This window comes from Nostoc sp. C057, from assembly GCF_013393925.1.
Classification (GTDB): Bacteria; Cyanobacteriota; Cyanobacteriia; order Cyanobacteriales; family Nostocaceae; genus Nostoc; species Nostoc muscorum_A.
This window is the reverse complement of sequence record NZ_CP040288.1, coordinates 57,672-115,342: the sequence shown is the minus strand read 5'-3', so window position 1 is coordinate 115,342 and position 57,671 is coordinate 57,672. Positions and strand designations below refer to the sequence as shown.

51 protein-coding genes and 5 pseudogenes (1 of these 56 only partly in view) are annotated in these 57,671 nt (G+C 45.1%); 33 read left to right on the top strand and 23 right to left on the bottom strand.

Features of this window, described 5'->3' with window-relative positions:
* Together FD724_RS35120 and FD724_RS35115 are read right to left on the bottom strand one after the other, a co-directional pair.
* Window positions 1-836 carry the 5' portion of a hypothetical protein gene (locus FD724_RS35120; protein WP_179076293.1) on the bottom strand. Its footprint begins 400 nt before the window's first position, so the window shows 836 of its 1,236 coding nt (coding positions 1-836); its start codon is at window positions 834-836; the stop codon falls past the left edge of the window.
* 109 nt (window positions 837-945) lie between these two features.
* A complete protein-coding gene (locus FD724_RS35115; protein ID WP_179076292.1) occupies window positions 946-1,752 on the bottom strand; it encodes a DUF5131 family protein in 807 nt (268 codons plus the stop codon).
* A gap of 40 nt (window positions 1,753-1,792) precedes the next feature.
* Here FD724_RS35115 and FD724_RS35110 point away from each other — a divergent pair, with 40 nt between their 5' ends.
* Window positions 1,793-2,752: a cytosolic protein gene (locus FD724_RS35110; RefSeq protein WP_179076291.1), complete on the top strand. Its 960-nt coding sequence runs from the start codon at window positions 1,793-1,795 to the stop codon at window positions 2,750-2,752.
* A gap of 65 nt (window positions 2,753-2,817) precedes the next feature.
* Here FD724_RS35110 and FD724_RS35105 read toward each other — a convergent pair whose 3' ends face one another.
* The 10 genes and pseudogenes from FD724_RS35105 to FD724_RS35060 form a co-directional block, all read right to left on the bottom strand.
* Window positions 2,818-3,423, bottom strand: coding sequence for an MT-A70 family methyltransferase (locus FD724_RS35105; protein ID WP_179076290.1), 606 nt, complete (start codon window positions 3,421-3,423; stop codon window positions 2,818-2,820).
* An 18-nt stretch (window positions 3,424-3,441) separates the two neighbouring features.
* Window positions 3,442-3,897: a hypothetical protein gene (locus FD724_RS35100; RefSeq protein WP_179076215.1), complete on the bottom strand. Its 456-nt coding sequence runs from the start codon at window positions 3,895-3,897 to the stop codon at window positions 3,442-3,444.
* Window positions 3,898-3,929: 32 nt separating this feature from the next.
* A complete protein-coding gene (locus tag FD724_RS35095) occupies window positions 3,930-4,184 on the bottom strand; it encodes a hypothetical protein (protein ID WP_179076289.1) in 255 nt (84 codons plus the stop codon).
* Between the two features lie 130 nt (window positions 4,185-4,314).
* Window positions 4,315-5,244, bottom strand: a complete 930-nt coding sequence (locus tag FD724_RS35090) for a hypothetical protein (protein WP_179076288.1) — start codon at window positions 5,242-5,244, stop codon at window positions 4,315-4,317.
* A 31-nt stretch (window positions 5,245-5,275) separates the two neighbouring features.
* On the bottom strand, window positions 5,276-5,734 hold the full coding sequence (locus FD724_RS35085) for a DUF1392 domain-containing protein (protein WP_179076287.1): 459 nt from the start codon (window positions 5,732-5,734) through the stop codon (window positions 5,276-5,278).
* Between the two features lie 25 nt (window positions 5,735-5,759).
* Complete coding sequence (locus FD724_RS35080) at window positions 5,760-5,963, bottom strand: hypothetical protein (protein WP_179076286.1); 204 nt, start codon at window positions 5,961-5,963, stop codon at window positions 5,760-5,762.
* Window positions 5,956-6,282, bottom strand: a complete 327-nt coding sequence (locus tag FD724_RS35075; protein ID WP_179076285.1) for a hypothetical protein — start codon at window positions 6,280-6,282, stop codon at window positions 5,956-5,958. Before FD724_RS35075 ends, FD724_RS35080 begins: the two co-directional genes overlap by 8 nt.
* A 176-nt stretch (window positions 6,283-6,458) precedes the next feature.
* Entirely contained in the window at window positions 6,459-6,983 is a 525-nt protein-coding gene (locus FD724_RS35070; RefSeq protein ID WP_256874701.1) for a hypothetical protein, read from the bottom strand.
* A 68-nt stretch (window positions 6,984-7,051) separates the two neighbouring features.
* Window positions 7,052-8,272, bottom strand: a pseudogene (locus tag FD724_RS35065) (ISAzo13 family transposase).
* A gap of 73 nt (window positions 8,273-8,345) precedes the next feature.
* A complete protein-coding gene (locus FD724_RS35060; RefSeq protein ID WP_256874700.1) occupies window positions 8,346-8,663 on the bottom strand; it encodes a hypothetical protein in 318 nt (105 codons plus the stop codon).
* Window positions 8,664-8,832: 169 nt separating this feature from the next.
* On the opposite strand from FD724_RS35060, the gene FD724_RS35055 reads away from it, so the two are divergent.
* The 19 genes and pseudogenes from FD724_RS35055 (at window position 8,833) to FD724_RS34960 (ending at window position 33,751) form a co-directional block, all read left to right on the top strand.
* Complete coding sequence (locus FD724_RS35055; protein WP_179076284.1) at window positions 8,833-9,171, top strand: helix-turn-helix transcriptional regulator; 339 nt, start codon at window positions 8,833-8,835, stop codon at window positions 9,169-9,171.
* A gap of 451 nt (window positions 9,172-9,622) precedes the next feature.
* Complete coding sequence (locus tag FD724_RS35050; protein WP_179076283.1) at window positions 9,623-11,155, top strand: IS66 family transposase; 1,533 nt, start codon at window positions 9,623-9,625, stop codon at window positions 11,153-11,155.
* 332 nt (window positions 11,156-11,487) lie between these two features.
* Window positions 11,488-11,955: a hypothetical protein gene (locus FD724_RS35045; protein ID WP_179071339.1), complete on the top strand. Its 468-nt coding sequence runs from the start codon at window positions 11,488-11,490 to the stop codon at window positions 11,953-11,955.
* Window positions 11,952-12,680, top strand: coding sequence for a transposase (locus tag FD724_RS35040; RefSeq protein WP_179071338.1), 729 nt, complete (start codon window positions 11,952-11,954; stop codon window positions 12,678-12,680). Before FD724_RS35045 ends, FD724_RS35040 begins: the two co-directional genes overlap by 4 nt.
* Before the next feature lie 85 nt (window positions 12,681-12,765).
* Window positions 12,766-13,665, top strand: a complete 900-nt coding sequence (locus FD724_RS35035; protein WP_179076282.1) for a hypothetical protein — start codon at window positions 12,766-12,768, stop codon at window positions 13,663-13,665.
* On the top strand, window positions 13,649-13,810 hold the full coding sequence (locus FD724_RS35030; protein WP_179076281.1) for a hypothetical protein: 162 nt from the start codon (window positions 13,649-13,651) through the stop codon (window positions 13,808-13,810). Before FD724_RS35035 ends, FD724_RS35030 begins: the two co-directional genes overlap by 17 nt.
* Before the next feature lie 412 nt (window positions 13,811-14,222).
* Complete coding sequence (locus FD724_RS35025; RefSeq protein WP_179076280.1) at window positions 14,223-21,170, top strand: AAA family ATPase; 6,948 nt, start codon at window positions 14,223-14,225, stop codon at window positions 21,168-21,170.
* Window positions 21,157-21,786 carry a response regulator transcription factor gene (locus FD724_RS35020; RefSeq protein WP_179076279.1) on the top strand — a complete coding sequence of 210 codons (630 nt, stop codon included), beginning with the start codon at window positions 21,157-21,159 and terminating at the stop codon, window positions 21,784-21,786. Before FD724_RS35025 ends, FD724_RS35020 begins: the two co-directional genes overlap by 14 nt.
* A 263-nt stretch (window positions 21,787-22,049) precedes the next feature.
* Window positions 22,050-22,655, top strand: coding sequence for a DsbA family protein (locus FD724_RS35015; protein WP_179076278.1), 606 nt, complete (start codon window positions 22,050-22,052; stop codon window positions 22,653-22,655).
* A 60-nt stretch (window positions 22,656-22,715) separates the two neighbouring features.
* The gene (locus FD724_RS35005) at window positions 22,716-25,493 is read left to right on the top strand and encodes a PAS domain-containing protein (protein ID WP_256874699.1); all 2,778 of its coding nucleotides are present in this window, start codon (window positions 22,716-22,718) and stop codon (window positions 25,491-25,493) included.
* A gap of 8 nt (window positions 25,494-25,501) precedes the next feature.
* A complete protein-coding gene (locus FD724_RS35000; RefSeq protein WP_179076277.1) occupies window positions 25,502-26,131 on the top strand; it encodes a response regulator transcription factor in 630 nt (209 codons plus the stop codon).
* 345 nt (window positions 26,132-26,476) lie between these two features.
* A complete protein-coding gene (locus FD724_RS34995) occupies window positions 26,477-27,034 on the top strand; it encodes a DsbA family protein (RefSeq protein WP_179076276.1) in 558 nt (185 codons plus the stop codon).
* A 114-nt stretch (window positions 27,035-27,148) separates the two neighbouring features.
* Window positions 27,149-27,961, top strand: a complete 813-nt coding sequence (locus tag FD724_RS34990) for an alpha/beta fold hydrolase (protein ID WP_179076275.1) — start codon at window positions 27,149-27,151, stop codon at window positions 27,959-27,961.
* A gap of 77 nt (window positions 27,962-28,038) precedes the next feature.
* Window positions 28,039-28,626: a Dps family protein gene (locus tag FD724_RS34985; protein WP_179076274.1), complete on the top strand. Its 588-nt coding sequence runs from the start codon at window positions 28,039-28,041 to the stop codon at window positions 28,624-28,626.
* Between the two features lie 76 nt (window positions 28,627-28,702).
* On the top strand, window positions 28,703-30,280 hold the full coding sequence (locus tag FD724_RS34980; RefSeq protein WP_179076273.1) for a GMC family oxidoreductase: 1,578 nt from the start codon (window positions 28,703-28,705) through the stop codon (window positions 30,278-30,280).
* Between the two features lie 105 nt (window positions 30,281-30,385).
* The gene (locus FD724_RS34975) at window positions 30,386-31,297 is read left to right on the top strand and encodes an SDR family NAD(P)-dependent oxidoreductase (protein ID WP_179076272.1); all 912 of its coding nucleotides are present in this window, start codon (window positions 30,386-30,388) and stop codon (window positions 31,295-31,297) included.
* A 98-nt stretch (window positions 31,298-31,395) separates the two neighbouring features.
* Window positions 31,396-31,935 (top strand): SgcJ/EcaC family oxidoreductase, encoded by a 540-nt coding sequence (locus FD724_RS34970; RefSeq protein ID WP_179076271.1) that lies wholly within the window; start codon window positions 31,396-31,398, stop codon window positions 31,933-31,935.
* A 133-nt stretch (window positions 31,936-32,068) separates the two neighbouring features.
* Window positions 32,069-32,818 (top strand): glucose 1-dehydrogenase, encoded by a 750-nt coding sequence (locus tag FD724_RS34965; RefSeq protein ID WP_179076270.1) that lies wholly within the window; start codon window positions 32,069-32,071, stop codon window positions 32,816-32,818.
* Between the two features lie 64 nt (window positions 32,819-32,882).
* A pseudogene (locus FD724_RS34960) lies at window positions 32,883-33,751 on the top strand (alpha/beta fold hydrolase).
* Here FD724_RS34960 and FD724_RS34955 read toward each other — a convergent pair.
* Window positions 33,747-33,839 (bottom strand): annotated as a pseudogene (locus FD724_RS34955) (IS5/IS1182 family transposase); the annotation flags it as partial. The pseudogenes FD724_RS34960 and FD724_RS34955 sit on opposite strands and share 5 nt — an antisense overlap.
* Before the next feature lie 258 nt (window positions 33,840-34,097).
* On the opposite strand from FD724_RS34955, the gene FD724_RS34950 reads away from it, so the two are divergent.
* The 10 genes from FD724_RS34950 to FD724_RS34905 all read left to right on the top strand — a co-directional run bounded on the left by FD724_RS34950 (window position 34,098) and on the right by FD724_RS34905 (window position 42,974).
* On the top strand, window positions 34,098-35,534 hold the full coding sequence (locus tag FD724_RS34950) for a SidA/IucD/PvdA family monooxygenase (protein ID WP_179076457.1): 1,437 nt from the start codon (window positions 34,098-34,100) through the stop codon (window positions 35,532-35,534).
* A 165-nt stretch (window positions 35,535-35,699) separates the two neighbouring features.
* A complete protein-coding gene (locus FD724_RS34945) occupies window positions 35,700-36,692 on the top strand; it encodes an alpha/beta hydrolase (protein WP_179076269.1) in 993 nt (330 codons plus the stop codon).
* Window positions 36,693-37,170: 478 nt separating this feature from the next.
* A complete protein-coding gene (locus FD724_RS34940; protein ID WP_179076268.1) occupies window positions 37,171-37,566 on the top strand; it encodes a DUF6130 family protein in 396 nt (131 codons plus the stop codon).
* The gene (locus FD724_RS34935) at window positions 37,563-38,312 is read left to right on the top strand and encodes an SDR family NAD(P)-dependent oxidoreductase (RefSeq protein WP_179076267.1); all 750 of its coding nucleotides are present in this window, start codon (window positions 37,563-37,565) and stop codon (window positions 38,310-38,312) included. The genes FD724_RS34940 and FD724_RS34935 overlap by 4 nt, the downstream gene beginning before the upstream one ends.
* A 4-nt stretch (window positions 38,313-38,316) precedes the next feature.
* Window positions 38,317-38,796, top strand: a complete 480-nt coding sequence (locus tag FD724_RS34930; protein ID WP_179076266.1) for a nuclear transport factor 2 family protein — start codon at window positions 38,317-38,319, stop codon at window positions 38,794-38,796.
* A gap of 53 nt (window positions 38,797-38,849) precedes the next feature.
* Window positions 38,850-39,254 (top strand): DUF302 domain-containing protein, encoded by a 405-nt coding sequence (locus FD724_RS34925; RefSeq protein ID WP_256874698.1) that lies wholly within the window; start codon window positions 38,850-38,852, stop codon window positions 39,252-39,254.
* Between the two features lie 221 nt (window positions 39,255-39,475).
* Window positions 39,476-40,123: a cysteine hydrolase gene (locus FD724_RS34920; protein ID WP_179076265.1), complete on the top strand. Its 648-nt coding sequence runs from the start codon at window positions 39,476-39,478 to the stop codon at window positions 40,121-40,123.
* Between the two features lie 28 nt (window positions 40,124-40,151).
* Window positions 40,152-40,517 carry a hypothetical protein gene (locus FD724_RS34915; RefSeq protein WP_221643396.1) on the top strand — a complete coding sequence of 122 codons (366 nt, stop codon included), beginning with the start codon at window positions 40,152-40,154 and terminating at the stop codon, window positions 40,515-40,517.
* Window positions 40,518-40,683: 166 nt separating this feature from the next.
* On the top strand, window positions 40,684-42,078 hold the full coding sequence (locus FD724_RS34910) for a mercuric reductase (protein ID WP_179076454.1): 1,395 nt from the start codon (window positions 40,684-40,686) through the stop codon (window positions 42,076-42,078).
* Window positions 42,079-42,152: 74 nt separating this feature from the next.
* On the top strand, window positions 42,153-42,974 hold the full coding sequence (locus tag FD724_RS34905) for a malate dehydrogenase (RefSeq protein ID WP_256874697.1): 822 nt from the start codon (window positions 42,153-42,155) through the stop codon (window positions 42,972-42,974).
* A gap of 3 nt (window positions 42,975-42,977) precedes the next feature.
* Here FD724_RS34905 and tehA read toward each other — a convergent pair whose 3' ends face one another.
* The 8 genes and pseudogenes from tehA to FD724_RS34865 form a co-directional block, all read right to left on the bottom strand.
* Window positions 42,978-43,955, bottom strand: coding sequence for a dicarboxylate transporter/tellurite-resistance protein TehA (tehA, locus tag FD724_RS34900; protein ID WP_179076264.1), 978 nt, complete (start codon window positions 43,953-43,955; stop codon window positions 42,978-42,980).
* 180 nt (window positions 43,956-44,135) lie between these two features.
* Complete coding sequence (locus tag FD724_RS34895; RefSeq protein ID WP_179076263.1) at window positions 44,136-45,083, bottom strand: class I fructose-bisphosphate aldolase; 948 nt, start codon at window positions 45,081-45,083, stop codon at window positions 44,136-44,138.
* 208 nt (window positions 45,084-45,291) lie between these two features.
* Window positions 45,292-46,302 (bottom strand): annotated as a pseudogene (gene gnd, locus FD724_RS34890) (phosphogluconate dehydrogenase (NAD(+)-dependent, decarboxylating)).
* A 159-nt stretch (window positions 46,303-46,461) separates the two neighbouring features.
* Window positions 46,462-46,932, bottom strand: a complete 471-nt coding sequence (locus FD724_RS34885; protein ID WP_179076262.1) for a hypothetical protein — start codon at window positions 46,930-46,932, stop codon at window positions 46,462-46,464.
* A gap of 194 nt (window positions 46,933-47,126) precedes the next feature.
* On the bottom strand, window positions 47,127-48,416 hold the full coding sequence (locus FD724_RS34880) for an NAD(P)/FAD-dependent oxidoreductase (protein ID WP_179076261.1): 1,290 nt from the start codon (window positions 48,414-48,416) through the stop codon (window positions 47,127-47,129).
* A 189-nt stretch (window positions 48,417-48,605) separates the two neighbouring features.
* Entirely contained in the window at window positions 48,606-49,142 is a 537-nt protein-coding gene (locus FD724_RS34875; protein ID WP_179076260.1) for a general stress protein, read from the bottom strand.
* Between the two features lie 42 nt (window positions 49,143-49,184).
* Window positions 49,185-49,418 (bottom strand): annotated as a pseudogene (locus FD724_RS34870) (response regulator transcription factor); the annotation flags it as partial.
* A 24-nt stretch (window positions 49,419-49,442) separates the two neighbouring features.
* Window positions 49,443-49,652 (bottom strand): hypothetical protein, encoded by a 210-nt coding sequence (locus FD724_RS34865; RefSeq protein WP_179076259.1) that lies wholly within the window; start codon window positions 49,650-49,652, stop codon window positions 49,443-49,445.
* 656 nt (window positions 49,653-50,308) lie between these two features.
* Here FD724_RS34865 and FD724_RS34860 point away from each other — a divergent pair.
* Entirely contained in the window at window positions 50,309-50,470 is a 162-nt protein-coding gene (locus tag FD724_RS34860) for a hypothetical protein (RefSeq protein ID WP_179076214.1), read from the top strand.
* A gap of 10 nt (window positions 50,471-50,480) precedes the next feature.
* On the opposite strand, the gene FD724_RS34855 is transcribed toward FD724_RS34860, so the two are convergent.
* Window positions 50,481-51,953, bottom strand: a complete 1,473-nt coding sequence (locus FD724_RS34855) for an IS66 family transposase (protein ID WP_179076258.1) — start codon at window positions 51,951-51,953, stop codon at window positions 50,481-50,483.
* A 30-nt stretch (window positions 51,954-51,983) separates the two neighbouring features.
* Between FD724_RS34855 and FD724_RS34850 the strand changes: the two genes are divergently transcribed.
* Window positions 51,984-55,967 carry a hypothetical protein gene (locus FD724_RS34850; protein ID WP_372726546.1) on the top strand — a complete coding sequence of 1,328 codons (3,984 nt, stop codon included), beginning with the start codon at window positions 51,984-51,986 and terminating at the stop codon, window positions 55,965-55,967.
* Between the two features lie 161 nt (window positions 55,968-56,128).
* Here FD724_RS34850 and FD724_RS34845 read toward each other — a convergent pair whose 3' ends face one another.
* Window positions 56,129-56,470 carry a hypothetical protein gene (locus FD724_RS34845; RefSeq protein ID WP_069074522.1) on the bottom strand — a complete coding sequence of 114 codons (342 nt, stop codon included), beginning with the start codon at window positions 56,468-56,470 and terminating at the stop codon, window positions 56,129-56,131.
* Between the two features lie 754 nt (window positions 56,471-57,224).
* Between FD724_RS34845 and FD724_RS34840 the strand changes: the two genes are divergently transcribed.
* Complete coding sequence (locus tag FD724_RS34840) at window positions 57,225-57,665, top strand: hypothetical protein (protein WP_179076257.1); 441 nt, start codon at window positions 57,225-57,227, stop codon at window positions 57,663-57,665.
* Window positions 57,666-57,671 lie beyond the last annotated feature (6 nt).

Sequence of the window (57,671 nt, the reverse complement as noted above, 5' to 3'; positions counted from 1 at the left end):
TCTGTTAGCCACGCATCAATCAGTTCTTTCACATTCTTCGCTGTCTTGTAGGGACAGGTTAGTTGCGGCTTATTCGATTGTTCGGATTTCTCGAACGACCCCCCCGCAATAGTTGATCCTCTTGAGGGGTTATCGGTTTGTTGCGAAGACTCGGAATTTTTTGACAACGAAGTGGGTAATTCTGGGGTTGGTTCTTCGAGTTCAATTTCTTTCGTTGTTAAATCAAGTTCTTCTTTTTCACACACACATTCTTGGGTGGGGGGCGCGGGGGGCGTTGCCAGGGGCGCGTCCTTGAGTGGATAGACTTCAATTGGATAATCTTTAATTGGATAATCTTTGGGTGTCCCCCCAACACTACCGGGGTGTTCCCCCAACACTACCGGGGGTGTTCCCCCAGCACTACCGGGGTGTCCCCCCAGCACTCCCCCTAGTGTCCCCCCAACACCACCTAAATCTTTCTTTCCTCTAATTAAGGAAGACGGTTTTAATGGATTAAGGAACCAGTCTTCCATGTCCGTAAGACTGTAATGATTTGATGTTTGTAGCCCGTTATTCTCTCTGCTGGTTTTTGTGATCAAATTCCAACAGATAAGTTCATTTACTGCTGCGATCGCTTTTCGCCGTAAAGTGTCAGTTGGTGAATTTGGAAAAGACCCCCGAAAGCAGAACTCACCAATGGATTTGTAGGAAGGGAAAGCATTGTTATCACAACCGGCTCGACGGCACAAGTGACAGTAAACACGATATGCCTCCATTGTTAATGGCAAATCGTCAAGCTTACTATCCATATAAATATGGCGTTTTCTTCTGTTATCGCTAAAGCTGTCGGTAGTCATCTTTTAAACCCTCCAGCAATGTTTATTTTTTTTGTTAAACTCATCGTTAGAACCCTACAAAAAATTTTTTCTTCCCCCGCCTGTGAAAAACAGTGTGGGGGATTTGCTTTTACTCTCGTACCAGAACAGGAAATTCTCTAACTTGGAGATGAAGGGGAAACTCAACAATTTCTCCCCCTTTTTTGTCACGGGTTTTGAATGGCTGTCCCCCAAATATTGCATTCGCCCCCAACTGCTTCACAAACACAGGCGTTTTAGCTGCGTGACACTGTTGGACAATTGATTCGAGCCATTCGACGTGGCATGGTCTGGAATTGGGGCCAGACTCACCACCAATAATGACTAACTGAACATCATTCAAATAGTGAGTGATATCGCCCAAATCTTCTAGTAATGGTTCAACTGACCAAAACCGAATTAAAGCCGGAATCTGAACAAGGAATTGACTACGTTCTTCAAGAGTGCGACGGTTTTCTATAGAAGTTCCAACCCAAATATTAGAAGGTAATTCCTCTAGCCCATGACAAGAAAGCCATTCATCCATAGATGACAGCATAATTTCTGGGCGTTTGGTGAGAATCTGAAATATTTGATTGGGAGCAACGAACATTCCGTCCAGCATTTTATGTTGCCAAAAGCGCGGAACCCATTCACCAAAAACATCAGTCATTGAAGAAACGAAATGCTTCTTAGATTTCCTTTGGAATCCCCATTTCCGAATAGTTTCTGTATCTAACACTAGCTCTGGTGGTTGCCCAGAGTAGGGTTGTTTATTCCCACCAAAGAAAGAATTTTGATTCAGCTTTTCGCTATAGCAATTTTTACACCCCTCTGAGATTTTTTGACACCACCAACCGCCTTCTTTGGCACGGATGATATTATCTGTTAAGTCTGTCCATTCTATGTTTGTTGGCATAAATACCTCTGAAATTTGAAATTAGACAATACATTTGAAAATGGCTAAGAAAACACCTCTTACTGAATACGATTCTCCTTGGAAGCAGATACTACAGTTGTATTTCCAAGATTTCATGTTGTTCTTTTTTCCCCAAGCGCATAGTGAAATTGATTGGAGTAGAGGTTTTGAGTTTCTTGATCAGGAGCTACAGCAAGTAGTCCGTGATGCGGAATTAGGAAAGCGACTGATTGATAAATTGGTGAAAATTTACCGCATTGGGGGTGAAGAATCTTGGCTATTGATTCATGTCGAAGTCCAAAGCCAAGAAGACAGCGATTTCCCGAAACGTATGTTTGTTTATAACTATCGAATTTTTGACCGTTACAATCGCTCTGTTGCATCATGCGCGGTACTGGGAGATGAAAACTTCAATTGGCGACCAAATCAATTTGGTTATGAATTGTTTGGCTGTACGGTTGATTTTCAGTTTCCTGTGATCAAGCTGCTAGACTATCAACAAAGGTTGCCGGAGCTTGAAGAGAGCCATAATCCGTTTGCTACAGTGGTAATGGCTCACTTGGCGGCAATGCAAACCCGCAGTAATAGGTCGCAAAGGAAACAATCAAAACTGAATTTAGTGCGTCGGTTGTATGAGCAAGGGTTTGAACGCGAGGCTGTTGTTAACCTTTTGGCTTTTATTGACTGGATGTTGACGCTACCATTAGATTTAGAGCGAGAATTTCAACGGGAAGTAGAACAATTAGAGGCAGAACAACGTATGCAGTACGTGACATCATTTGAGCGAATTGCCCGAATGGAAGAATTGGTAGAAGCAATAAAATTAGGCTTGGAACTCAAGTTTGGCCCTGAAGCATTAAACCTAGTGCCAGAAATTTCATCGTTGGAAGACGTTGAACTATTAAGAGCAGTGAGAAATGGGATAAAAACAGCAACTACAGTCGATGAATTGCGTCAAATATACCAGTCCTCTACAACTGACAATCTGCCAGAAAATTAGCATTGAAGAATTTAATATTTAGTTTTCTAGGTTCAGTACACTTTAAGTGCTTAAATTAGCTCTAATTAAGCACTTAACGAAGTATCTCCATCACGTTCCTCAACAGGCTGATCAAACTTCAGAGCCTCATCACCCCAACAATCCCAGCCAACTCTAGACGAACGTGCGAACATCTCCAGCTTGGTCATATCAGGACACAGCTTTTCTACAAGTTCAAAAAACTGTTCGGGCTTACGTGAATGCTCACGACGGGGTGAGTGTAAAATGCTTGACTGGTTTGTGAGTGTCCGTCCAGCAAAAGCTTTCACATTCCCACGAACACCCAAAGCGCAATGTTCAGTCGAATTCCGCAACCAATGACCGACACCTAGATGTGTTTTAGTGTTATCCTTGGTAACTTTTTCCCAAGTCAAAATAGTCTTGAGTTCAAATCCCCATGTTTGCAAGCATTGAGCCGCTTCGACCATGTGATTATTTGTGTACCAAAGCCAAAGAACTGACCCCGTGCAATCGCTTAAGTCTGGAACAGGCAATGACAGTATTTCTTCTATGTGCATTGGCTTGTAGTTAATGCGGTTTCGGTGAGTTTTATCCTGATTTCTCAGCCGATAGAACCAGGGAGGGTCAATCACGATGCACTGGTATTGACCTTCTAATGTTGTTAGTCTCATGTTTAACTCCTGTTATTTTCAAACTTGTTCTGGAAATTCAATGTGGCTTAAAGTCTGAAGTTCAACAGCTAATCCGCTTAAGAAATTTTGGAGTTCGACTGTTGCCAATTCTTTGGATATCTCTTTTTCTGATGTGTAAATAAGTTGTTTGTGATGCCCAAAGTAAACTTCGGTACGAGTTAAGTTTTGCTCTGTATCAGTTAACAGAGCCAAAGCAAACCTTCCAAGTTTGCAAAAGTAATACTGACGGTTTGCACAAGTATCTCCTTGATGCCAAGTAATATTGATTTTTGAACCAATGTGAGCGCTAATAGATTCAAAATCTACTTGGTAAATATTCAAATATGCTTGCATTTCTCCACTGTTGTAGTAGCCAACAATGTGTTGCCTGATCCCATCAACTGATAGGCTATCAGGGATATTAATATGGGCAACAGATGCAACTTTTTCAACTACTGTGACTACGACTTCCATATCTCCTGCTTCAAACCCCAAATTCAAAAACTTTAAAACCAAGTAATTACTTTTTTTGTGCTGTCTGTTTCTGAAGAGTCTTCCTCCACCTCCTCATCTGAACATTCATCTTCGATGGATTCAAATTCTTGAATAGCAAACAAAGCCATAGCCACACACGCTCTTTCTGCTGGATGTGTAGCTGATTGCATTCGATATGATTCGGGAACTACATAGCCTTGAATTGCGTAGAACTTCTTAGCTAATTTTTCAATCAGTACATCTTTTTGAAAGTATCCAAGTTCCATATCCTTTCCCCTCAAGATAGAATTTGCCTTTGTTGTAAAAGTCTTGATTTTTGATGATTCGGCGATCGCTGTGCTTGACCGATGACCAATGACCAATGACCAATGACCGATGACCGATGACCGATGACCATCAAGCAGTAACTACAGCTTTCTTTGAGAAAGCACCTGCTTGCCTTAGCGCTGCACCAGGACTGGGATGAGCGAAAAATTCTTCTACAGCTTTGGTTAAGCCTGCCGCAACAGCCGGCTCGTGACAAGCGTAGACATAGATGGGCTGCTGCACACCGTTAACCAGCCGTGTCTCTTGGCGATCGCCTAACTGTGGGTAAAACGTGCGAACCCATGTACCCAAGTGTCCGCGATAGTGAGCGCCGCTCAGGGGGACTTTCTTGCCAAGTTCGCTCTCTGCAAAATTTACAACCCCAAGCCAGCGTTCTTCTGGAGGGGTTAACAATTTTCTGTTGTGTTCTGCCAGAAGATTCCCGGCATAGTCTTTAAATTGCTGTTCCATGTATGGGTTGAGTTTGCCACCTGTGAGTTCGGCTAAAGTTCTCATCGCCTCGACCAAAGTTTGTAAGCGCTGCTCAACCGGTGGGAGAGCAGGAACAGGTACAGGAGTTTGAGGAGTGATGCTGGGAACTGCTGCAACCAAGTCTAAAATCATGGTTCTAACTTGCGCTGCTACTTGAGATTGCTGCAAGATCATTGCGATCCTTAATGCACCCAAAGCCGAAAAAACTCTAATTTGGGAAGTTCTAGATGGTAGACAGAGTGTCTGTCGAGCATCACGTAAGTCAATGCCTGTAAGGGTTTTAGTTTCTTGGGTTTGGAATTCAGATTGATTTACTCTTGTTAGCTCTTTGACTGCGGACTCTGTAACTGAAAAATATTCCGCTATTTGTGCAGTAGTTGCCCAGCCGCTACCGTTCCATACAGCGAACACTATTGCCTTTGCTTTGCTGAGAACTTCTTGGGCACGAGAATCATCTAGGTTAGAAAGTGCAGAAGTTCTCAATGATGGAGACTCGACTAAAACATTTTGATTTAAAGGTAAACTCATGTTGCTTGACTCCTAAGTAAGTTTCAAAACTTTAGAGATTCACGCGCATCAAACTTTTTTCACCAACTAATGAGAAACGATTCGATATAGTCGGTGTCTTAATTAAAGTTGGCGACATTAATTCAACAAGGTAAAACCAAGAATTATTCACCAGCCCAATCCCCAAAATCAGCCGTTGTTTTGTTCCCTTATCGTGAGAACAGAGCATCACTCTTTCGCCCAAAACGAAAGCAGGTTTTTGCACAGTGATGACTTCTAATTCTCCAGTACCGATGATTTCGTTTTGTGTGGCGTGGAGTATTTCATTACGGCAATCAATTGAATAAATCCAACACTCATGCTTCCATTGCATACCGCAACAGTAGCCAAATGTTCTTGTGGTTCTTAGGTAAACTCTCTCCAGTAAATTCACCTCAACGGGTGGAATTGTTCCACGCCAAGGTGGGGAAAGATACCAACTTGTTTTGAGTGCATTAATATGGTCAATCATGCTTTTCTCCTCTGGGATTAATAACCTAACAATCCTCAGCAATCTCCAACAAAAAACCGCGTCCCGTATTCTGTACTTGCACCAGTTCTCTATCCAGTAGTGTTTGAATTACTGAATCGGAGAATTGGAATTGCAGACGATGCAGAGGAACACAACCGCCGCAAAGCCGAATCGAACGCAGTAAATGATTTGCTCTACGGTCAAAGTCGTTGTTTGCTTCCTTAGCCATTGTTTGCACCTCTGGTTAATACGGTTAACTGTCGGTTGAGAATGCTTATTTGCTGTTGATAAAAGTCAATCTCTGCGGTTATTTGGTGGAATAATTCTTCTGGTGTAAGCGGTTGGATTTGATTCTCTTGCAAGTACGATATTTCGTCAGAGTTTTTATTAGGCATCAGCGCATAACGCCAGCCATCATCAAATTGTTCAGCCAACTCTGTACCCAAAGGATAGTAATAAAGTCCCAGGATGATGCCCTGTTGTGTACGCTGTTCCAAGTTAAAGCGAGGGTAGGGCCAGTGTTGAGGGATCGAGATTGTCGGTTTCATAGATGAATAGGTGAATGAAGGGAAAATGAGAGAAGAATTCAGGAGTCAGAATTCAGAAGTCAGAATTTCGGGAAGAGGTGGGAAAAAGAGGAGAAAGGAAGGCAGATTTTATTAACTTCTCCACCCTACTCTTTGTTTCTTTACTGACTCCTGACTCCTGGATTCTGACTTCTTAATTACGCTGTGACTAACTCCGTTCTCTCCAGCAGGCGTTGCAATTTATCGCCAGTTAGCTGTTCTAACGGCTGATCTAAAAAATATTCATCAAAAATGGATTTACTATCAGTAGATACGTCCACCATCGACAGCGATCGCACAGCATCAAGCACCGAGTTAGAATACTGCTGCTGGACTGAATAACGTCTCTTCACCCACCAGTTCCCGTTAGTGCATCCGACTTGCCCCAGTTTCACGCCGTTGTTGTTGTAAATGCCATCATCGAGAATTTCAAACCCATAATTCTGGCACTCGTTGAAGATATGCGCCATGATTTGGTTTTCAGTAGAAGAGGAAAGCATGGGGGCAGAGGTGCAGAGGGGCAGAGGAGAAAGTTGTTGTAGGTTTTTCCCCTCTGCGCCCCTGCTCCCCTGCACCTCTGCTTCTTCTTGCACAGGCAATGAGCCGTCTTTGTAGTGAGTGCAGATGAAGCGATCGCAACGCATTAGAGTGTTGGCACGAAATACTTCTTTACTGTTGACCATGACTACCCAGCGTTGCGTTAAGTGGTTGTCGTCATGGCTAAGGAGTCAGGAAAAAATAAGTTGAACAATTAGTTGATTGTTCTTGGTTTGATCTGATAGTTCCACTCACCATGAAAAGCGTGCCGTTCAATTGCAATTGCATTCAAATCTTCAGGGCTAACTTCAATACCAGTAGGATAAAGGTTTTCATCTAGCATGGCCTGAATTTCTAAGCCGTTATTTGTGGTGGTATGAGTGATGAGATTAATCACTACTTGTAGGCTAGTTAAAGGTTTGCCCCGCCAGTTGGTCGTAATGTGACAGAACATCCGATGTTCAATTTTGTTCCACTTGCTGGTACCAGGAGGAAAATGACTTACGTGAATGGTTAAACCAGTTTCATCAGCCAAATCTTGCAATCGCAATTTCCACAGTTTAGTACGATAGCCATTAGAGCCACCACAGTCGGCGGTGAGAAGTAGATGTTTACTATCTGGGTACAAAGGTTGACCCATCTTAAACCACCAGTGACGGATAGATTCAACGGCAAATTCAGATGTATCGTGGTCAATGCCAACACTCACCCAACCTTTATTCAACGTGAGGTCGTAAATCCCATAAGGAATCGCTTTTCCTAATTTTGGGTCAACGAAATCATGTATTCGTACTTCCACTGGTTGTTCAGATGGTTGCCATTCTTGTCCAGGATTTTTAAACTCACCAATGAGTTCCTTCTTTTTTGTATCCACTGAAATCGCTTATTGACCTAGGTTTTGGAATTGTTCAACCTGTTGATTTATGTACAAAAATTGAGCATCCCTGTCTTGATGTGACGAGCCAGCAAGGGTTTTGCGATTCGATTGTAAACTATACCCTAACCAATTTAACAAGGTATGCACTGTCCGTGAACTAACTTTGTGCCCCATTCGTTGCAATTCACTTGCCAATTTCGCTCCACTTTTGCTCGTCCAACGTAAAGGTGACTCTGGATCTCCTAATGTTGTTGGTTCTACTAAAGATTGCAAGTCTTTTACTAGGGTTAAGTCAATCTCTTCTATTAGTTTTCTTCCCCCACCAGGGCAGCGAATTTGCTCTCGATTGGCTGATTGATTTTGATTGTCTAGTTCCTTTAGCCCTACATAAATTGTCGTGCGCGATAGCCCAGTGGCAAGAGATACTTGGCTCACGCCGCCTCTTCCCAGGATTTGAGCTTCTATTGCTGCCCAAATGCGACGGGTTTTCTCATTCAGATATGGAGAAAAATATTCATACTTTGTTTTGATTGCTTCAACTATTTCTGCTTTTGACATGGGTTGCTATGCCTGCCCGTTCCCATGCTTTGATCATAGGCCTATCTTCAAAAAACGTTCAACTTATTTTTTCTTAAATCCTAATGATGGCTATGAGTTGATTACCAGCGTAATATTCGTGATGGTCAAACGAGATTTCGACTATTGTGAGGAGTTCAGGAGCTATGGCTTGGGCTTGGTCGGCGATGTAGTTGTTGAGTTCGGCTTGGGCTGTTGCTTGGTTGTCAACCTTTTGAAGCTTAGTGGATTGGTGGGCGATGATTGCGTTTACCCAAGTCTCAGCCGCTCTTTTGTCGCCAGTGGGTGTAACGCCGAGTTCGGCAGCGATTCTTTTGAGGCGCGGGACGGTGTAACGGCAAAGGGCTTGCTGTGTGTATTTCGGATATGTCATGATATAGATTCCTGTAAAGGTTCAAAAGGCGATTGCTTCCAAAGTTTCCTAGGCTGTGGGCATCGCCTTTTGTTATGTCTCCATATTCGCATTTTTAAGTAATAGTGTCAATATGCGTATTCGCATTTTTAGGGTATAGTATCTATTATGAGAATATGGAGGTATGGCAGTGCAAAATCGAATCAAAAAATTTATCGAAGAGAAAGGCATCAGCCGATATAAGTTCTGGCAAGACACTAAGCTTGGCAGAGATACTGCTTATCGCCTATGCAATGACCCCAACTACATACCTACAGGCAGTGTATTAGATAAAATCTGCACTACTTATAGAGTTCAGCCGGGAGAATTTCTCCTTTGGCTTCCTGACGACGAACCATCCTTTGAAGCGATGGCGGACAGCCCAATATTTGAAACTGAGGAAGTGCGGGACATTAATAAACACTCTCGCAACCAATCAACAGATCAGGTTGGTAGAGTCGTGTTGCCATTTGAAAGGAAGTCAGCATGAGCGTGTTATCTCAAAAGCCTTTACAGCTTTTGATGATTAATTCTGTCACGGTCAATTTTTGTGTTTATCCCCATGTATTCTTCACGAAGTGATGTTTGGTATGGGCACAGCCTTGGGGAACTACCTACCACGGTTAGGGACTTGCGTAAAAATAAAGTACCAGTAAACCGAGTTTCGACTGCGCTCAACTCTCGATGGCTGAGGGTTGAGCGCAGTCGAAACCCGTCTAGTTGGGATACTATTAACCCGCAGATCCCTAAGACACTTTAGTGCTTGAATATTTGAGGACTAAAGTCCTCACTACAAACGTATTTACCACTCATAACTAATGCGATAGACCCTAGGTTTTTAAGACTTGTGTATACACTCTAGTCTTCTAAAAACGTAACCGTTCACAGGATCTAAAACGCTACAGTCAAAAATAAGTTACTGAGGTGGTAGATTAAGAGGCATGGATGAAAACTGCCTCGCTTACGGAATTGAGATTTCCGAGTCAGATTGGGAAAAAACTCCAGCCAGGGTCAAAGAACTGGTGGAGAAAATGGGGCAGCACATAAAAGAATCAGAAAAAAGACTTGCAGATTTAGAAATTAAGCAGCAGGAACTTTTAGAAAAAATCAATCGAACATCAAAAAACTCCAGCGTTCCCCCATCGTCAGATCCACTCAATGCCGAGAAAGCAAGAGAAAAAAATAAAAGTGGTAAAAAGCGAGGGGGACAACCAGGACACAAGGGTCATAGTCGCTTTTTGTACGATGTGTCCGAATGTTCAAGTGTTTTAGAACACCACCCAAAGACCTGTAGCTGTTGCGGAGAAATATTATTGGGAGAAGATGCCGACCCTTACCGCCACCAGATCGTAGAAATTCCCCCGATTAATCCCATCATCGTAGAACATCGCCTACATCAACTGGTATGCCAGCAGTGTGGAACTTTAACTCGTGCAAAATTACCACAAGAGGTACATCCAAGTGGTTATGGTGTCAGAGTAGTAGCTCTTGTAACCGTGTTGAGCGGACTGTATCGCCACAGTCAAAGAATGGTACAGAGTGCAATGCAAGATATATTTGGCATTTCCATGTCTTTGGGTACAGTCAACAACTTTAGACTTGAAGCCTCTTTAGCAGTCGAAAGTGCAGTTGAAGAAGCAAAAATCTACGTCCAGAACTCCCTAATAGTTGGGGCGGATGAAACGAGTTTTGCTCAGGGGAACGTTGATGGATGCAATGAGAAAAAAAGTCTTGCTTGGCTCTGGGTAGCGGTTACACCATTAGTGACTTATTTTCAGATTACACTTTCACGTTGCTCGGATGCAGCACGTAATCTCCTGGGTGAGAATTTTAGCGGTATTTTAAATTCAGATCGATATGCAGCGTACAACTGGGTTGGTTTAGAGCAACGCCAATTGTGCTGGGCGCACTTGAAACGAGAATTTATCAAAATATCCGAGCGTCCCGGAGCTTCCCGCGAAATCGGAAATGCTCTGCTCAAGCAACAAGAAAAATTATTTGAACTGTGGCATCGAGTCAGAGATGGAACTTTAAAGCATTGCGAGTTTCAACTTTTAGTGTCGGAAATTCGCCACTCATTCAAATCCTCTTTACAAGAGGCTGCCGATTGTGAGATTGGTTCGTTAGAAAAGACTCCACTGGCTAAAACCGTTCGCACTTGCCGCCAAATACTGAAATTTGAGCCTGCTTTATGGTTATTTGTGACGGTTGATGGAGTTGAACCAACCAATAATGCTGCTGAAAGGGCAATTCGTCCTGCCGTAATCTGGAGACGTACCAGTTTTGGTTCTCAAACCCAGGCTGGTAGTCATTTTGTGCAAAGGATGTTGACTGTTGTGACTACTCTCAAGTCTCAGCGTCGAAATGTCTTGGAATTTTTGACTCAAGCCATTAGTGCTAAACGCCAGGGTCAACCAACTCCTTCTTTACTTCCACAAGTTCCTGCTGCTGGTGCTGTCAAAAATGCTGCTTAACATCCACGAATTTATACAGTTTTATTTCCCAATTTGAATCAGTCTACTGTCTGCTTCTTTTGACCTCCAACTCTTTGATGTCAATGGGTTTTACTTTCTTGTAATTTGCGATCACCCTGTGGTCGATTACCTAAAAACTGGGGGATAACTCTACAAAAATTGTCTGTACACCTAAGTTGACAAGGAGAGATATGGTATTTTGGGCTGGAGGTTAGGTATATATTGGACTAAGGGGCTTGCAAGAAAATAAAATACCAGTCATTCTAGAAGAATAGGAGGCGCGGATCTGCCCGCGTTTGCTCTGAATTTTTAGAATTGGAATCACAGGGTTCATGCTTACCGACACCATAAAATCTACCTTCAAAGATGCAGCCAAGAAACTAACTGGCAGCTGTAAAAGAGACTTCATGGCAAAAGTTACTGAAGATTACTTCGATAGTTCAGCACGCATTGCAGAAACAGTTTTAGGATGGAATCGCTCCTGTGTACAACTTGGCTTGCATGAACGGCGGACAGGGATAGTCTGTGTGGATAACTATCATGCAAGGGGACGACATAATAGTGTTGAGATTCTGCCCAATTTAGAAGCAGATATTTGTTCTTTGGTAGATGCTCAAGCCCAAGCTCCAAAATTTCAATCGACCTTTCTATATGCTCGTATCAGTGCCAGAGCGGTACGAGAAGCATTAATCAGTGAAATAGGTTATGACCACAGTCAATTGCCGTCTCGTCAAACTCTGGGGAAGATTCTTAATAGCTTGGGGTATCGCCTAAAAAAACACAAAAAACAAAGCCCTTGAAAAAGATTCCGCAAACAGATGCCATTTTCGACAATGTGTTTCAGGAAAATCAGGCATCGGATGAGAATCCCAAATCGTTGCGAGTCTCTATCGATACTAAAGCCAAGGTGAAGATTGGCAATCTTTCCAGAGGTGGTAAAGCTCGGACACTGGAAGCAAAAGCTGCGGATGACCACGATACACAGTGGGAGGCAGTCTTAGTTCCTTTTGGCATTCTCAACACACACAGTGAAAAGCTTACGATTTACTTAGGTCAGTCGGCTGAAACCAGTGATTTTATTGTCGATTGTTTAACTGCTTGGTGGTATGAGAATCAACACGATTACCAAGATTATGATGAATGGGTGATTGACCTTGATGGTGGTGCAGCAACTCGCAGTAACCGCACACAGTTTATCAAACGTATGGTTGAACTGTCTCAAGCAATTAATTTAAGAATCCGACTGATTTACTATCCTCCGTACCATAGCAAGTACAATCCCATAGAGAGGTGTTGGGCAGCCCTAGAGAACTATTGGAATGGCGCAATTCTGGATTCGATTGAAGTTGCCATCAAGTGGGCTTCCAATATGACTTGGAAAGGGATTGCACCCATTGTTCACCGTGTTGAAGCAACCTATGAAAAAGGAATCAAGGTTCTCTCACAAGAGTTAGAACACTACCAAACCTTCTGGCAACCTTCCGAAACTCTACCTAAATGGGATATCACAATTTTCCCCGTTTAATTGGTATCTTATTTTCTTGCAAATCCCTTAGAATCATCTGCCATTGGTTCAAAGCAAATACCATTGAGCCAAAAGAGATGGAATAATGGCTAAACCACCTTCTAATCGCAAAAAAGCCACCTCTGCTTCATCCAGTGATGACACGCCACCAGATAACCAAGACCTTGAAGAAAACCCAGCTACAGCAACAATTACGGTTACGGCTGTTGAAGTAACAGAGTTGACCCAGGAAGAGCAAAGCGATCGCCTGCACTTGGAGAGGAAAGTGGAGCGGGCGTTTTTTGAAGCAGGGAAGGCGCTGGCGCAATTACGCGATCGCAGGCTGTACCGTTCGACGCACAAAACATTTGAGGAATATTGCCGGGAGAGATTTGGCCATAGCCGTCGCCAGTCCTATCTTTTAATGGATGCGGCTGTTGTTTTTGATAACTTGGTTGAAATTTGTGATCAATTTGATCACAAATTGCCGACAGCAGAGGGGCAAGTTCGACCAATGACCAAACTTGAACTCCAGGAACAGCACGAGGCGTGGCTAAAAGCAGTAGAACTTGCTGGTGGGAAAGTGCCTACTGGTAGAATCGTCAAAGATGTTGTGCAGCGCATCATGGAAAGGACAAAAGTACCCAATACCTACCAAATTGGCGAAGTGTGCCAAATCCTTGCCAAGGATAATCCCGAACTTAAGGGCAAGGGTGGCTGCTGGGGGATTGTCAGCCAAGTAAATGAGTTCAGTTGCACTGTCAAAACCTGGAATGGTAAGTACACCGTCGGTTTGCAGCACCTGAAATCTTACAACTACCTGCCTGCCGAGTGTCAGCAGATGCAGGTGATTTGCGATCGCATCAGTCGGGTGTATTCAAGTGTGCTGGAGGAGACAGTCAAAAGTCTGTTGCAGTCTTTGGGGAAGGTAAATCGGCCTTATCTTACTGCTGTGGAAGAGAAATTATTGACGCTTCTGGAGTCGGAGTATGGGGGAATATCCTGAACAATTTCGGCAATTTGGCATCCAATGTCTTTGGGTTGCAGTTTCAATGGAGTTAGCAACACAATGGGACAGCGAAGAAGTTGTACGAGGGATAGGGCAAAACTTTCTGCTTCTGGTTTCCCATACTACGCCAGTTGTCAAATGAGTGCTGTAGAATGGCTCTACATAATTGATACAGCGCTCAACAGAGTTCAGTTAATGCTCTACAACTGGCTAGAAATGAACAAAACCAAATAGGATTTCAGAAGATGTAGATAGCTGGCATTGGTCTAAAAGCGATTGCTTGCTTACAAACACATTAGTTGAGTATACTCGGGCACGCTAGAGGAATCAATGCAGAACTTTTTAGAGCCGATGGGTAAGCTAAATCGACCTTATTTAAACGCTTTGGCAGAAAAAGTGTTGAATGTTTTAAAGTCAGAAATTAAAGTTTAGTTATCAATCTCTTATTTCATCAAACTTATTCTCGATGGGAGCAAACAGCAAGTAATTATTCTCAGAATAAGAATTGCTGTATAGTTTGAGTTATGCCAGATTATACCCTCAAGAGTTGCTCTATGATTGCTCTACCTGGTATTGCTATCCAAAATAAGATATACGAAAGTTCTAATTCTTTAGTTTATCGGGGCATCAGAGACGACGGAGTAGGGATCGTCCTGAAAATGCTAAAGCTTGATTATCCCTCACCTCAAGAACTGACTCGCTACAGACAGGAATATAAAATTATCCGTTCCCTCACAGTGGAAGGAGTAGTGAAGGCATACAGCCAGCAAGACTATCAACGCACTCTGGTAATTCTATTAGAAGATTTTGGGGCAGAGTCCTTAGAGCAATGGATGCACAAGCGTCCAGATATATTCTGCCCCATGCCTTTATCCACATTTCTCGGTGTTGCGATCGCCCTGACAGATATTCTAGGCAGAATCCATGCAGCCAATATCATTCATAAAGATATCAACCCTGGAAACATAGTCCTCAATCTCGATACTGGCGTTGTCAAAATTATTGACTTTGGAATTGCTACTGAATTTAACCGCACGAATCCAACTTTCAAAAGTCCTCATGTTTTAGAAGGGACACTGGCATACCTATCTCCAGAGCAAACTGGGCGGATGAATCGTTTACTCGATTACCGCACCGATTTTTACTCCCTTGGTGTGACATTTTATGAACTGCTAACTGGATATCTGCCGTTTCCCACCACAGATATCCTGGAACTAGTTCATTGTCATATAGCTAAACAGCCTGTTCCGCCTGATGAAATAAATACAACGATTCCCAAACCAGTTTCAGATATCATTCTCAAACTGATGGCGAAAAATGCTGAAAATCGCTATCAGAGTGCTTGGGGAATCAAAGCGGATTTAGAAATTTGTGCTGAACAATTAGCACAAATCGGTCAAATCTCTAGCATTCAACTGGCGCTTAAAGACGCTTCGGGTCAGTTTCAAATTCCCCAAAAACTGTATGGACGGGACAAGGAAGTTGCAATGTTACTGGCGGCGTTTGATCGCATAGCGTATCCGTTGGCGCAGCCTCCCGCAGGGAAGGACAATCGCGTAGCGTGTCCAGAGTCAAATCGCGTTGCTTCTTTACAAAACAATTCAGAAACAACTTCACAAAGCGAACAAAGAGGCAAACCAAAATTCCAAGTCGAAATGATGTTGGTATCTGGCTATGCTGGCATTGGTAAATCTGCGTTAGTGCAGGAAATCTATAAACCAATTACCCAAAAGCGCGGCTATTTTATCTCTGGTAAATTTGATCAATTCCAGCGCAATATTCCTTACAGTGCGATCGCAGATGCCCTGCAAAAATTGGTACAGCAATTGCTCAGTGAACCAGACGAGCATCTGCAACAGTGGCGATCGCGTCTGCTTGCAGTTTTAGGAAACAACGGACAAATCATTATTGATGTGATCCCCGAAGTTGAGTTAATTATTGGCAAACAGCCACCTGCACCGGAAGTTGGCGCAACTGAAGCTCAAAATCGCTTCAATCGGATTTTTCAATCGTTTGTGCGGGTGTTTTGTTCCAAGTCACATCCCCTAGTTATTTTTCTAGATGATTTGCAGTGGATAGACTCAGGAACGCTGAAGTTAATTGAGTTGATGCTGCTAGATGAGCAAATCCAATCCCTATTTTTAATTGGAGCATATCGAAATAATGAAGTAAATTCAACGCATCCACTGGTATTAATGCAAGAAAAACTGCGAAAAAAAGGAGTAGTTTTTCAAGAAATTATACTGACACCCTTAACGATCTTGCCGTTGAATCAGTTGATTGCCGAGACACTACATCACAATACTGACACCGTTCTTTCCTTAGCTCAGTTGGTGTTGCGTAAAACCGAGGGTAATCCTTTCTTTGTCAATGAATTTTTGAGGACGCTGTATAGCGAAAATCTGTTGACCTTTGACCCCTTTAGTAAGGGGGAACAGAAGGAGGTAGGAGGCTGGCAGTGGAACATTGCTCAGATTCAAGCTCAAAATATCACTGATAATGTTGTGGAGTTGATGCTTCACAAGTTGAAGAAACTGCCAGAGAATACACAGCAAATTCTTCGGTTAGCTGCTTGCATTGGCGCTGAATTTAATTTAAATACGTTAGTGATCGTGTGTGAGAAATCGCCCAAAATGGTTTTTCAGGATTTACTACCAGTGGTACAAGGAGGATTCATTCAACCCCTGTCTGAATTAGATGAGGACTTGTTAGTTCAAGAGTATAAGTTCTTGCATGACCGAGTACAGCAAGCCGCCTATGCTTTGATTCCTGAGGATCGAAAGCAAGTAACGCACTACTCTATTGGACGACTAATGCTTGGCAAGCTCTCTGAGGTCGAACAAAGTGAGATGCTTTTTGATATTGTCAACCACATCAACTTTGGTCAATCCCTTCTGACACAGAAAGATGAAAAAGAGAAAATAGCACGACTCAACTTGGCTGCCGCTCAAAAAGCCATATCCTCTACAGCCTATGAAGCCGCGATTCGGTATCTTGAGACTGGCATTGGCTTGCTCAAGGCAGAGGCTTGGATAAGTCAGTACGACTTGATATTCAACCTGTATCGTACTCTCTGTGCAGCACAATTGAGTAATGCTAGCTATGAGCAATTAAGCGCCACAACCAAGGTTGCTTTAGAGCACATTTCTTCTGCCGTTGATCGCGCAGATATTCGTGTTTTTCAAATCACTCAATATACCCTACAAGGCGAATGTGAGGAAGCAGTTCAAACAGGTCTTATCGGATTGCATGAGCTTGGGATTGAGATTAAGGGCAAAAATTTGACAGAACTAGTCCGTGAAGAGTTTGCAGCTGTTGCCAAAAGCTTAGAAAATCGCTCAATTTCCTCACTTTTAACTTTACCAACGGTGAGCGATCCGGTCATTCAAGCAATGATTAAATTGATCGTTGTAGATATATCAGCCTACATTACGGCTAATATTGAACTTTACTGCTTTATCAGTTTAAGAGTAGTTCGTCTTTCCATTGAACATGGAAATATTGCTGAGTCTATTAAGGCTTATGCAAACTATGGTCTTCTTTTAAGCTTGATGGAAGGGCAATACCAACAAGGCTATGATTTTGCAGATTTAGCTGTGCAGCTTAGCTACAAGCTAAACAGTAAATCTCAGCAGTGTAAGGCTGAGATGTTGTTTGGAGGCTTTATTCAAGTTTGGTCAAAACCTATAGCAGGAGCGGCCGAGATCAATTATAAAGGTTTTCTGGCAAGCATAGAGTCGGGAAATGTTCAATTTGCAGCCTATAACGTGGTCGGTAACATTTTTAATCGCTTATTTCAAGGCGAAAATTTAACAACCGTTGCAGAAGACAACGAAAAATATCAGTTGGTGGCGGAGCAGATTCAGGACGAGCTTTCCAAGGTGGCACTGGCTGGAGCTAAATTTTTTATCGCAAAACTTGCTTTAGGGCAAGCAGCACAGGAACACGATCGATTGCTCAGGGAGACAGAAAAAATAGTTCATCAGGGTGAAACCTCACAAATACGGTTTTCAATTTGTCTTTATTACATCCTCAGAATGCATCTTTCCTGTTTAACAGCAGATTTTGAGCAAGGCTGCCATTATTTCGTTGAAGCGGGAAAGATCCTAAATTCTATCGTAGGATTTACAACCTATAGTAGTTATTTATATTATGGTTCTCTGATTCTACTCAACCTGTATTCCGGTCTATCTCAAGCAGAACAAAATAATGCTTTGGAACAGATTCGATCACATCAGGAGCGCTTGAAAGCATGGTCTGATAGCTGTCCAGAAAACTTTTTACACAAGTTTCATCTCGTTGAGGCAGAGAAAGCGCGAGTCTTGGGTCAATTTTTTGAAGCAGAAAACTTATATGAACAAGCCATTCAAGGAGCCAAGGACAACGAGTATCTTCAAGAAGAAGCATTAGCCTATGAATTAGCCGCCAAACATTACTTAGCTCGTGGTAGAGAAAAGTTTGCCCAAACTTACATGAAGGAAGCGAACTATTGCTATGAACGATGGGGAGCAATGGCAAAGGTTAAAGATTTAGAAACTCGTTATCCTCAACTATGTCCTAAGTCCTCCAACGTAGTTTCTACACCAGTTCGCACCACGACCGGAACCATCTCAAGTGCCTCACATACTGCTCTCGATTTAGCGACAGTGATGAAAGCAGTTCAAGCAATTTCGAGTGAAATTGAATTGGAGCGGTTGCTCAGTTCTCTAATGCAGATTCTAATTGAAAATGCTGGGGCACAAACTGGATGCCTGCTTTTGGAAAACTTAGGAGAATGGACGATCGAAGCGGCTTGTAAACTCAATGAAACTGCGAAAGTCTATGCAGCGCAAGTACTGCGGTCAACTCCAATTGCAAATCACTTACCCGAATCCATTATTCAATATGTGGTTCGGACTCATGAATCTGTCATCCTCAATGATGCAACTCGCGAAGGTAATTTTATTAATGAGCCATACATTCAGCATAACCAAACGAGATCGCTTCTTTGTTTACCGTTGCTAAATCAAAGTAAACTCGTCGGCGTATTGTATCTAGAAAACCAACTAGCAACTGGGGCATTTACAGCAGAGCGATCGCAAGTCTTAAATCTGCTATCCACTCAGGCAGCGATCGCAATTGAGAATGCCAAGCTCTACTCAAAGCTCCGCGCTAATGAAAGCCAGATGGCTCAATTTTTAGAAGCGGTTCCGGTGGGAATTGGAATAGTGGATGCGACTGGTCGCCCTTACTACGCCAATCAACGGGGCATCCAGCTAATGGGCACAGGGATTGATCCTGCCGTGCCACCAGAGCAAATCGCAGAGGTTTATCAATTCTATCAGGCGGGAACGGATCAAATCTATCCTACTGAGAAACTGCCAGTTATCCGGGCATTGAGTGGCGAACGCACCACTATTGACGATTTAGAAATTCGCCGAAATAACACCACCATTCCCATTGAGGTATGGGGAACTCCAGTTTTTGACGAACAGGGCAATGTGGCTTATGCGATCGCAGCCTTTGAAGATATAACGGAACGTAAAAAAGCAGAAAATCTTTTAGCGAATTACAACCGCACCTTAGAACAACAGGTAGCCCAACGAACAGCCGCGTTACAGCAAAGCGAAGCAGAACTGCGCGGTCGAGAACAAGAATTACGGCTGATCACCGACGCTCTACCGGCTCTGATCAGCTATGTGGATGCCAATCGATGCTATCAATTTATCAACCGTACCCATGAGGTTTGGTTTAGCCGTAACCGTGATGAGATTCTGGGCAAATCTGTTTATGAACTTTTAGGTGAGACGGTTTATCAACGGTTTGAGCCGTCTATTAATCAGGTGTTTGCAGGGCAAACTGTAACCCTGGAAGCAGAAATTCCTTCTTCCCTTGGTAGACACTGCATCAGTGCGACCTTGATCCCTGATTTCGATGACAATGCTCAAGTGAGAGGCTTCTACAGCCTCATGACAGATATTAGCGAACGCAAACAAGCAGAAGAAGTGTTGCGTCAGTCCGAGGCTCAATTTCGGGAACAGGCAATCCTCTCCGATTTTCGCGCCGATGTGGATAGTGCCTTGGCTCAAAGTGCTAGTTTGCCCTTGATACTTCATCGCTGTGCCCAAGCCGTTGTTAAGCACTTTAATGCGGCATTTGCTCGGATTTGGACGCTAAATAAAGACAATAATGTTTTGGAGTTACAAGCCAGTGTGGGGATGTATACCCGTCTTGACGGTGAATACAGTCGAATTCCTGTAGGTAGCCTCAAGGTTGGACGAATTGCTCAGGAACGCTGTCCTCTGTTGACTAACAATGTGTTTGATGAATCATCCATTGATAAAGAATGGGCAAAACGAGAAGGCATGGTGGCATTTGCGGGCTATCCAATACTGCTGGATGAGCAACTTGTTGGAGTTATAGCGATGTTTACTCGACATCCCATTCCGTCGTCCAACTTTGAGGCGTTGGAGTTTTCAGCCCGTGAGATTGCATTAGGAATTAGACGCAAACAGGCAGAAGAAGCGTTGCAAGCCTCCGAAGCAGAACTTCGGGCGCTCTTTTGTGCAATGCCCGATCCGCTCTTGGTAGTAAATGCAGAAGGGCGGATTTTGAGAGCAAGCCTGATCGAGTCAGAGAAATTATCTAACCCGATTGACGAACAGGTGGGTCGAACATTTTCCGAAATTTTTGAGCGATCGCAAGCCGATACATTTCTTGGCTGTATTCGGCAAGCATTAAGCACTCAGCAGCCCCTAACGGTTGAGTATAGCTCGATCGTGGGAGGGTGGAAAACCTGGTTTGCAACTCGCATCTCGCCCATTTCAGAACATTCTGTCATTTGGCTAACAAGAGATATCACCGATCGCAAACGAGCCGAAGAAGCCTCCATTCTAGAAGAGCGCAATCAGATGGCACGGGAAATTCACGACACTTTAGCCCAAGCGTTTACAGGTATTATCATTCATGCTCGCTCTGCCTCCAATAAGGTAACGGCAGACCCAGAAAAAGCGCAAACTCTCCTCACTCAGATCCTCGACTTAGCCCGTTCTGGGCTTGCGGAGGCACGTCGTTCAGTAGAGGCACTACACCGCCCATACCTTTTAGAGAGCAGTAACTTACAGGATGCCTTAAGCCGTCTTGCTGCTGAATTAAACTCCTCGATCATAACCCAAATCGTCTACGAAGTCATGGGTACACCCTATCCCCTATCCTCCGATCTGGAAAATAATCTGTTTCGGATTGGGCAGGAAGCTTTGACAAATGCAATCAAACATGCTGAAGCACGTGAGATCCACATTGAACTGATCTATGAACCGACCCAATGCAGCTTGCGAATTAAAGACGATGGGCAGGGATTTAATGTAAAAAACCAGGCGATGCGGAATGGCTTTGGTCTACTGGGGATGGCAGAACGGGCTGAACGCATTAGAGCTGAATTAAAGATTCAAAGTGACTTAGAGCAAGGGACAGAAATCGTGGTATCCATTAATCGGGGATTAAGTCAGTATGAATCAGCCTAGTAGCATTCGCGTTCTGGTTGTGGACGATCATCCTGTTGTCCGCCAGGGTTTGATCGGAATGTTAGAGGAGGCTCCAGATATTGTCATTGTTGGTCAGGGGCGAAATGGGCATGAGGCGATCGCAGTTTTTCAGCAACAGCAACCTGATGTGACTTTGATGGATTTACGGATGCCCGATATGGGAGGTGTTCAGGCGATTACGGTTATTTGCAATGAGTTTCCCAATGCCCGAATTATTGTGCTGACCACGTATGACACCGATGAAGAGATTTATCGAGGATTGCGAGCCGGGGCAAAGGGGTATTTACTCAAGGACTCTGAGCCAGAGGAACTATTGACAGCAATTCGGACAGTGACCAGGGGACAACAGTATATTCCCCTCAACGTGGCTGCCAAGCTAGTCCAACGGATGACTGCTCCAGAACTGAGCGATCGTGAGTTAGAAGTTCTCCAGTTAGTCGGACAGGGCATGAGCAACCAAGAAATTAGCACTGCTCTCAATATTAGTGAAAGTACAGTGAAGACTCATATCAACCGAATTTTAAGCAAGCTAGATGTCAAAGATCGCACCCAGGCAGCCATTATTGCATTAAAACGCGGAATTGCTAGCTTGTAAAAGCAAAGATGGTACTTCTGCCTGGGTTAATTATCATATTTTAGTCTCTGAGGCAATCGAACCTGAGTTTGATTCATTCTACTCCCTCAAATTGACTCATCCTCAATCATTTTGTTGATTAAAATACAGACCCTGAATTGACGACAAGCCTAAGCAAGTCTCATACATTAAACTCATACAAACGATTATAGGCTTGAAGGGAAGAAATTTCAGAGTGCAGACGATAAATCTCTTTTCCTCAAATATTTAGAATGAGGTTTACAATGAGCGATGTTATTCCTGACGACACACCTGGCGACCCTTGCGGTAACTGCGAAGCAGAGCGCAATCAATTAGTTGTACTTCCTTCTGAGCAAGACCATCGACAAGGATCATTGAATGCTCGCGTTGTGCTTGTTGAGTATGGGGATTATCAGTGTCCCCAATGTAGTGAACTTTATACCTCAATTCAGGCAATTCAACGCCAGCTTGAGGCGACCTTATTCGGGAGAGATTCTCTATGCTTTGTATTCCGACATTTTCCTCAACCTCAAATCCATCCTCAAGCTCAAAAGGCAGCAGCAGCGACTGAAGCAGCAGCAACACAAGGGCAGTTTTGGCAGATGCACGAGATGCTATTGAAGCATCAGCAAGAGCTAGAAGATGGGTATTTAGCAGAATACGCTGACAATTTAGGGCTTGATGTAACTCAGTTTATTCGAGACATTGCCCAAAAAGTGCATGTCGATCGCATCAATCAAGACATTGCCAGCGGAATCGATAGTGGGGTAGTTAGCACTCCAGCTTTATTTATCAATGGTGTGCGTTATAGAGACGCTTTAGAGCTTGAGCCACTACTTGTTGCGATCGTTGGAGCTTCTCATGGCTAGTATTTTCTGTCAATAAATGGACTAACGTGCGCGAACTGCCGTAAATGAGGAATCTGATTGATGAGCAGTCTTCTCAAGCAAGTTGTAGCTCAAGTTTCCAGAACGGTGCCATTGCAGACGGTTTTGATTGTGCCGTTTGTGCTGCAAACTTTGGTGACAGTCGGCTTAGTGGGGTATTTTTCCTTCCAAAATAGACAGGAAGCCATCAACGATCTCGCCAGTCAACTGCGGCGCGAACTGACGAACCGGATCGAAGGCAAACTACAAACCTATACCGAGATACCCCATAACATCAATCGGCTCAATGCCAGCACCTTCGCTCAGGGAAAAATTGACCCTAGCGCACTCAAAGGTGAGTTTCCACTCTGGCAGCAAATTCAGATTTATCCAATGGTGAGTGATATCTACTGTGGCGATCGCAAAGGTTCTCTTCTAGGGGTGCGACGTAGCCCTGCCGATGGCTCAATTGAACTGCGGTCGAGTAATGTTGCTACAGATCATAAACTCTACGGCTACAGCCTCGATCGCAATGGTCAGCGAGACCAGTTAATCAGTCAAGGTAACAAAGCCTTCGATGCGCGGGTTCGTCCCTGGTATAAGGCAGCAGTGACGGTAGGCGAACCAAGCTGGAGTGGAATCTATGCCGACTTTGCTAGCCAGTTGCCAACGATCACCGCCAGTACGCCTGTCTATAGCACTGCTGATCGATCGCTGTTGGGAGTCTGTGCCACCGATGTATTTCTGCCTAATGAGATGAGCCGTTTTTTGGCTAGCCTGCAAATTGGCAAGACAGGCATCGCCTTTATTCTAGAGCGATCGGGGCAACTGGTTGCCACCTCCACCGGAGAGGCGATTATAAGTAGTGGGGCAGCAGCAAATCGATTGTCCGCAGTTGAGAGCCGTAACCCTACCGTGCGAGCTACTGCTGACTATTTGCGCGAGCATTTCAGCGATTTGTGGCAGATCCAGACTGCGGAACAGCTTGATTTTAAGTTCGATGGCAGGCGGCAGTTGATTCAGGTGATGCCATTCAAAGATACTCGTGGGCTAGACTGGCTGATTGTCACGGTGTTGCCTGAATCCGATTTCATGGCAAAGATTAATCAAAGCATCTACACGACGATTCTGCTTTGTATCGCGGCTTTGCTGCTTGGCATTGCGATCTGCATTTTGATTGCCCGATGGATCGCTAAACCGATTGTCAGCGTCAGTCAATCGGCAAAAGCGCTAGCAGACGGTGCATGGAATCAGACGGTAGAAATTGAGCGGTCGGGCGATTTGGGCGAACTGGCTCGATCTTTCAACCAGATGGCACAGCAGCTTCAAATCGCATTTGCCAAAATGCAGTCTTTAAACCAGACCCTCGCCCAAAGTGAAACCCGCCTTCAGAAAATTTTAGAGTCGGTTCCGGTAGGAATTGTGGTTATGGACGCAACAGGTCGCCCTTATTACGCGAATCAGAAGGCAATCCAACTCTTGGGCAAGGGCGTGCTGCCGTCTGTCACCCCAGAGCAAATTGCCGAGGTCTATCAACTCTATGTGGCAGGAACCGATCGCCCCTACCCAACCGAACAACTGATGATTAGGCGAGCGCTAAACGGCGAACAGGGCAGTGTGGATGATATCGAAATTCACCAGGGGAATCGCATCATTCCGATCGAAAGTTGGGGAACTCCAATTTTTGATGAGTCTGGCAACATTCTGTATGCGATCGCAGCCTTTCAAGACATCACCGAACGTAAACAAGCAGAGAAGCTTTTAGCAGAATACAATCGCACCCTAGAGCAACAAGTTGCAGAACGAACGACAGCATTGCAGGCAAACGAAGCAGAGCTACGCGGTGTCTACGACGAGCTTCGCTTACAGGAGCAGGAATTACGGCTGATTACCGACGCTCTACCCGTTCTGATTAGCTACGTCGATGCCAATCGCTGCTTTCAATTTATCAACCGTACCTATGAGGTTTGGTTCAACCGTAGCCGTGAGGAAATTTTGGGCAACCCTGTTCGCCAACTGCTCGGTGAGGCGGTTTATGAACGAGTTGAGCCGTATATTAATCAGGTGTTTGCAGGGCAAACTGTCCCTCTAGAAGCAGAAATCCCTTTTCGGGATGATAAGCGGTGCATCAGCGCCACCTTTATTCCTGATTTCGATGACAATGCTCAGGTAAGAGGTTTCTACAGTCTCATAACAGACATTAGCGATCGCAAACGAGCTGAACACACTTCTATCTTAGAAGAGCGTAACCGGATGGCGCGAGAAATTCATGATACACTAGCTCAATCTTTCACAGGTATTCTGCTTCAAGTTGGAGCAGTAACACAAGTGCTGGCGGATGACCCGGAAGCAACCCAAGTACATCTGGAAATGATTGAGGAACTAGCACGCGCTGGGCTGGCAGGGACACGGCGATCCGTATCAGCACTCCGTCCGCGGCTACTAGAAGAAGGTAATTTAGAGAGTGCCTTGCATCGTATTGTGGCTCAAATGCGAGCAACGACCGACACGGCTCTGATTTGCGAAACTCAGGGTATAGCCTATTCCTTATCAACCGAAGTGGAGAATAACTTACTCAGAATTGGGCAGGAAGCATTAACCAATGCGATTAAATACGCAAGTGCTGGCGAAATTCGGGTTGAGTTAGTGTACAACGAAACACAGTGTATCTTACGGGTTAAAGACGATGGCAGGGGCTTTGGAGTAGGTAGCACTCCTTTGAGCGGTGGGTTTGGCTTATTAGGAATGAGCGAACGGGCAGAGCGCATTGGTGCACAACTAACGATTCAAAGCCAACCGGGTCAAGGAACAGAAATTATTGTCACTATCAATCGAGTGTGAGAATTACAATGAGCCAATCCACTACGATTCGAGTGCTGATTGTTGACGACCATGCCATAGTCAGAAAGGGTCTAGCAACCATCATTAACCGCGATCCAGAAATGACAGTGATCGCTCAAGCAGAAGATGGACAGCAGGCAATCGCTCTCTTTCGTGAATACCAACCTGATATCACACTAATGGATTTACGAATGCCCAAAATGGGAGGTGTTGAAGCCATTATGGCGATTTGTGCTGAATTTAAGCAGGCTCGGATCGCGCTACTCACAACCTACGATGGTGATGAAGATATCTATCGCGGTTTACAGGCGGGCGCTCAAGGCTATCTGCTTAAGGATTCTAAACTTGGCGAGCTTTTGAATGCGATTCGCGCCATTCATAATGGTCAGAAATACATTCCGCCAGAAGTGGGCGCAAAATTATTGCAGCGAATGACCAATCCAGAACTGAGTGAACGAGAGTTGGAAGTGCTGCGTTTGATGGCACAAGGAATGGGTAATCAAGAAATTGGGACTGCTTTGAGTATTGGTGAAAGTACCGTCAAATCACATGTAAATCGGATTTTGAGCAAACTGGGCGTGAGCGATCGCACACAAGCCGTGATTACTGCTGTTAAGCGTGGGATTGTAAGTTTGTAAGTGGGGAAAAAGGGGCAGGGGGCAAGGGGAATGTTCCTTCTCAAGAGCCGTGGAATTGCAGGTTGAACATGGGTACAAAGCTCCGTTTCAGTTTTCCCCCTTGCTCCCTGCTCCCTGCTCCCCTGCCTCTTATGACCTTTTCCCCAATAGAATTGGCTTTAGACTCAAACTTTAGTTGGAGACAACCTTCCACTACGAGATGAACAGGTTCATCCATCACTAGATTGTATAAAAATGTCAACTCAGAGTGGACGACAAGAGAGGGTCAATTGTCTATATTGAATCCATAGCAATGTTAGCGCAGTTGGGTTGTAAGGCTTAAGTTTGCTTAATACAAACCGAAACATGACTTACAACCGTGATAATCGTTCTTTATTCGTTCTGCCTTCAACCCAAGATCATATTCAAGGTGTACTGAATGCTGCTGTAGTATTCGTCATGTATGGAGATTATGAATGTTTTCAAAGTGCCAACGTCTATCGATTGATTAAAGTTGCCGGGCAGCAATTGAAGATTTCGTTTGGAGAAAACAATTTAGGTTTTATCTTCCGTCATTTTCCTCAAGTACAGATTCATCCACATGCTCAACGGGCAGCGGAAGCCGCAGAAGCAGCAGCGGCTCAAGGGCAGTTTTGGCAAATGCATGAGATGCTGTTTATCCATCAACAGGAATTGGGAAATGGCTATCTAGTGGAGTATGCCAATCGTTTAGGACTTGATATTTCTCAATTTTTGCAGGATTTATCCAAGGGAGCGTATGTCAATCTTATCAATGCGGATATTGAAGGTGGACTGCGAAGTGGAGTGGAGGCTGCACCCGCTTTGTTTATTAATGGAATTCGCTATCTCGATCGCTGGACTGTTGAGCAGATAATGGCAGCCATTGTTGCTGCAAATGATTAAGGTTTTTGATGCCTATCCCAACAAGTATTTCAGCGGGGAGTATTTCATAACTTCTATACGGACGACAAGAACCAGAGATTTAAGCAATTTAGCAAGAATACAGAGGCGATCGCCATGATGGTTTTTACATGGAAAAAAGTTCAAAAATTGTTGCTGTGGTTATTTGCATTAAGTGTTGTCGTTAGAATATCAATGCATCCAACACCCGCCACCTCCAAGGAATTACCTCAAGCGTCCAGCTCTAAACCTGCGATCGTTCTCGTTCATGGGGCTTATGCTGACGGTACATCATGGCAACACGTTATTCCATTGTTAGAGCAGGATGGCTACAGAGTGACTGCTGTGCAGATTCCGCTCACCTCACTTGCTGATGATGTGGCAACAACGAAGCGGGTGATTAATAATCAAAAAGGTTCCGTTGTAGTAGTTGGACATTCCTATGGTGGAAATGTGATTACGGGTGCGGCGGCTGGCAATCCACAGGTGAAAGCTCTGGTTTATGTTAATGCTTTTGCCCCAGATGTCGGTGAAAAGACGAGTGATTTGAATAAAAGGTACGCAGCACCTCCGATTAGTACGGCGATTGTATCTGATGCTGCAAACTTTCTCTATGTCGATCGCGGGAAGTTTCACGAATTTTTTGCCCAAGACGTATCGAAGGCTGAGGCGCGAGTAATGGCAGCAACCCAAAAGCCGATCGCCAGCGCAGCCTTTGAGCAATCAGTAAATGAAATCGCCTGGAAAACGATTCCTTCCTGGTTTATCGTGACTCAAAGCGATCGCGCCATCAACCCTGAACTTCAACGATTTATGGCTAAACGGATTAATGCTAAGACAACCGAAGTTAACTCCAGTCATGTTCCTTTTATCTCTCATCCAAAAGAGGTTGCCAAAGTGATTGAAGCAGCAAGTACTGCTGTGAAGTAATCCCAATCCTAAGAGAAGCAGTTTCTCAGTACATACAAACAGAACAGACCTAATTATTGACTCTAGGAGATCCGATCATGTCGACTCAAAATACAGGTATCACTGAAGTCGATCGCAGTCAACCCTTACTGCATCAACATGGATATGAAATTCAACAGTATGGTACTCTTCGTGATTTGCCAATTGTTCTCAACCCCAGTGCCCGCAGCGAAAGCTGTGTTTTAGTCAATCAAATTTTGGCAGATACGATTATTCTCTATCACCTTTACAAAAAACATCACTGGTTGATGCGCGGACATACATTTTATCAACTGCATCTGTTGCTCGACAAACACGCCAGTGAACAAATTGAGTTAATTGATGCACTGGGTGAACGGGTACAAACACTGGGAGGTGTGGCGATCGCTGACCCACGTCATGTAGCAGAAGTTACTAAGATTAAGCGTCCGCCCAATGGCGTTGAGGAAGTACCCGTGATGTTGTCGCGGTTACTGGAAGCCCACGAGTTAATCATTGGGGAATTGAGAGTAGCGATCGATAAAACAGCAGCAAATCAAGATAGTGGCACTAATGATTTGTTAGTGAGCCAAGTCCTGCGAACCAATGAGACGCAAGTTTGGTTTCTGGCAGAACATTTGGTGGATACACCATTGGTACGCAGTTAAATTCAGCGATCGCTCTTTAAATCAGTTCATTCTTGACTCCATTTATCCATTGTAGATAACAGAGGAAGAGAACTTCATGACTAATTATGACTACATTGTAATTGGTGCAGGTTCGGCAGGATGCGTTATCGCCAACCGTCTTACAGAAGACAGCGACGCAACTGTGTTACTACTTGAAGCGGGTAATCCCGATACGAAACCAGAAATTCACATCCCCGCGCAATGTCTCAGTCTACTAGGTTCTGAGGTGGACTGGGCATATTTCTCCCAATCAGAACCCTACCTGAATAACCGCAAAATCTTTTGTCCCCGTGGCAAAGTCCTGGGCGGCAGCAGTTCGATTAATATCATGATTTATCTGCGGGGTAATTCTCACGATTATGACCACTGGCAGTCATTGGGCAATCCCGGTTGGTCGTACCTTGATGTTTTGCCCTACTTCAAGAAATCAGAACACTTCTCACGAGGCGCGTCTGAATTTCACGGGGTCGATGGAGAGTTGAGCGTCACCGATCTGATTGCGCCTGCTGTGGTATCCCAACGTTTTGTAGACGCAGCAGTGGAACTAGGATATGACCACAATCCCGATCCCAATGGAATGCAGCAGTCAGGAGCAGGACTCTATCAGTTGACGATCAAGGATGGTAAGCGCCACAGCACCGCCGCTGCCTTCCTGTTACCCATTTTCCAGCGTCCCAATTTGACTGTAACCACAGGAGCGTTGGTAACTCGCTTGTTGTTTGAGGGTACCCGCACTATTGGGGTAGAATACCTGCACGAGGACATGTTGCACCAGGTTAGGGTAAACTCCGAAGTGATTTTAAGCGCTGGCACGTTCGATTCGCCGAAGCTGCTGATGCTTTCCGGTATTGGTGATGCAGAACACCTGCAAGCGATGGGAATTCCGGTAGTGGCTGATTTGCCGGGTGTCGGTCAAAACCTCCAAGACCACCCTGTCGTGTCCGTGGCACACGAGGCAACTCAGGATTTACACACGGCAAGCAGCAGTAGTGTCGCTGAAGCTGGCTTGTTTTTGCATACTCTGGGTAATCTGGATGCCGCGCCAGATTTACAGTTTCTCTTCGGCCCGGTTGTGTTGGCACCGCCTGGTTATGCCCACTCTGGTTTAGGATTTACAAGTTTCGTCTGTTTAACTCATCCTCAAAACATTGGTAGTGTCAGTTTGCGTTCCCCTGACCCCAAAGACACACCGATGATTCAAATGAACTTTCTCCAAAGTGAAACTGATGTGCAAAAGTTAGTTGTCGGGATTAAATTACTCCGTAACTTGTTCGGTGCAAGTGCTTTGGATGAGTTTCGCGGTAAGGAAATCGCTCCGGGTGCTGACAAGCAGAGTGATGCAGCGCTAGAAGCTTACATTCGGGACACTTGCAGCACTGTGTGGCATCCGGTTGGCACTTGCAAAATGGGCATTGACCCAATGGCAGTAGTCTATCCTGAGTTGCGGGTACATGGGGTTGAGGGATTGCGAGTTGTTGATGCCTCCATCATGCCAACAATCACCACGGGAAATACGAACGCACCCACCATCATGATTGGTGAGAAGGCAGCAGATTTAATTAAAGCAGGTCGCACAGTACGAACGGTTTTCAGCAAATCTAACTTCCAAAATCCGGCGTATTCATCTATTTAGAAACGGGCGATCATCTTTGATCAATCTCAGATTATCATACCTGTTGAGCGTTTATCGGTCGATGTTAGGCAAACAGAACACTCGACCTCTGTAAAGGAATACACAATGGCACTGATTACAACACCATTCGGACGACATTCCACCGCCGCCGAGGTTGTAGAAGGAATTGATCTTTCCGGCAAGCAGGCGATCGTTACGGGAGCCGCATCGGGCATCGGCGTAGAAACGGCGCGGGCGCTGGCTCAAACTGGAGCGATCGTCACACTAGCTGTGCGTAATACCGATGCTGGAGCGCAAGTCGCGGCTGACATTATGGCTACTACTGGGAACCGGAATATTCATGTTGCTCCGCTTGATTTAAGCGATCGCAACTCAATTGCCAAGTTCATTGCTGCCTGGCGTGAGCCGCTGCACATCCTCGTTAATAATGCAGGGGTAATGGCATTGCCCGAACAGCGCACACCCGAAGACTGGGAGATGCAATTTGCCACTAACTATCTCGGACACTTTGCCCTAGCGCTCGGACTACACGACGCTCTCGCAGCAGAGGGTGCCGCCCGTATCGTGTTGGTTAGTTCTAGCGGGCACCTGATGTCGCCCATTGTGTTCGATGATATTCACTTCATGTTTCGTCCTTATGATCCGTGGTTGGCGTATGGACAGTCCAAGACCGCAAGTATCCTCTTTGCTGTGGGTGCTACTGCGCGCTGGTTCAAGGATGGCATTACCGCTAATGCCCTGATGCCCGGGGCGATCGCAACCAACCTCCAGCGTCATACGGGCGGTCTTAGAACCCCACCTGAGCGGCAGAAGACAATAGCGCAGGGTGCGGCAACTTCCGTTCTGTTGGCAACCTCTTTGCTACTAAAGGGCGTTGGCGGACGCTATTTCGAGGACTGCAATGAAGCCACTCTCGTCACCAAGGGAAACGGCTATATGAGCGGAGTTGCCCCCTACGCCCTGAACCCAGACAATGCCGATCGGCTCTGGAATGAATCGTTGCGCCTGCTCGCTTGACCTGGCAGTAACAGTGAGCTTCACGCTGTTGATAAACGAATTGCCGGTCGTAAGCCTGCCAGCCTTTGGTCCATCACTTAAAAGGAAAACTCAAAACTATGAATTCACAAACAGCTCAAACCACCACTACTGCTGACGAGTCGGCAATCCGTGCTTTCCATCGCCAAATGATTGATGCTTGGAATCGAGGTAGCGGCGAAGGCTTCGCTGCCCCGTTCAGCGAAACTGCCGATTTCATCACGTTCGAGGGTACACATCTCAAGGGTCGAAAAGAAATCGCTGCATTTCATCAACAAGCGTTCGACACAGTTGTCAAAGGAACACGCCTGGAGGGTGAGGTGGATTTTGTCCGCTTCGTGAACTCGCAACTCGCGCTCATGCTAGTAGTTATCAGGGTAATACTGCCCGGACAAACCGAAACTTCACCGTCACGAGATTCGCTGCCGCTATACGTCGTAACGAAAGGCGACGAAGGTTGGCAGATCGAAGGGTTACTCAACACCCGGAAGTTAGCGCTAGAACGTCAATTCTTCTTAGACGACTTTGACTCACTGAGCGCAGAGGCTCAACGTCAAGTGACCGACCTCGTTTCAAGTCTCAAGCAGCCTCATCAAGCAGATCAATCAAAGGAGATGTAAGGAATGGCACGCTTGTTAAGATACAAAAGGCGATCGCCCTTGCTCCCCAATATCGGCTGACTATTCTTCCTCCTGACTCCGCTCTCTATTAACAACTTACCGCTTTAAACCCAACAATCAGAGGATTCGCATAATGGGAAAACTAGAAGGAAAAATCGCCCTTGTCACGGGTGGCAATAGTGGTATCGGTCTTGCTACAGCCAAACAGTTTGTTGCCGAAGGTGCCTATGTCTACATCACGGGTCGTCGCCAAGTCGAACTGGATGCTGCTGTAGAAGCCATTGGTAAAAATGTTACGGCTGTGCAGAGCGATGTTTCTAATCTGGCAGACCTCGATCGTCTGTTTGCCACCATTAAGCAAGAACAAGGACACCTTGATATCATCTTCGCTAATGCTGGCGGTGGACAAATTGCCCCGCTTGGAGCAATCACTGAGGAACACTTTGACAAAACATTCAACGTAAATGTCAAAGGTTTACTGTTCACCGTACAAAAGGCGCTGCCACTGTTACCAGAGGGCGCTTCTATTATCCTGAATGCTTCGATTACTTCTATAAAAGGTACGCCAGCATTCAGTGTTTACAGCGCCACCAAAGCCGCCGTCAGATCATTTGCTCGGAATTGGATACTCGACCTCAGAGAACGCAAGATCCGAGTGAATGCCATTAGCCCTGGTGTGGTTCCGACTCCTGGTTACGATCATTTGGGACTGAATGACCAGCAGTTGCAAGAATTCGTGGACAGCCAAGCTGCCACTATTCCATTAGGGCGAGTCGGCACACCCGATGAGATTGCCAAAGCGGTTGTTTTTCTGGCTTCAGATGACAGCAGCTTTGTGAACGGCATCGAGTTGTTTGTTGATGGCGGTATGGCACAGATTTGAAGTCCAAAAGGAGTTGTCGTAAAATGCCATCATGTTACTTTTATCACTTACAAAAAGTAATCCCATGACGACATATCGCACAGTTTCGATCGATGGTTTAGACATCTTCTACCGTGAAGCTGGTTCTCGTGATAATCCGACGATTCTGCTATTGCACGGCTTTCCAACTTCCTCTCACATGTTCCGCAATCTCATACCTGCCCTCGCTGATAAATTCCATCTCGTTGCTCCTGACTACCCTGGCTATGGCAACAGTTCGATGCCAACTGTAAATGAATTTGATTACACGTTTGATCGCTTGGCTGAGATTGTGGAAAAATTCATTGCTGCGATCGCTCTCAAAAAGTACAGCCTTTATGTGATGGATTATGGCGCACCCATTGGCTATCGGATTGCCGCTAAATATCCAGAGCGCGTGCAATCTCTGATTGTTCAAAATGGCAATGCTTACGAAGAAGGTCTACGCGAATTCTGGGAACCAATTAAGGCATACTGGCAAGAGCGATCGCCTGAGAATGCTGAAAAGCTCAAATATCTTGTCACCCTGGAAGCGACGAAGTGGCAATATACCAACGGTGTTCGCAATCTAGAAGCAATCAGCCCCGATACCTGGACTATCGATCAACATTTCCTCGATCGCCCAGGAAACGATGAGATTCAGCTGGCGCTGCTGTATAGCTATGCACCAATCCACCATTATATCCGCAATGGCAGGAGTATTTTCGCAAATATCAGCCACCAACCCTGATTGTTTGGGGTAAGAATGACTACATCTTCCCCCCAGAAGGCGCTCATCCCTATAAGCGCGACTTAAAAGACGTTGAGTTGCATTTACTCGATACCGGACATTTTGCCCTGGAAGAGGATGGGGATTCGATCGCAAACTACATCGCTCAATTTCTCACGTCACGACTGCAACCCATCCTTGTCTAACTAAACGGCGAAACTGAGCCGTCCATGCAAAACTGCGCTCTACTACCCAACGACGTGGTAGCAACACGAACCCTTTTCTAGCTTCTGGCAGTTGTTCATAACACGCTCTAGCGAATCCAAACCCACGAACAAAAACCTACTAAGCTGTTACGCAAATAAGATTGCACATCAACTGGTGAGGTTGTTCTTTGTCAATTGTCCTTAGTAAACACTAATGACTAATGACTGATGACTAATCACGGTCTACACGGAAAATAGTGCAATATGTAGGCGCGTTAGCTTAACAGCTTAATTGTCTGCTATTCCGATTTTTCCATCTATCGCAACGAGATATGAGGAGATCAACATGACAACGAGCAATTCCGATTTTACTGCCCGAGAAACACTACGCCTGCTCGGTCCCGATCCCGATAACTGGGTGCCCGATCGCCCTGGCATCGATCACAATGTCACTATAATAGGTGGCAGCGGCAGCGGTAGCACCTTTGTATTTGCGCTACGACGTGCTGGGATCGGTCGCGTGACGGAGATCGATGCAGCCGATGACGAGGCTCATGCAGGCGTGTGGTTGACGCGAGCGCGGATGAGAACGCTCCGCACACCGAAACATCTGCCTGGTCCAGAACTAGGCATCCCAGAATTGTCCTTTCAAGCCTGGTACGAAGCGCGGCACGGTGCGGCAGCCTACGCAGAGATCGATCGCATTGAGCGAGTGGCTTGGGCTGAGTACCTCAGTTGGTATCGGCATTTCCTGGGTATCCAGGTTCGTTACCAGACGAAGTTGGTGCGGATTGAACCAGTCGCAGGTTTCTTCCGCCTACACCTTGAGGTAAACGGTGTCCCGCTCTTAGAGACTACGCGCAAAATTATCTTCGCCAATGGCGTGGCTGGCACGGGTGGTTCGTACATACCTCCAATACTGGCTGACTTACCCCGCACGTTGTACGCACATACCGCCGATGCCATCGATTTTGAAGCACTGCGCGGTAAGACTGTGGCGGTGCTGGGTGCGGCGGCTTCAGCTTTCGATGCAGCAGCAGTGGCGCTGGAATCGGGAGCTAAGGCAGTACATCTATTTGTACGGCGATCGGCGATCGCATCTCTCTCAGTCCTGCGGGTACGGGATTACCCTGGTGCTTACGACAACTATCCCCAACTACCCGATGCAGCCCGCTGGTTCCAGGCTTGGCACTTTCGTCAAGCAGGCACCGCGCCACCCCCGAACTCGATTAAGCGAGCGATCGCTTTCCCGAACTTTCACATCCATCTATCTGCACCTTGGAAATCGGCACGGAAACTGGGCGATCGCATTGCCATCGAGGTGAACGATGATGTTTTCGAGTTTGATTTTGCGATCGCTGGCACTGGTTACTTCGTTGATCCAACCAAGCGTCCCGAACTAGCCGACTTTTCCCAGCATATTGCCCTCTGGCGCGATCGCTACCAGCCAACAGAAGGTCTGCGCGACGACGGTTTGGGGGCACATCCTTACCTCGGTAGCGCCCACGAATACCAAGAAAAAGTACCTGGCACTGCCCCTTACCTGAAAGACATTCACGTATTTAATCCTGCTGGTTTGGTCAGCTTCGGATTGCCAGTTGGTGACATCCATAGCATCCGCCGCGACGTACCTGCAATAGTATCGCGCATCAGTCACGACTTGTTCTTTGAGGACTGGGCGCATCATGAGGCACGGATCACAGGCGATATTGCCCCCGATTTTGAGGACTCGCTCTATGCTGCTGCGGTGTGGAAACAACCGATCGAGGCAGCGACCCGCTAAGTGGATAATCTTTTCACCAGTAACAAATAATTCCGGCTTGGAAACGATGTCAGTAGAAAGCGATCGCCATTTCACGATTGCTGCCGATCGAGCATCACTGTTAAATCAATTCACTTAACAGTGTCATTTCAACAAATTGTTTACTAATTATCAAAGGAGAATGTCATGGTTGCTCAAGTAAATTCACAAGCAAAGATTTTGGAAGTTGCAGACGATCCACGTCTTTCTAAAGGAGTGAAGGCATTTTTGAAAGTGCTGAACTCAGGAGGTGTGCCTCTAGAGACATTACCTCCACTCGAAGCGCGTCAAGTTCTCGTAGATGCACAGGCTTCCGTTCCAGTAGACCTTTCAGGCATTGAAGAGTCGGAGAAGACAATTACTGCTGACGGTTATTCGATTACGCTCAACATCGTGCGACCGGAAGGAGTCAAAGGCACATTGCCTGTTTTCATCTTTATTCATGGTGGTGGTTGGGTGTTGGGTGATTATCCAACACACAAGCGCATGGTTCGCGATCTGGTTGTGCTTTCAGGGTTTGCAGGGGTCTTTGTCAACTACACGCGCACGCCAGATGCTCAATATCCCCAGGCGATTAATGAGATTTATGCTGCAACCAAATGGGTTGCCGAGCATGGTGAGGAAATTGGGGTGGATGGCAAGAATTTGGCAGTCGTTGGCAACAGTGTCGGCGGAAATATGACAGCAGTCACTGCTTTGAAGGCGAAAGAAAACGGAGGGCCACACATCAAGCTACATATCATGATGTGGCCGATCGTCGATGCCGATTTTGAAACGAATTCTTATCACCAATTCGGCGACAAACGGTACCTAACCGCACCCACGATGAAGTGGATGTATGACCTGTACATCCCTGACCCAGAAAAGCGCAAAGACATCTACGCATCTCCCTTACAAGCGACGGTTGAGCAACTCAAAGGCTTGCCTCCAGCATTAATTGCGGTTGCAGAGAGCGATATTTTGCATGACGAAGGCACAGCCTACGGACGCAAGCTCGATGAAGCTGGGGTAAAGGTGACAACGGTGCAGTACAACGGCATGATTCATGACTTTGGACTGCTCAATGGTTTAGCCGAACTGCCAGAAGTCCGCTCTCTGTTTGTTCAAGCTGCTGCTGAATTGAAGAAACGTCTGCAATAGCCCTCTTCTGTCACTCTCCGGGAAGGCGATCGCTAGAAGCCTTATGAGGTAATCAATACAAGCTATACTATTAGAAAAAAATAGGTCTTGTATTTGTTATTAGAAAATAATCGCGCGATCGCAGGCTATACAAAAGCTCTAGAATTCAGAAATGGCAAAAGTTTTCGGAGGGTGACAGAAGAGGGATAGGATGCGATCGATGTTTTTGGGGAAATGAAAAGACGCTCCTCCATCGCTTTGCTGCTTACCGAGTTAGCGTAGGGGAAAATGGTAAAGCAGAATGGCACTAAGTTAAGCTGAAGGGTTGGCAGCGTAAGGATTGCAGAGGTGCAGGGGTGCAGAGGGGAATTTTTAAATATCCGAACGCAATACCTTAAACTTCTTCTTTCTCCCCTGCTCCTCTGCTCCTCTGCACCCCTGCTGCCTCAATGATTTTCCCTTTTCTTAGTGCCATTCTACTCTCAGGTAATTATCTGTTATGAACAGCCACACACCGAGCGCTAGGGACATTATCGGATCATCACCGTTGATTGCGATTGAAAACGAAGCACCACCCAAGCTGATTGTCGATCCACCGCTTCCCGAACCACTGGCACAGGGACGTGTCTTCATCCTGTACCGGACTGAGAATTTGCGTGTGTTGCCAGTGTTCGGCAAAAGTGCCCTCGAAGTATCGCCGCGCATCGGTCATATCCACATCACCGTTGACGACGCGCCGTGGCACTTTGTCGATGCCAGTGGGGAAACGATCATCCTGGTCGGATTGGAACCTGGCGCGCACAAGGTACTGATCGAACTAGCTGACCCCACGCACAAAGTAATCACTAGCGAAACTGTAGAGTTCACACTGCCAGATATTAAGAAATCATCATGAAAAAACTAGAAGGAAAAATCGCAGTTGTAACGGGAGCATCTAAAGGAATTGGTGCTTCAATTGCCAAACATCTGGCAGCCGAAGGTGCAGCAGTGGTCGTCAATTATGCCTCTAGTAAAGAAGCAGCCGATCGCGTGGTTGATGAAATTACTAGTGCAGGTGGCAAGGCGATCGCAGTACAGGCAGATGTTACCAAAAAAGCAGAGGTCGAAGGTCTTTTTGTCAAGACAGAGCAGACATTTGGCAGACTTGACATCTTGGTGAATAATGCCGGAATTTATGAATATCTGCCGCTCGAAGACATCACAGAAGAGCATTTCCATAAACAGTTCGATCTCAATGTACTGGGATTAATCCTTACCTCCCAACAAGCAGCAAAGTACTTTGGCTCGGCAGGCGGTAGTATTATCAACATTAGTTCCATCGCCAGCACCGCCACACCTGCGACTGGCTCGGTATATAATGCCACCAAAGCAGCTGTCGATGCTGTAACAAAGTCACTCGCCAAAGAATTGGGTTCACGCCAGATCCGTGTTAACTCGATTAATCCTGGCATGGTAGAAACAGAGGGACTGCAAGCATTGGGAGTTCTCGAAAGCGATTTTCGCAAACAGGTTGAAGCGCAAACGCCGCTTGGTCGCATCGGGCAAGTGCAGGACATCGCACCTGCTGCTGTCTTCTTCGCGTCCTCCGATTCAGGTTGGATCACTGGGGAAACGCTGCACATCGCAGGTGGTATTCATTGATACTATGACCAACGCCGAAAGTCCTCGACTACCCCTGCCGCCTTTTGATCGTGAATCCGCTATCCAAAAAGTCAGAATCGCAGAAGATGCTTGGAACACACGTAACCCTGAACTAGTATCACTTGCTTACACGTCGGATAGCATTTGGCGCAACCGCTCAGAATTTCTATCTGGTCGTGAGGCGATCGCACAATTCTTGACACGTAAGTGGCTTAAAGAATTGGACTACCGTCTGATCAAAGAGCTTTGGGCTTTTCAAGACAACCGCATTGCTGTCCGATTTGCTTACGAATGGCATGATAATTCCGGCAACTGGTTTCGCTCTTACGGCAATGAGAATTGGGAGTTTGACGAACATGGATTAATGCGATGGCGTATTGCCAGCATCAACGACCTGCCAATTCACCAAAGCGATCGCAAATACCACTGGATACTAGGTCGTCGTCCTGACGATCACCCAGGATTGTCAGACCTCAATCTTTGAAAAGCCCACCAGACCATATCACCCAGTTTTTATCCTACAAGAACTCCACTGCTATGAATGCAAACAACGGCATCATTAGCCAGCTCAGTCAATATTCAGTGCCTGTAACCATTGATCGATTAGAAGCCGTCCTTCAAGTAAAAGGCATCACCATTTTTGCCCGCATCGATCAACAGGCTGAAGCCGAAAAAGTTGGACTAAGCTTGTGTCCTACACAGTTGTTGCTGTTTGGCAACCCGAAAGCCGGAACTTCCCTCATGGTGGCAGAACCAACGATCGCCTTGGATTTACCCCTGAAAGTACTGGCATGGGAAGCGACTGACGGCAAGGTGTGGGTGAGTTACAACGATCCTAATTACTTAAAACAGCGATTTTCTCTCTCCGATGAGTTGGTGAAAAATATCGCTATCATTGCACCTTTAATCTATCAAGCACTTAGTTCCGCCGATCGCCAATAAGTTGCAGAATTAGCACGCGATCGCACCTTGGCGTTTTTGAAACAGCATTTAGGCAGTGGTGTCAAAGTCTAAAATGGGGTGACTACTGCCAGATAATTCGACTACCGCGATCGCCCTGACAACCAAAATATTCTGATTCTGAATCATTGGGAAAACGCTGCATATCGCGGGTGGTTTTTAAGAAAGAGAACGGTGAAAATCAACAAGCAACGAGAAAAACCATGAACATCAACAAGAATGACACCGCAGTAGTTGTCATCGATCCGCAAAACGATGTCTTGAGCGAAAAAGGGGTTTCCTGGGATTTGGTGGGTGAGAGTGTTAAGGATAACAACACCATCGAAAACATTGAGCGAATCTTCAAAGCCGCGAAGCAGAATGGATTTGAAGTTTTTATCTCCCCTCACTATTACTACCCCACCGACTATAGTTGGAAATTTGCCGGAAACCTAGAGCAAATGATGCTTGAGGTTAAGGAGTTCGATCGCCGTGGTGCATTGAGCCTCGATGGATTCCTGGGATCGGGTGCTGACTGGCTCGATCGCTATAAGCCTTTCATTGAGGATGGCAAGACGATTGTGGCCAGTCCGCACAAAGTCTATGGGCCGCAAACTAACGACCTCGTTTTGCAACTGCGTAAACGCAACATCAGCAAAGTCATTATACTTGGAATGTTGGCAAATCTTTGTGTTGAAGCTCACCTACGCGAATTGCTTGAGCAGGGATTTGAGGTTCTTGTTGTCAAAGATGCAACAGCAGCCCCTCGGCATCCGCAACTGGGCGATGGCTACAAGGCAGCACTGATCAACTTTGGCTATATTGCCAATGCAGTCCTTTCTACAGATGAAGTTGTAGCAGCAATCAAGTAATGTCAAACTTATTAATTTTACAAAACTTATGAAAATATCTGCCTTACTCCTGGCCCTGCCAATCAGTATCTTAGCTAATTTTTCCTTAAGAGCTTCTGCTGATTCTACTGCTGGCCTCATCCTGAGTACGAAATGCCAGGGTGGCTACAACATCAATATTTGGCAGAATTATAATTCCGGTGAACTACTCTATCGCGCAACCAATCCCAACGGTAATTTAAGTTTGGGCAAAGGAACTAGCCAAGCGACAGAAGGTGTTCGAGTGTATAAGTTTCGGAGTGGAATTTATAAATATTGGGTGTGGGATGGCACGTTAGATAACCCGCAGTCTGGAACTTTAGAGGTGTATAAAAACAACCGTATCTTAATGAAGCAAGCTTGTACGAAAAGTTGAATCCTAAGCGCGGGTGTTATGCACTTTTTTGAAACCCAGTTAAGGGAAGCATCTTGATTTACGCTCCCGAAATGCGCGATCGCTAAAACCCTCTTAGTCAGCCAGTTTTTTCTGAAATTCATAACACCTTATAGAAATCGTATTCACCTTGTCAAACTCAAAGGATATGGAAGTGGACACTCAACACTATGACGATATTATTATCGGCGGCGGCAAAGCGGGTAAAACACTAGCACCAGCGCTGGTTGCTGACGGACGTAAAACCGCTCTGGTTGAACGCAGCTTAAATATGATTGGTGGCGGGTGCATTAATATTGCCTGCATTCCTACTAAAACTATGGTGGCGAGTGCCAATGTAGCAAACACAGTGCGAAACAGTGCCGCTTATGGGGTTAAAACCAACACACCCAGCGTTAATTTAGCAGAGGTGATCCAACGAAAACGATCGGTTGTGCAAGGGATGCGTGAAATGAACTTGCACAATTTAGAAACGGCTCTCGATAGCAACTTGATCATTGGCGAAGCAAGGTTTGTTGCTCCCAAAACGATCGCAGTAACGACGACTGAGGGGAACAATCGCTTACTTACCGCCGAACGCTTATTTATTAATACAGGCACACGACCGTTAATTCCATCTGTACCCGGACTTACTGAAGTTGAGTTTTTAACAAGTGAGTCGATTATGGAGCTAGAATATTTGCCTGAACACCTGATTGTTCTCGGTAGTGGCTATATTGGTTTAGAGTTTGCTCAGATGTTTCGGCGCTTTGGCTCTCGCGTTACTATCATTGGGCAAAGTGAGCAAATCCTGTCACAGGAAGATCCAGATATAGCGATCGCAGTTCAAAGACTTTTAGAACAAGATGGTATTGAATTCTTATTAAAAGCGAAGGTGTTGAGGGTTGATCGCACTGGTAATGAAACCATCCTGCAAATCCAAGTTGGCGATCGTGAAATCACCATCCAGGGTTCGCATTTGCTCGTCGCCGTTGGTCGTGCGCCCAATACCGAGGGCTTAAATTTACCTGCTGCTGGTGTGGCAACTGATACACGCGGATTTATTCAAGTCAACGATCGCTTAGAGACAAATGTACCCGGAATTTGGGCGTTAGGCGATATTAATGGCGGGCCGCAATACACTCATATATCGCTCGATGATTATCGCATTATCAAAGCTAATTTAATTGATGGGTGTAACCGTAGTACACGGGATCGATTGGTTCCATCCTGTCTGTTCATCGATCCAGAACTGGCTCATGTGGGTTTGACTGAAACTGAAGCACAGCAACAAGGATATACAATCCGCGTGGCGAAGGTAGATGCGTCAGCCGTTCCTAGAGCAAGAACGCTCGGTCAAACCGATGGACTGCTAAAGGCGATCGTAGATACAGATACAGGTCGTATTTTAGGGTGTTCCCTGTTGTGTCATGAAGCAGGTGAAGTGATTTCAACAGTGCAGATGGTGATGCAAGCTCAGATGCCCTACACCGTTCTGCGCGATGGTATTTTGACTCATCCCACGATGACCGAAGGGTTAAATATATTGTTTTCCAAGTTGTAAAAAGACAGCAATTGCAGACCCAAGGACTTACCAAATAAACGACATTTCACTCTTGAAGATCAAGTAGATATAGCATGATTAGTAAAACATCTAAAGTCGGTATTATTGGTGCAGGGAATGTAGGTGCAGACGTTGCAAATGCTTTAGTTTTACTCGGTAGATGTGTAAGGGTTGTCCTTTTTGACCGAACCTTATCAAAAGCTGAAGGACAAGTATGGGACATTGAAGACAGCATTCCCCTACTTAAAGAGATGGAAATCATACCATCAAATCAGTATGAAGATTTAGCTGATTCAGATATCATTATTGTGACTGCTGGGGTGCAGCCGAAACTTGGACAGACGCGATTAGATACATTGAGCGACAATGCAGAGATTATAAGTTCAACAATCAAAGAATTGGATCGAGTTGCACCGAATTCAATCGTACTTATCATTAGCAATCCAGTGGATGTACTCACGCGGATTGCGATCGCTACTTCCACCAGAGCAGAAAACCTAATTTTCGGTTCGGGAACCGTTCTTGATACTGCTAGACTGAGATATCAACTTGGAAAGCGACTGAATGTTGCAAAACAAGACGTTCATGCTTATGTGATTGGAGAGCATGGAGACAGTGAATTTGTCGTTTGGTCTAGTGCATTTATTGGGGGAATTCTGTTAACTAAATTTCCCATACCACAAGGAGCAACGCTAGAACAAATTCAGCAAGAGTACATACAGTTAACTCGTAAACGAGGCTATAACATTTTTGAACGCAAAGGAAATACAAGCTATGGTATATCAACAGTAGTTTGTCAGTTAGTTGATACCATCCTGCGAGATGAAAAGCAAATATTTCCATTAGTTGTTGCAGCCATAATTTCTACTCCCAATATGTTCTGGAAAAATGAATGATCGTTAGCTTAGTAATTTGCCCCGCAGCAAGAGCCGCACTGTTCCTAGAGCAATACTGCCGATCGCAATATTTGCGCCAATGAATAGCAGTAGTGCCAATTCTTGCATCACTCCAGTCATGCCGCGTTCAACAAGGCGCAAAGATGCCAGCGACAGGGCAGCAATGCCGAGGGTGAATGCCCAGTAGGAAGCTGTAAAGGGTTGTTGAAATAACCACGGTAGCAACCGTAGTAGAATCAGCGCTTGCAACAGTCCATAACCGAAGAGGAACTGAGCAAAGGCATCGGGCTGACCACTGGTGATACTCAAATAAGCAACACAGCCAACGACAGGGGGGGCAAGTTGAATGCCCAGCGTTGGACGTAGTGGTTTAGGCAACGCTTCTAACAAGTAGAGGCGCTGCATAATCATCGACTCCAGTGCTAGCCACGAAAACAGCCCTCCTCCAAAAAAGAACGGTCCCCATTCTCGATAACCGAGGGTACTAGCAACGATCGCACTGACAAAACTACCCGCGACTGTAGAGAGGTAGAGAATGGGTGTAATTATTTCTGGCTTACGTCCTCCCATCCATAGCTGACCGGAACGATACACGCCAAAGCTTAACTGACCAATTGCACCGACAACAAATAATGTGATGGCGATCGCACGAGAGTAGGGTGCGATCGCTAGCGCTACAAACATCGTAGACACAGGCACTAAGCCGATAAAGCAACACAAAACAGGATGCTCAAATTCAGCTAAGGCATCTGCTCTTGCCCACAGCCATTTACCCACATAAAGCAGCAACAACACGAGCCAGATTGCAATTGTCAGCAGCATAATTACTTCGCCAATCCAGGTAGGCAAGTGCCAAAGTTTAGCAGCTACTCGCCAGCAACTACCTAATCCTGCCAAACCCAGAATCATGCCAAAAAAGGAAGCAGGAATGATGACATGATAATCTTTCAATAAAGTAGGCTTTGGACGTGATTTTCTCATGATCTAGCTTTCCTGGCAGCAGTAGAGAGATGCAAGCGATGAAAAAAGTCAGGCATATTGGGGTGGGAAAGATTGCTTCAAGGTGAGGAGTCGGTTTGTAATAGAGACAACAAACCCAATTTTTAGGCTGTTTTGATCGATTTCGATTGTAAACTCATCAAAACAGCCTTGATAGACAAATTAGGTCAGTGCAGGAGTGCGAATGGGTGCAGACTGTTCACTGTAAATATCCATGATTGTGTTGAGCAATCGCAGTGCATCTGGCTTGGAACGCTGGAAAGAATTGCGTCCGATAATCGAACCAAATCCATGTCCAGCATGAATAGCACGAACTTCATTGAGGAAAGCATCATCACTGTCGATCGGCCCACCCGAAAAAATGACAATCCGCCGTCCGTTAAAGGCACATTGCACCACATGATGCACTCGTTGAGATAATGTTGCGATCGGAATTTGCTCTTGCTCATACACCTTGCGGGCTGCATCCTGTTCGATGTGTTCGTTTGGTAGCTTCACCTTGATGATGTGAGCGCCCAATTGAGCTGCAATCTGAGCCGCATAGCCAATCACATCGATCGCTGTCTCACCCACTTTACTTAAACCCGATCCTCGCGCATAAGACCAAATCATCACGACCAATCCATGCCGCTTTGCTATCTCGGCACAGGCTCGAATCTGCTGATACATCTCAAACCGATGGGCTGAACCTGGATAGATAGTGAAGCCGATGCCCACGCATCCTAACCTCAGCGCATCCTCCACGCTGCCAGTGAGTGCTTGTGTTGGGTCTGACTCAGCTAGTAACACATCGTGATCATTGGCTTTCAGAATTAGGGGAATTTCACCTGCAAATTCTCGCGCTCCCGCTTCCAAAAATCCTAACGGTGCGGCATAGGCATTGCATCCTGCTGCGATCGCTAACTCAAAATGATAGCGAGGATCATAGGCTGGTGGGTTGGGCGCAAAACTGCTAGCGGGCCCATGCTCAAAGCCTTGATCCACAGGCAGCATGACGACTTTGCCAGTTCCAGCTAGTTTGCCATGATTTAGCAACCGGGCTAAATTAGTCAGCGTTCCGGGATTGTCGCTGCCATACCAACTGAGAATTTCTTTTACTCGATGAGTCATTATGTTTCTCCTAAAATTATCAATAAAGGCAGGAGTTAGGGGGCAGGAGGCAGGAGGAAAACTGACCGCTAACTCCTGCTAGTACCGTCAGGACAAGGTGAAACACCGCACCAAATTTTTAATTTGATGGCTCTTATTCAGGAGGGGTCTGAATCCCCTTCTGAATAAAGACCTCCTGCCTTCTGCCTCCTGCCTCCTTCAACTTTGCCTATTGTTCTACGTGTCCGCCAAACTGGAAACGCATGGCAGACAACAGCTTATCTGCAAAATCATTTTCGCCGCGTGAGCTAAACCGTTGATACAGGGCTGCGCTGAGTACAGGGACAGGAGTACCTTCGTCAATGGCGGCTGCGATCGTCCAGCGTCCTTCGCCTGAATCAGACACGCGCCCCCCAAAGCCTGATAGGTCTGGTTGTTCTAGGAGGGCGATCGCAGTTAGATCCAGTAGCCAGGAGGCAATTACACTGCCCCGTCGCCAAACTTCGGCAATATCGGGCAGATTCAAGTCATACTGATAGTGTTCAGGATTGCGGAGGGGGGTCGTTTCAGCATTAGCCACACGGTTCTGCTTACCCACATTGGCGTGATGCAAGATATTCAATCCTTATGCGTAGGCTGCCATCAAGCCATATTCGATGCCATTATGCACCATCTTGACAAAATGCCCTGCCCCATTCGATCCGCAGTGCAGATAGCCTTCTTCAGCCGTACCGCCCACCTTTTCCCGTCCAACAGTACGCGGAATATCACCCCGTCCGGGAGCTAATGATTTAAAAATGGGATCGAGATACTGAACCACCGTCTGAGATCCACCAATCATCATGCAATAACCACGCTCCAAACCCCACACTCCGCCACTGGTTCCCACATCTAGGTAGTGAATGCCCTTTTGCATCAGATCATTTGCCCGTCGAATATCGTCAATGTAGTAAGAGTTGCCACCATCAATTAAGATATCGCCGGAATCCAGTTTTGCAGCCAGTTCCTTCACCATCTGCTCGGTCGGTTCTCCGGCTGGCACCATCAACCAAATCGCACGAGGTTTATCGAGCTTCTGAACAAAATCATCCAAGCTGTAAGTGCCGATCGCCCCTTCTGATACAAGCTGTTTCACTTTGTCAGGTGTGCGATTGAACACCACACATTCATGGTTGTTTTGCAGCAATCGCCGAACAATGTTCGCACCCATACGTCCCAGACCAATCACTCCCATCTGCATAATTTTTCTCCAATGTAATTCTCGTTTGCATAGAGTCGGTTCTGATTAGAGATAAGATTCTGGTTCATCGTTCCTGCTCAAGTACATCACCTGTGCAAAAGGGAAGCGATGGGCTTAAGCCTCGCCAGAGGCGATCGCAACTCTGTTCGATGTATTGTTTTATCGATTATCGATTGATTTCTCAAATGTATATAACTGTGAGTGACCCGTTCTAGTGGGGGCTGAGATAACAAATCGACTCACCCCTTGCTCCCACTTTGCGGTTGCATCAACGGTGTAAGGACTAGCGGTGCCAAACTGGTTAAGGCTGCTGGGTGGAGGGGTGAAAATCAGATGAAACTTACTTCCGCGATGGTAACCGCTAATTTGAGCAAAGTTCTCACCATCATTAGACTTCAAACTTCCGTACAGTTTGCCGGCAGGATCAATAAATACGAGTATCTGCCCCTGAGAACCGACAGTACGGAAGGTTCCCGTCCAACTGCCTCGGTAGGAAAGTACATAGTCTTGAGAGGGATTTGGTTGAGCTTGGCTGACTATAAGCGCGAAGAGAGGCTGCGAGTGTAGCAGTCCAATCATGCCAATCGTTAAAATTCCACCAATCAATCGTTTTGTTGTTCCTATCTTCATCAGTGGTTCTCTTTAAATAGATGATTGATCAACTGCCAATCTGTCAGATCCCTCGTAACCATAGGGTTCTGAGGTGATGGTGGGAATCTCTTCAAAGTTTTCGCTTGGCGGCGGTGAGGAGATTGTCCACTCTAATCCAGTGGCATACACAGATGGATGAGTGATCGCTCTCGTTGTTCAACCGAAGAGAGAGGCTATTTTGCGATTGTTTCTGGCTTCATCTTGGGTCTGTGATAGCGATGGAAAGTTTCTTCCTTCAGCCATTCTGTGGTTGCCTTAAAGTCATGCAGTGGGGTGGGCAGCATTTCCAAATACACTGCACTGCGAATTAGATCGCCAGGTTTGCCAGTTATCTGCACTTTGTCAAACAACCTTGCTACCCCATTTCCTAAACCCAATTTCATTAGCGTACCTCGAAGACTCACATGGGCTGGGCTAGGAGATGCTCCTTTAGCAAGGGCAATCAAATTGTGAGCAATGCTCGCACCTTGCTGATATGCTACCTGGGCTAGAGTCGGCAAGGATTGTGGCTGCACGGAAGCGCAATCGCCTGCGGCAAACACTTCTGGAAAATCCAGCAGTTGCAGAGTTAAAGTGACAAGCGGTAGCCCATGTTTATCCAGGTGATCTGCGGGAATTTGGGACTTGAGATTTTGGATGAGTGGGTTCACGGCAGTCCCGGCTGTCCAGATGGTGGTTTGAGTCAACAGCATTTTTATCTCACTGCTGTTGGCAGGTTGATACTCCAGGTGGTCTTGAGCAACCGCTTTCACCCCTACGCCTAATATCAACTCAACAGGTACTGTTCGAGTTCTGAAAGCGTGGAGAGCCTCTTCCTGCAAACCTGCGTTGACATCGCCTGCGAGAATCGTTTTGCCATGATTGATTAAGACAATGCGAATCTGACGAATATCGCCGCCGAGTTGGGCGTACCAGTTGGGTAATAAATCTGCCAGGGTTGCCGCCATTTCTACCCCTGTCGGGCCTGCTCCAACGACAGCAAACGTGAGGAGCGATCGCCGTTGCGTTTCGTCATCCGTTTGGCTAGCACGTTGCAAACATTCTCGTAACTGGCTCTCCAGAGCGATCGCATTCTCTTGTGTCCGAAATGCGAATGCGTTTTTTTGTGCGCCCTCTGTTCTTAAATAACCCTGAATACTGCCAACAGCTAAGACCAGATGACCATAGATATAATCTGAGCCAGAAGCTAACTTAAGACGTTTTTCTTGCAGGTTGATCGCAACTACTTTGTCCTGTACAAAGTTGATATCACTGCCTTGCAGCAACTCTTTATAAGTCGGACAAACGACATCTTCTGACAATTCACTTGTCAATAGTTCATACAACATTGGCTTGAAGACAAACCGTTCTTGTGGATCAATCAAAATGATCGACCGCAAGTCTTGCTGATGACGCAGATGCAACGCTGTAAAAAGACCTATGAAGCCTGCTCCGACAATCACTGTAGGGCGAGAAGAATTCATTTTAGTAAGTGGTGGATAAACAGCAGCAAGCAATCATGCACAAGTAGCATTGGAATCAAAATGTACGCTAACGACTGATTCCTGTGATTAAAGATAAAGCTCTGGAACGATCAGAGTTTTAGAGACGGCATAATTAAGAGATTAGGTCAGAAATAAAATATGACATTACAAGGTGTGGCTGCTGTTAATTTAAACAACAACTTCTTGAGCAACTTTAGGATTTACCCTAGTTAGAATCTGTTGCGCTCGATCAATTTCCTCATCTGTGCCTGAGACAATCACCATGAACTTACCAGCTTTGATTTCTGTCTCGTACTTCAGGGCTTGCTCTTTGGGAATTCCCAATCCTACAAGGGCACCTACCAACCCCCCTGCCACAGCAGCTCCACCCCCTACAACCAGACCTTCGAGCCAACCTGCCAGCACTCCGGCAACGTGTCCAGCTACAATCACAGGCCCGACTCCTGGAATAAACAGCAAACCAACCCCTGTGAGAATGCCAAATAGTCCACCAAAAAAGCTGCCCCAGTAACCTGCTTCTCCGGCTCCAGCTTTAGCCGTATCTTTCCAGGTGAGAAAGCCACGGATATGTTCAGTAGTTTGATAGTCTTTACCGATGATCGAAATCTTTTGCATATCGAAGCCCGCTTTTTGCAGTTCTAATAGGGCGGTTTCTGCTTCAACATGGGATGGAAAAACTTTCACAGTTTCGTGTTTGCACAACATAGATTTGACTCCTTATGAGTAAGAATTAAACAGCATTATCTTTTAAGTGGACAAGACCTGATCGCACGCAGCGTCCGGATTGCTACCTGAGTGCGTTGGCGTAGCCTCTCGTAGAGAAGCCTTGCCTTCGGCATCGCTCGCACAGAATTTCTTCAAAATATTGCGAACATGGGTTTTCGCCGTACCTGTACTGATGTACAAATTTTGGGCAATTCCATCATCATTGCTGTACCCGTCAACAATCAGTTGCAATATCTTTAACTCTCGCTCAGTCAACGTTTCAATAGTAAGGATTTAGCTTTATTCCGGTTCTATGGCTCGAATTGCAATTGTTTCAGCATGGTTGCTGCCATCAGCTTGAACAGGATTTGCGTGTTGAAGCAATCTAGAGACCTCTTGGGCGACAGCAGTGAGTGCATGATTAATAGGAGAATTTCCAAAAAAGTTACTCTGAGTTGGAACTTTGGAATACTCAAAGTCATCTCCAACTAGTAATGGCATACGTGTCATAAAATTATCCTCAACGAAATATTGATTGAGATTACTGACTCAATTCGTAGATGATCTAAGCTGTTTGAAATACTGAGAAATTATTCTGTTACCAGAAGACCATGAATAAGAATCAATAACACAATTGATCTGACGATGACGTAAAGCCGATCGTGCTGTTGCCAAAACGCGAACATTGACGCGAGCAATGTACACTTTTTTAGATATATCAGACAGGAATTGGGAAATATCAGGTCACGGTCAAGGCTCACTGATACTGTATGTTCAGCATCGGCGTTGAGCATACAACCCTCTTCTTACTCTCTTTGTGTCAAGTAAACTGAAATATTGCAACTAAATTGCTCTCAATATTTGCCTGAATTAAATATATGCAATTAACTCTAACTTGTCGTCCACTCAAAGTTGAAACTTTTGTACAATACAATGATTGATGAATCAGTCCATATATCAATGTAAGGTTAGCTTCAACTAAGGTTGGAATCTAAATTCATACTAAAGTTCAATACCTTAGACAATTTACAAGGGTTCAACGCCTGTGGAAAAGGGATGGATACATCCGTGCATACAGCACTTCCGACAGCTATACAGCGCTTCCCGCTATTATGCAATACAGTTTTTATCCTTGCCCCCTCCTAGCATAGCTTTCAGTTTTGAGGATGTACCTCATAGCTGCCGGAAGTGCTGTAAAGTACATCCTCAAATCTGAAAGCTTTGATAAAAGAGAGCAAGGAGAAAACTTATTTGGCATGAGTATTGCGATGCCGATAGTACAATCGCTACTCTGTCATGCTCAAGCTGGTGGTTTTGGCACAGAGTAAGGATTCAGGTCTAATATTTAGGAAGCAGAGATGGGCGAGACAGATAATTATTAGAATTAGCCAGCAGTGCTTGTGCAAAAAAGTCAATCACAGACCTACCTTGACGACGACAGGTTTGCACCACTGTTAACAGATGGGCAGTGTGTCTAAACCTGTCCATTGAACGGGAGCCACCACTTACTTTACGTTTCGTCACAGCCAAACGAAGGGAACGTTCAGCCTGATTGTTATCAGGAGGAATTTCAGGGTAGTCAAGGAAATACCACCATTGAATTGCTTTATCACGCAAAGAGCGTAAAAGGTTGCCGGCCGTAGCTCCTGCCTTGTCAAGCCACTGATGGAGTGAGGAATACAATTTAGATTTGAATTGATTGACCCAATCGTTGTAACTGGTGGAGTCAAGAGTCTCAAACCATCGAGCATAATTCCTAAAAGCTTCATCAATTAAATCAACAAAAGCTTCGCCAATAGCTTGGTTGTGAAGACCTGGAAGTTGAATTAGTTTTTTGAAGTGTCGGCGTAGATGAGCCAAACATTTCTGCTGGGCAAAAGCTGGATAGCCATTGTAAACGCTAAAATCATCGCTGCTGAGTACCTCTGCATACTCAGTCCCTAAAATTGTTTCTAATTCGGCTCGTGAACGAGTGTCAGCCGCAGTAAACAGACAGAAATCAGAATTGGCAACTACCCACAACCATTCTTTGACTCCTTTAACTGACCAAGGTGTTTCATCCACATGAACATTCGGTTGTGTCTGTTTTACCCAACTACTTAACTCAATAATGCTCGGTTTAATTGCTTGAGTTATTCGTTCATTGGTTGCTACTATTGTTCCTAACCCAATTTCAACTTGCCCTAATTCCCACAACATTTCTTGCTGTTTTTCATAGGGCATATGTGCATAATTATTGACCCATCCTAAAAAGGACTGTAATCTAACTCCTAAATCCTGCCCTGGAACAATATCTGGCGACCATGAGGCTGTTTGTATATTTCCACAGCATTCACACATACAGGTATGGCGTTGATACTCCACTATTTCAATGGGACGTTCCACTAATTGCGCTACAGACTGTTTTTCTACCTTCACTGCCACTGTTGCAAATGCTTTTTGACCACAAAAGACACAATCAGTCGGTCGTAAGATTTCATAACGATCTACTCTGCCAAAGCCCTTACGGGTTTTTCCAGTATGTCCTGGTTGCCCACCTGGTTTTCTTTTGGGGTGGTTCGGTTCTTCTTCCAAGGGTGCTTTTTTGTTTTCACTCTTTTTGAGGATGTCCCCAGATGGTGGTTTCGATGAGGTAGAACTATCCAAATCTCGGCTGACTTTTAAACGTTCTACTTCAAGGTGTAGTTCTAAGATTGTTTTCTGTAACTCACGTATTGCCTTGCCCTGCTCAATAATTATCTCTACCAGTTCTTCTTTTGATAACTGGTTCAAGCTTTCTCGGTCTAAATCTTGAGGCAGGTTTTGGTTCATATTTGTGATACTCCCCCTCAAGTGTCCCTCTTGTCAATACTCTGCCACCTGAATCCTTACCTCAAAAATGGTGAAATCTGTGCCCCTTGGCTGGAGCAAGGAGAAAAAGTTCTTAACTTTCGCTCTCCTTTTCTTAACTCTAATGGCTTGTGTGTTTCTACTAATAAACACATTAAAGACCGTGTTGCTCCAGATGGTGAACCCTTAGAAGGCATAATTGTAGTCAATGACGAAGACCATAAGCGCATACAGCAAAGAATTACAGATTTAGAAGCGCGAGGGGTTGATGTTGATTTTATCGACCCAGCAGAAACCGAATCAGAACGCCAAGCACGAGACTACGATGGTGATTGCATTGGTGTGGCAAGAGCTAGCTTATACCCCAATTTAACAGCAGAGGCAGAGCGAAGAAATCTTCCCCAAAACGCCTATTCGCCCACGCTTAAGCTCAAAAAACAATCATTTTATGATCCCACCGATGGAAGCCAGCCCCCATTTGAAAAAATCGCTATCCACATGAGTGATAGCATCAGCGTGGGCATAATCAACAATCAAGTGACGGCACTGGAGGCATTAGAATCAGAAATTGAGGTACTAAACACTTATGGGACTTTAGAACAAAAATCAGAATATTTAGAGCAAGTATCTAGCCATTATCAAAGTTTATTTGAACAGGAATATGACCAGAAGCCCAAACCAATTAGAGCAGAGTACAAACCCTTCATGCAATCTGTTGTAGCTCTAGCAGAGAATCCTAACAGAACTCCAGAGATTATTCAGCAGGCGATGGATGTTAACCGCTTAATGTACCGAGAAATGATTGGTGAGGGATGTTATCAAAACCAAATAGCGGTTGATTTATTCAAAAGTGCTAAAAAACCGGAGATGGATAAAATCCGGGAAAACAGCCGCTACTTGTATCGTGATGTTAATTATATTAAAGATAAGAAATCTTCGTCAGTTTATTTAAACACGGGGATAACACCAAAGGGCTACTCACCAGTAGAATTATTGATTAGCCAAACTAATAAATATTTCCAAGAATCACAGTTAGAATCGCGTCCCATAGTCCAGTTTAAAGACTTATTCAAAGGAGTAGAATTTACACCACAGCAGAAATTTGCAGCGATCGCCGCCAAATACGAATTTGATCTGAAGTTCAATGCTGCGGTTCGTGCCTCAAGACGGCGAGAAACAGAGTCTGGCCCTAGCGCAATTATTCAAACGAATTCAGGAACGCAACTCGAAATTACCAACCTCACCCGCTACGGGCATCCCCTAATCTGGAAAGCCCAGACACTTAATATTCGCTTAGATGAGATTAAATTCACAAACAGTGAACGCCCCCATAAATTATTAGCAGTTGCACAGATAGATGACGAGGTTGGGTCAGATGGAAAACCCGCTTACCGCAACCTGGGGACAGTTAGCCAACAATCTGTGACTGACCACAACCTCAAGGCGGGGATGACCATGCAGGGAGCTAAACTCCTAGAACTAAAACCAGAACTTACTAGAAGCCAAACTAAATTACTTTTCGATAAGGCACAAGAGGCGGCTCTCGCATTTTACGCTTCTATCCCAGAGTCAGAAAAACTTGCTCTATCCGCCGCCGCTTGGAACATCTGTGCATCCCGCCAGGATGAACTTGAAGTTGCAAGAAAAGAAAACGCAAACCCCCAAGCGATCGCTAAAAAAGTCTCTAATTTTGCCTTTGCTGCTTTCCCCAATGAAATTATCTCCCGCCTGGAGCAACTGCAATTTACTGAACCGAAGTTAGTCACACTGAATAATGAAGCGAATCAATTTTTGGGTCGAGATTGGAATCCCACCGAAAAACACGCGATAGAAATTAGGGCTAGCCACCACCCACCGGGACACGAACGCCACGTTTCCAGACTGTTGTTTGTACAGGATGCTGACGGCGAATATAAGGAATTTGCCATGCTTGAAACCAGAACCGCACAGCTTCCCATTGGAACGAAAGCGCTCTCTTGTATGGTTGGGGTAGAACCTGCCACAGCATCAGCAACTATTGGACTACCAGGAAACGAGCCGGTTGAAATTACTATCCGTGAACTCAAGAACTTCTCTTATGCAGGACTTGTTTTTAACGACCAAGCAGTAAATTTAGAATTTGGCACTGTGCCGGTGACTGACAAAACAGTAAAAATAAAAATTGATGCTTTGACTCTGGGAGAGTTAGACAGTGATTCTATCCAACAGTTAAAACAAATTGATTACCTGAAAAATGGTAATCCTCTAAAGTTAAAACTTACTTATATCTCCGAAACTGGAGATCAAGCTTTTGTTCTGGGTGAATCTCCCAATGGGAATCTTCTCAAAATTAATAAAATTAACTTTTATGATTTTTCTGGTCAGACATTCAATGATCAAGATTACCGAAAACTGACTATCGAAACCTCAGCTTCTAAAACTAGAGATGCTGTATTTTTGAATGGTGAACCCTTGGGAGTATTGCACTTCAAAAAAGACAAAGACGCGCTCAGACAACTTGGATTACTCAAAACCGGAAAACTTACACTCGCGCCTGCAATCATTGAAAGTAATTTTTCTGTTATTTGCGCTCAAATTGACCCTAATACCGTTGAATATCCCCAGAAGTGGACGAAGGAATTTCAGGCTTTTGGGACTCAATCGGTTAATTCTGAACAACAAGAGATGATTGAGAGTAGTGCGAAAATTCTCCATCAGATTAAAGAGCGTCCTACTTTCTTATTTTCGACAGAATCAAACAAAAAGCTTGGAGTCATGGGCTTGGCTGTTGACAACCAGAAAGCTGAGACTGTGACTAAATGGTTAACTGCTCAAAATGTTGAATGTCAGCAAGTACCAACGGAAGATGTTATCAGGGAAACTAAAAAAGGTCTAGCGGTATTTAACTTGGTTGATAGCTCTATCCCTGCTAAAACTTTGTCGAGCATGACCAAGAAATTCGGGGCTGTGATTGAATCAAATAGTGACTATCAACAAAGAGTTAATTCCCTCGCCACACGACCACGGTTTTTGAAACCTCCATCTCAATCAGCATTGTCCCCACCTCAACAAAGCGCTCAATTCCACCCAAACCAAGAGGTTCAAAATATTGCCCCTCCTGTCATCAAAGGCAAGCCGATTCCGATGAACTACCCATTAATGATGCATGGTGACACTAATCCTTTACCCGTGGATACTTGCATTGATGCGATGAGAGGATATGGTCGAACTCACACCACAAGAGCTTATCAACCATACAAACAGTATGGATTTAAACAGGGTGATATAGCTCTAGCTACAGGCATTGGTAAACAAGTCGCCTTTCGAGTCGGTAAACAGTATCAAATCACACCTGATATGATTGCTGACCCTGTTTATCAACAGCAGTGGGCTGACATGGAAAAGCACTCACCCAAAGCATTACCAGAATTGTTCACAGGCAAAGGGCAGGTCTGGGGACTACATCTAGAGCCGTTGGGGGATTATGTGGACGGGAAAATAGTCCCGTTTCCTGAACCACAAAACAGAGCATCACCTAATCAAACAGTCCAAACTCAATCAGTTACTATTGATGACTTGAGAAATTGGTATAATGCCGCAGATAAGTTAGGGAAGTCGGAAAATTACAAAAAGCACATTGTGGAAGTGGCTAATGGGTTTAAAGCTGGTGAGCAATTATCAGCCGAAGCGTTGACAGTAATGAATCAAGATACATTTGAGCTTGAAAGAATCAGTCGGCTGACTCAAATTGCTCAAAGGATTGGCATGGTCTGGGGTAAGTCTAATGAAAATGGCACTCAAGTTCAAGGAAAAAATTATGACTTGGCTTTCAATACCCAGCATAGAGATTTAACTATTTCGCAGAAAAATGGGGAGGTAATTTTAAACTTGCAATCTGGTCAGGTACAGACTAATAAACTAACTCCACAGATATTACAAACTTTTGAAGATGTTAATACTCAAATTGATAAAATATTAGCTAAATCTCAAACGCAACAAGTAGACTTACAAAGATAGATTTGAAGAATTCAGCAGCAAGTCGCCAAGTCGCTTTGCTCCAATTCGTAATTACTAATGGGCTGCGCCCCGCTACGCTCTAAGCAAAGCTATGCCGCAGGCTTTACGTAATCCGTAATTAATAACCCCATGAATAAATTCAGGAGCTTGGAATATGGAGCTTAGGAAAATTCAACTTTCATCGCTACATAAGCATTTGCAAAGCGTTTGTATAGGAGAATTGCTCCGAAATTTGCTCCCAGACAGATGCTTCCTAGTCCCAATAAAATGTATGTGGGAGCCATGACAACTCCAATCATGAACCAAGCAAATACGTGCAGTATGATTAATAAAGCAAAGGTACTGGCAATTGCAGCACTTCGCCAAATCTCAATAGCTGGACGACACAATAATGTCAAACCTATTGTTAACGAGGTAGCAATTAGGTTGGCTGGGATTAGAAAAGCACAAATACCAATGCAGTAAGTGCTTGAGAATACCGTCAAGGTGTTAAAGTCTAACATGAATTCTCCTAGATTAAATTGCCAAATTTTAGATGAATATTTGTCCTGATATCCTCAAGGCTAGTCAGACTTTAAAAGATTTGTAGGTTAGCCGAAACTATGGCATTACTCAGATATTAGTGAAGACATACTAAAAATTTGAACCACCAACTTCTTGGTGGTTCTGAGTTATACTTCGTATTAGCTACTAGTTAAGCACTTAAACAGGAAATATTGTCCGGGTAATCAGTGCGCTGGCGAACCCAGAAACACTAAGACCTAGCAAAATACTAGTAAACAAAAGACTTATTCGAGGGTTAGAATCTAGTTTTTTGTCTTCTCTACCACCTGTAAAGAATAAAGACCAAGCTTGGGAAGCATTGATAGTCTTAAAGCTATTAAAATCAGGTCTGAAAACAACAGAACCAAATAGCTCAGGAGATTTGAAGTCGAAATCATTGTTCATGTAAATAAGTATAACAAATATCTTGTCAAATAGCTAGCTTTATGATAGACGGTTACAGATAAAGGCAAGGTAGATATGTCGAGGGTAGCGATCGCCGACGTTGAGTGGTGATTTTTCAGAGGGAGCTTCCACCCCTTTTTGTCCTTAAAACTTGCCCATAAATAACCCTTTTAGGGAATGTTTTCATTTGAATGGTCAAGTTGAGGTCGAGGCTGAAACAACGGTAAATTAAGGTTTTTGATAATAAACTTTACCAAACTTTACGACGTGTCCGATTTTGCACATAGACCTCTTGGCGGATACCCTACTATGCCAAATATGCTAAATACAAAGGTAAAACAACTGCCAATGCTCGATTATGTCAGTGCAGGAATCGCGTTTTACATTACAATGCTTCCCGTACAAGAGTGGATACTGGAGTTCCGCCTTGGTTATCTCGGTCGCTACTGGAGCCTGATAAGTGTTGCTGGCTTATTCATTGGCTTTTTGCTCTGTCTGCTGATATTTGTGCCATTGATCATTAACATGGCATTAGATCCGTTCAGATATCCAGATCATTTGGTCATGAGCGGGATCGCTGCGGTGATTTTTGGTGCAATACTTTGGCTGGGACAGTGGCTGATCCTGCGGCAGACTGAGATGACACCGAGAATTTTTGCGCTGATCAATACAAGTCTGTTAAAATTCGCTTTTGCCCTTACTGGGGTTTTTCCTATAAAGAGTCTGTTAATTCTGTTGTGGTTTGAATAAGATTTT

What these genes read in the sequence shown, in the direction of transcription:
- FD724_RS35115 (WP_179076292.1), bottom strand. Translation starts at nt 1,752, where the DNA reads ATGCCAACAAACATAGAATGGACAGACTTAACAGATAATATCATCCGT.
- FD724_RS35110 (WP_179076291.1), top strand. Translation starts at nt 1,793, where the DNA reads ATGGCTAAGAAAACACCTCTTACTGAATACGATTCTCCTTGGAAGCAG.
- FD724_RS35105 (WP_179076290.1), bottom strand. Translation starts at nt 3,423, where the DNA reads ATGAGACTAACAACATTAGAAGGTCAATACCAGTGCATCGTGATTGAC.
- FD724_RS35100 (WP_179076215.1), bottom strand. Translation starts at nt 3,897, where the DNA reads ATGGAAGTCGTAGTCACAGTAGTTGAAAAAGTTGCATCTGTTGCCCAT.
- FD724_RS35095 (WP_179076289.1), bottom strand. Translation starts at nt 4,184, where the DNA reads ATGGAACTTGGATACTTTCAAAAAGATGTACTGATTGAAAAATTAGCT.
- FD724_RS35090 (WP_179076288.1), bottom strand. Translation starts at nt 5,244, where the DNA reads ATGAGTTTACCTTTAAATCAAAATGTTTTAGTCGAGTCTCCATCATTG.
- FD724_RS35085 (WP_179076287.1), bottom strand. Translation starts at nt 5,734, where the DNA reads ATGATTGACCATATTAATGCACTCAAAACAAGTTGGTATCTTTCCCCA.
- FD724_RS35080 (WP_179076286.1), bottom strand. Translation starts at nt 5,963, where the DNA reads ATGGCTAAGGAAGCAAACAACGACTTTGACCGTAGAGCAAATCATTTA.
- FD724_RS35075 (WP_179076285.1), bottom strand. Translation starts at nt 6,282, where the DNA reads ATGAAACCGACAATCTCGATCCCTCAACACTGGCCCTACCCTCGCTTT.
- FD724_RS35070 (WP_256874701.1), bottom strand. Translation starts at nt 6,983, where the DNA reads ATGGTCAACAGTAAAGAAGTATTTCGTGCCAACACTCTAATGCGTTGC.
- FD724_RS35060 (WP_256874700.1), bottom strand. Translation starts at nt 8,663, where the DNA reads ATGACATATCCGAAATACACACAGCAAGCCCTTTGCCGTTACACCGTC.
- FD724_RS35050 (WP_179076283.1), top strand. Translation starts at nt 9,623, where the DNA reads ATGGATGAAAACTGCCTCGCTTACGGAATTGAGATTTCCGAGTCAGAT.
- FD724_RS35045 (WP_179071339.1), top strand. Translation starts at nt 11,488, where the DNA reads ATGCTTACCGACACCATAAAATCTACCTTCAAAGATGCAGCCAAGAAA.
- FD724_RS35035 (WP_179076282.1), top strand. Translation starts at nt 12,766, where the DNA reads ATGGCTAAACCACCTTCTAATCGCAAAAAAGCCACCTCTGCTTCATCC.
- FD724_RS35030 (WP_179076281.1), top strand. Translation starts at nt 13,649, where the DNA reads ATGGGGGAATATCCTGAACAATTTCGGCAATTTGGCATCCAATGTCTT.
- FD724_RS35025 (WP_179076280.1), top strand. Translation starts at nt 14,223, where the DNA reads ATGATTGCTCTACCTGGTATTGCTATCCAAAATAAGATATACGAAAGT.
- FD724_RS35020 (WP_179076279.1), top strand. Translation starts at nt 21,157, where the DNA reads ATGAATCAGCCTAGTAGCATTCGCGTTCTGGTTGTGGACGATCATCCT.
- FD724_RS35015 (WP_179076278.1), top strand. Translation starts at nt 22,050, where the DNA reads ATGAGCGATGTTATTCCTGACGACACACCTGGCGACCCTTGCGGTAAC.
- FD724_RS35005 (WP_256874699.1), top strand. Translation starts at nt 22,716, where the DNA reads ATGAGCAGTCTTCTCAAGCAAGTTGTAGCTCAAGTTTCCAGAACGGTG.
- FD724_RS35000 (WP_179076277.1), top strand. Translation starts at nt 25,502, where the DNA reads ATGAGCCAATCCACTACGATTCGAGTGCTGATTGTTGACGACCATGCC.
- FD724_RS34995 (WP_179076276.1), top strand. Translation starts at nt 26,477, where the DNA reads ATGACTTACAACCGTGATAATCGTTCTTTATTCGTTCTGCCTTCAACC.
- FD724_RS34990 (WP_179076275.1), top strand. Translation starts at nt 27,149, where the DNA reads ATGATGGTTTTTACATGGAAAAAAGTTCAAAAATTGTTGCTGTGGTTA.
- FD724_RS34985 (WP_179076274.1), top strand. Translation starts at nt 28,039, where the DNA reads ATGTCGACTCAAAATACAGGTATCACTGAAGTCGATCGCAGTCAACCC.
- FD724_RS34980 (WP_179076273.1), top strand. Translation starts at nt 28,703, where the DNA reads ATGACTAATTATGACTACATTGTAATTGGTGCAGGTTCGGCAGGATGC.
- FD724_RS34975 (WP_179076272.1), top strand. Translation starts at nt 30,386, where the DNA reads ATGGCACTGATTACAACACCATTCGGACGACATTCCACCGCCGCCGAG.
- FD724_RS34970 (WP_179076271.1), top strand. Translation starts at nt 31,396, where the DNA reads ATGAATTCACAAACAGCTCAAACCACCACTACTGCTGACGAGTCGGCA.
- FD724_RS34965 (WP_179076270.1), top strand. Translation starts at nt 32,069, where the DNA reads ATGGGAAAACTAGAAGGAAAAATCGCCCTTGTCACGGGTGGCAATAGT.
- FD724_RS34950 (WP_179076457.1), top strand. Translation starts at nt 34,098, where the DNA reads ATGACAACGAGCAATTCCGATTTTACTGCCCGAGAAACACTACGCCTG.
- FD724_RS34945 (WP_179076269.1), top strand. Translation starts at nt 35,700, where the DNA reads ATGGTTGCTCAAGTAAATTCACAAGCAAAGATTTTGGAAGTTGCAGAC.
- FD724_RS34940 (WP_179076268.1), top strand. Translation starts at nt 37,171, where the DNA reads ATGAACAGCCACACACCGAGCGCTAGGGACATTATCGGATCATCACCG.
- FD724_RS34935 (WP_179076267.1), top strand. Translation starts at nt 37,563, where the DNA reads ATGAAAAAACTAGAAGGAAAAATCGCAGTTGTAACGGGAGCATCTAAA.
- FD724_RS34930 (WP_179076266.1), top strand. Translation starts at nt 38,317, where the DNA reads ATGACCAACGCCGAAAGTCCTCGACTACCCCTGCCGCCTTTTGATCGT.
- FD724_RS34925 (WP_256874698.1), top strand. Translation starts at nt 38,850, where the DNA reads ATGAATGCAAACAACGGCATCATTAGCCAGCTCAGTCAATATTCAGTG.
- FD724_RS34920 (WP_179076265.1), top strand. Translation starts at nt 39,476, where the DNA reads ATGAACATCAACAAGAATGACACCGCAGTAGTTGTCATCGATCCGCAA.
- FD724_RS34915 (WP_221643396.1), top strand. Translation starts at nt 40,152, where the DNA reads ATGAAAATATCTGCCTTACTCCTGGCCCTGCCAATCAGTATCTTAGCT.
- FD724_RS34910 (WP_179076454.1), top strand. Translation starts at nt 40,684, where the DNA reads ATGGAAGTGGACACTCAACACTATGACGATATTATTATCGGCGGCGGC.
- FD724_RS34905 (WP_256874697.1), top strand. Translation starts at nt 42,153, where the DNA reads ATGATTAGTAAAACATCTAAAGTCGGTATTATTGGTGCAGGGAATGTA.
- tehA (WP_179076264.1), bottom strand. Translation starts at nt 43,955, where the DNA reads ATGAGAAAATCACGTCCAAAGCCTACTTTATTGAAAGATTATCATGTC.
- FD724_RS34895 (WP_179076263.1), bottom strand. Translation starts at nt 45,083, where the DNA reads ATGACTCATCGAGTAAAAGAAATTCTCAGTTGGTATGGCAGCGACAAT.
- FD724_RS34885 (WP_179076262.1), bottom strand. Translation starts at nt 46,932, where the DNA reads ATGAAGATAGGAACAACAAAACGATTGATTGGTGGAATTTTAACGATT.
- FD724_RS34880 (WP_179076261.1), bottom strand. Translation starts at nt 48,416, where the DNA reads ATGAATTCTTCTCGCCCTACAGTGATTGTCGGAGCAGGCTTCATAGGT.
- FD724_RS34875 (WP_179076260.1), bottom strand. Translation starts at nt 49,142, where the DNA reads ATGTTGTGCAAACACGAAACTGTGAAAGTTTTTCCATCCCATGTTGAA.
- FD724_RS34865 (WP_179076259.1), bottom strand. Translation starts at nt 49,652, where the DNA reads ATGACACGTATGCCATTACTAGTTGGAGATGACTTTGAGTATTCCAAA.
- FD724_RS34860 (WP_179076214.1), top strand. Translation starts at nt 50,309, where the DNA reads ATGTACCTCATAGCTGCCGGAAGTGCTGTAAAGTACATCCTCAAATCT.
- FD724_RS34855 (WP_179076258.1), bottom strand. Translation starts at nt 51,953, where the DNA reads ATGAACCAAAACCTGCCTCAAGATTTAGACCGAGAAAGCTTGAACCAG.
- FD724_RS34845 (WP_069074522.1), bottom strand. Translation starts at nt 56,470, where the DNA reads ATGTTAGACTTTAACACCTTGACGGTATTCTCAAGCACTTACTGCATT.
- FD724_RS34840 (WP_179076257.1), top strand. Translation starts at nt 57,225, where the DNA reads ATGCCAAATATGCTAAATACAAAGGTAAAACAACTGCCAATGCTCGAT.